Consider the following 57671-nt stretch of genomic DNA (forward strand, 5'->3'; position numbering starts at 1 on the left):
ATCGGCTCACCTACACTAGAAAGAACCAGTGGCGGATGATTTCGCACAGCTCGTCAAGCGGCAGGCCGACATCGTTAAGATCGTCGAAGAGTACGTCCGCCTCCGCAAAAGCGGAGCCCAGAACTACTCCGGCCTTTGCCCCTTCCACAAAGAGAAGTCCCCGTCTTTCTCCGTAAACGCAGTCCATGGCTACTTCTACTGCTTCGGCTGCCATGAGAAGGGCGATGTCTTCACCTTTGTCATGAAACTGGAGAATGTCGGCTTCCCAGAGGCGTTGCGCATCGTCGCCCAGAAGGCCGGCATCCCGCTGCCCAAACGCGACTTCTCCTCTCCCGACGAAGCCCGCGAAGCAGGCTTGCGGCGGCAACTCCTCGATGTCCACGAGGCCGCGACACAGTACTTCCAGGCAGCCCTGAACTCCCCCATGGCGGCGCGCGCCCGCGAGTATATGAGCGGCCGCGGCATTACGCCTGAGACCGTACAGCGCTTCCGCATCGGCTTCGCTCCGGATGACTTCAATCACATGCGCGACGAGTTGCGGAAACACTTCAGCGAAGAGGTGCTGCGCGCCAGCGGTCTGTTCACCAGCAAAGAACAGGACCAGCAGGGACTGCCAACCGGCAATCTCTATGCGCGCTTCCGCAACCGCGTCACCTTTCCCATCTGCAACGAGCAGGGCAAAGTTATCGCCTTCACGGCGCGTGCTCTGCTTCCCGACGAAAAGACGCCGAAGTATCTCAACTCACCGGAGACCGCTCTCTATACCAAGGGACAGGTCCTCTTTAATCTGGATAAAGCAAAAGCCGCTATCCGGGCACAGGACTACGCCCTGCTGGTGGAAGGCCAGATGGACTGCATCTCCGTCTTCATGGCCGGCATTCAGCCTGTCCTGGCGACCAGCGGCACCGCCTTCACCGAGGCACAGGTGCGCCTGCTCTCGCGCTTCACTAAACGCGTCGTCGTAAACTTCGACCCCGATACGGCCGGAGCCACCGCCGCGGAGAAGTCCATCGCCCTGCTTACCGAAGAGGACTTCGAGGTCAAGGTTGTGACTCTTGAAGGCGGCCTTGACCCCGATCGTTTTGTCCGGGAACAAGGCATCCAGGCCTACGGCGCAGCCCTGCGCGGCGCTCGAAGGCACTCTGATTACCTGATCGAGCGGGCACGTACCCAGTTTCCGCCGCGTACGCCGGAGGCCAAGGTAAAGGCCGTGAACTACCTTATGCCGCACATCCGGCGTGTCCCCTCGGCGATTCAGCGCGACGCCTTTATCACCGACGCTGCTCAAAAGCTTGGCATCGACTCATCCATCCTCAGGCAGGAGATGAAGCAGGCAGCCGCCAATCGGCTTGGCTCCATCCGTCAGAACACGGTGGCTCCTGTCTCTGAGACCGAACGCCTGCTGTTGCGCGCTTTGGTACAGCCCGAAGGCTCCTCTCCTCGCCAGATGGCGAGCCAACAGCTTGCCGCCCACCCGGAGTGGTATGACGGCCTGACCACCGCCGCACTCATGGAACAGCTTGCCAATGCACCCGTTCCCGCCAACCCGCTGGAAGCCGCTCCGGAGCCGCAGCTGGCCGCCGTACTCGCCACTGTTCTGGCAGAGTCGCACGCCGGAGACGATCAGTTGCCAACCCAGCTCAACGGCGCACTCCATACCCTGCATCGCCGCAGCATGGAGAGAAGGCAGCGCGAGATCCGCGTAACCATCGCTGAAGCCGACCGCCGCGGAGATACATCTATGGTCGGGAAGCTGACAGAAGAGCTAATGGTAATTAGCCGTCAGTTACGAGAGTTATAGGCTGGTTACCACGAAGGCCCTTAAGCTCTCTCGAGTGTTGGGCTTAAGACATTACGATTCGTGAAAAGTTGTGCTTTTCGCTATCTAAATTCAGGGGATCGTGCAAACCTGTTAGCAGATATCCCACGAGCTCGATCCCGATTGGCTATCAAACAAAAGATAGGCACCTGGAATCTCAACGATTCGAGTCTCCCGATGCCACATGTTGCACGATAGAAAGCATCATAAGGAAAAAGATCGTAATTTTTTCCGCCCGGCTGCTGAGCTGCACTACTCCCGGCTCTCAAGGACTGTGTCTGTGCGTATCCTTCATTTGATTTCGTCACTGGATCTCCGCGGAGGAGGCCCAGCAGAGGTGGTTCGTCTTCTGGGCAAAACGCAAGCCGCTATGGGGTATAGCGTCGAGGCGGTCAGCGCGGATGACGAAGCTACGGATATCTCCACCTTTGAATTTCCCGTACATCGGCTCGGTCCTGGCATCGGGTACGGTTACTCCAAACGCCTGTCCGAATGGCTGAAGAACAACCGCTCACGATTCGATGCCGTGATCGTGCATGGACTGTGGCAGTATCCGCATCAGGCGGCCTACACCCTGCTGCGCGGTCATGTTCCTTACTTTGTCTTCGTCCACGGCATGCTGGACCCCTGGTTCAACCAGAGCTTCCATTTCAAGCATGTGAAAAAGCTTCTTTACTGGCACACGATCGGGCGCAGCGCTCTCGATGGCGCGGCCTCTGTCATCTTCACGACAGACGAGGAGCTTCTCCGATCCGCATCGGCGTTCTTTCCATATAAGTGGCGGGCGATGGTTGCTGCTCTAGGGATTGAGGGACCGCAACATCCTGTCGATCCATCGGGCCTGTACCAAAGATGGCCTCAGCTGAAGCAGAGAGAGTACCTCCTGTTCTTCGGCAGGCTCCATCCTAAAAAGGGATGCGATCTGCTTCTAAAAGCATTTGCCCGTGTCGAGACCGACAGCGAGCGGATGCTGGTCTTCGCTGGTCCTGCGGACCGTTCCTATGGACAGTACCTTCGCGAGCTGGCAAAGGAGTTGGATATAGAGGACCGCATTCTCTGGACCGGCATGGTGCAAGGCGCAGAGAAATGGGCCATGCTGCAGGAGGCCGACGCCTTTGTACTTCCCTCACACCAGGAGAACTTCGCCATCGCTGCCGTGGAAGCCATGTGCTGCGGCACGCCGGTCCTGTTGAGCGATAAGGTGCAGATTTACCGGAATGTAGTGCAGGAAGGCGCGGGCCTGGCGGAGCCGGACACGCTGGCAGGTACGGTGTGCCTGCTGCAACGCTGGGCTGCTCTGGACAATCATGCCAGGGCAACCATGGGGAAAAACGCCCGGACAGCCTATCGGCAACGGTATACGGCCGTGGCTTCTACTGAGAATCTCATGCACCAGATCGAGACCGAGTTGCGCAGATTACGCCGGCCGGCTCCAGGTCTTCCATTCGGCGGCTCTCAAAGCGCAGCGAGGCATAGCGGACTCTAAGTATGCAAAAGATGCAGCTCCCTAATCCTTACCCTTCGCCGGTACGCTATGGCGCCGCCGTCGGTGTTGCGACCTTGTCCATCGTCCTCAGCTCAGTGCTGCTTCGGATGGGCATCCGGCTGGAGTCCGCATGGATGATTGCCGCTGTCACCCTCGCCGCCTGGTTCGGCGGCTTGGGGCCCGGCCTGTTGTCGACCGCATTCTGTTTTGCCGGGCAGATGTTGCTTCGCTTTCCGGAAGGAAGCTGGAGAGTGGAAGGGACAAGCGAGTGGGTCGGCCTGTGCGCCTTCGTCATCAATGCGCTGCTGATTTCGTTCCTGTTTCGCTCCCACTATCGCGTCCGCGCCTGGCGTAAGGTGTCTCCGGTCGCGGTCACCGGTGGATACTGGTGGCGGTATGACATCGGCGGCGAAAGCGTAGAACTTAGTTCACCCGCTTTTCCCCACGTCACGATCACACGCACCTATACCGACTGGCTGCGGCAGATCGCGCGGCAGGACCGCGAACGCGTCGAAGCTGCGATACACACGGCTCTTTCCAGCGGCCAGATCGACCTGCAGTTCCACATGATCCTGCCGGAAGGCGTTACCCGGTTAGTAGAGATGCGCGGCGTCCGCCCGGAAGGCAAAGAAAATGGCCTTCTCGCGGTTTGCCTGGAGATGGGCGCACCGACCCCCGATCCTCAGGCGTTTCTGCACTAGTGTCCTGAATCTAAAGCGTTGCGAGCGCAAATTCGTCCACACAAGGCCGATGCCACAAGTCGAGGCCGCCAACGTAATGGACGAATTTGCACCGCAACGCCCTAGGCCGGAATCTTGTTCCGCTTGCGCTTATAGTCCAATAGCTCCTCTTTCCAGTTCACCTGAGGCATGCCTGCATGTTTCGCCTGTTGCTGCAGGCGTTCGATCGCCTCTCCAAATGGTGTCTGCGGTTCTGTGCTGTCCTCACCAGAGGACTCCGACGACGGCGCCGGCATCACATGAACCTCATGCGGAGCCGCTGCTGCCGGGTTGTGCTCCTGCTGGATGTGTTGCTGGCGCTCAGCAAACTGTTCCGGAGTCATCATGGAGGTGGGTAGTCCCATGGGATCGTACACAATTCCCTCAGCCATGAGCTTACGGGCAGTCACTGTCAGATTGTCGCGACGGGTTGTGGCGGTACGAAGAGCGCGTTCGCGCTCGGGTTCAGACTCGAACTGCGCGTGATGCCGAAGATGCTCGATTTTACGGTCATACAAGTCAATCTCACGAAGCAGATCCTTCAGAAAATACTTGTCATGAACAACATGACGCATGGATGTCATCTCTCCAAAGCCGATATGGCTACAGACGTTGTCGTGCTTTGGTTGGGGCGAAAGACGTGCGGAGCGCAGATGCCCTGGAAGGATGAGGGACCCTTCCGGAATAGGGGCCATCGGCTCTCGACCGCCCATGAACCTGATGAAGAGATAGATGCAGAAAGACCGGCCGACAGTTGTGTCAGCTAAAACACGAAGGGGACAGCGCGAACGCTGTCCCCTTCGGCACTCTATCCGTGAGTGAACTTAGACTGCCGTAACGTTCTCAGCCTGGAAGCCCTTCGGGCCCTTCACGACGTTGAACTGAACGCGCTGTCCCTCGGCGAGCGAGCGGAAGCCGTTGGCATTGATGGCGGTGTGGTGCACGAAAACATCCTCACCGTTGTCGCGGCTCAGAAAGCCGAATCCCTTGGCGTCGTTAAACCACTTCACTGTTCCCTGTTCCATTGTTGTTCCTCTTTACCTGTGATGTACCGCTGAATTCTGATGTTTGGAATTCTGCGTGTTCATCTTTGGGGGAACATGCAGGGATTACAAGATCGGATTCTACGATGTTGCCCAATGATACCAGATTTCCTCAGTGATGTTTTCCCCAGGGGCACGTCTTTAGAGCATTTTCCCTGTTGCTGGGTAGCCCGGCAGGGTGTGCAGCGGCGTTTTCATTGTGGAAAACGCCCATAGATACGGAAGCCCTACTCTACACCTACAGGGAAAATGCTCTAACGAGCCGCCTTCCGTGCCGCGATCCAGCGGTCGGTTCTGGCATCCAGAACATCCAGGGGGAGCGCCCCTCCGTCCAGCATCTCGTCGTGGAAAGTCCGGATGTCGAACTTCGGCCCCAATTCTTTCTTCGCCCGCTCCCGTAATTCCACAAATTTCAACTGTCCCAGCTTGTAAGAGAGCGCCTGGGCCGGCCACGCGATATAGCGGTCCGTCTCCGACTGGATCGTAGGCTCATCCACAGCATGTGAATTTCTCATAAATTCGACCACCTGGTCCCGCGACCAGCCGAGGTCATGGATTCCCGTATCGACCACCAGGCGCACCGCGCGGAAGAGCTCTGAAGAAAGTCGGCCATAGTCCGAGACCGGATCCTGGTAGAAACCGACCTCTTTGCCCAGTTGCTCGGCATAGAGCGCCCAGCCCTCAACGTATGCGGAGTTGCCTCCGTGTAGCCGGAAGCTCGGCAGACCGGTTAGCTGCTGCTGGATCGAAAGCTGCATGTGATGCCCGGGAATCCCCTCGTGGTACGCGACGGCCTCGTCCTTGATGGTGTCGCGACGCTGGAAGTCGGAGACAGCAACCGACACGCGGCCCGGCCGCTTTCCATCAGGGGTACCGGTCTGGTAATGAGTCGCCATGGCCGCCTGGAAGGCAGGGATCGCCTCGACGGTGACCGGTGACTTGGGCAGCAGGGTAAAGAGCTGCGGGAGCTTGGGCTCCATCTGCGCAATCGCCTTGCGGAAGTTGTCGAGGATCTGCTCATCCGAGGTGGGAATGTACTTTGGATTCCCCACCAGAGACGCCCGGAAGCTGGCCAGGTCCGGATATCCGGCACGCTTGGCGACTGCGGTCATCTCGGTCTCAATCCGCTTGATCTCATCCAGACCGATCTGGTGGATCTTTGCCGGCGGCAGATTCGTCGTGGTGCGGCTATAGATCGCTGCCTGGTAGCGGTGCTTGCCGTCCGGCAATGAGGTAATCGAAAGCTGCGTCCGGCCATGCGACGCATACTCGTCCCGCACATAGGCAGCAAACTGCCGGTACGCCGGAAACACCTCTTTTTCGACCATTTCGCTGATCTGATCGGTCAGGCGCTTTTTGTCCGCGTCAGAGAAGCTCGCAGGAAACTTCTGGGTCGGGCGCAGGAATGGGTTGGCACGGATCACTCCATCGCACTGTCCTGGAACCTTCTCCAGAAGAAATCGCACCGGCATCAGGTGATCGTTCTCGCCGGCCTTCATCGCTTCGATCGTCTGCTGGAAGACGCGCGGAACCTGGTGCAGCCGCGCGATGTAGTCCTCATAATGCTTCACCGAATCCAGAGGAACGGCATTCGGAAGATCGGCGAGACTAGTGTGCGGCCCGCCCATCTGGTCGACGGGCATCTCATAGTCCTTCAGCTCATAGTTCTCGAGAGCCAGCTTCAGGCTGCGGACAGCGAGCTGGTGCGAGAGCAGATCCTGCTCCGGAAATCCCGCGGTCGAAATCGCATCCAGCTTTGCAAGGTACGCCTTGCGGTGCTCGTTCTGGCGGGCCATCGTCGCCAGGGAGACATCGTCGAGCTGGTCGTTATAGCGATAGTCACCGTAAGCCGTCGCACGCTGGGGCGACTGCCGCAAACTCTCCTGGAACTCGTCTTCGAAGAGCTTGTTCTGAGCGGCAATCCGCTCTGTGACAGGCACAACCTGGGCGAAGGCGGCCGCAGACACAGCAATGCCGCTGGAGAGAACTACCGCACGGAGAAAACGCATGCAGCGACAATACCAGAGATCGTCCGGGACTCCTCGTCCCTTCTCGTCTACTCTTCTTCGTCGTTGAGGACTTCGTCTTCGATCTGCATGTCATGGAACTCTTCGGAGTCAAAAACTTCTCCGCACTGGAGACATTCAACGAACTCCGCATCTTCATCGCGGGAGACGACGCGGACCTGAGGGTGCTTGCAGTCAAGGTTCATGGGATGAATCGATCCGGAAGACACGGCATACCGTGGGTCCCCGGATGACTCGGATTTTTACCCGCAATGGCCATTATGTCAACGCCATTCACCAACTTTGATAATAATTATCGTCTAATAGGTGTTGCTTTCACCCTGCGGGTGGACTAGACTTGTCCTATATCGTGAGACCTCCGGGTCTGTGCGATTCCCAGGCGAAACGGCATGCTCAGGCTGACAAAAAAAGCGGACTACGGGCTGATGGCTCTGAAGTATCTGGCCGAGCAGGTGGACAACGGCGCCCAGAGCGCCAAGGACATTGCCGAGGCCTACCACATCCCCGCGCAGTTGCTTGCGAAGATCCTGCAGACGCTCGCCAAGGGCGGCCTGCTGGTCTCAACCGCAGGGACCCGCGGTGGTTACGCGCTGGCGCGGCCGGCAAACCAGATCAGCGCCTTCGAGGTTATCCGCACGATCGATGGGCCGCTGTTTATTACCAGTTGCATTACGATTCACGGCGCCTGCGACCTGACGAGTACCTGCACCATCAAAGAACCACTACGCAAGGTGAATGACAGCATCAAAGAATTGCTGAGCGGCATTACGATCGCGGACCTGGCTGAATCGCCAGAGACCGGAACCGCGCTGGGCAGTGGCCTGGTAACGATCGCGCTGTAGGCGAAATAGAAGTCCGATTCACGGACGGAAAAGATTGTAAGGAGAAGATCAAGAGTTATGAGCACTGTTGCCGCTACCGTTGCCGCGCCGAAGGGTGTGAAGCTCCCCATCTACATGGACAATCACGCCACCACGCCGCTGGATCCGCGCGTGTTGGAGGCGATGATGCCCTACTTCACCACCGTCTTCGGAAACGCCGCCAGCCGCAATCACAGCTTCGGCTGGGAGGCAGAGCAGGCTGTAGAGAACGCCCGTGAGCAGGTCGCGAAGCTGATCGGCGCTACCGCCAAGGAGATCATCTTCACTTCGGGCGCGACTGAATCCAACAACCTCGCCATCAAGGGCATTGCCGAGATGTATCGCGAGCGCGGCAACCACATCATCACCCAGGTTACCGAGCACAAGGCCACTCTCGACACCTGTAAGAAGCTCGAGAAGCAGGGTTACCGCGTCACCTACCTGCCGGTGAAGGCTGACGGCCTCATCGACCTTGAAGACCTGAAGCGCGCCATCGACGACAAGACCATCCTTGTTTCGATCATGTACGCCAACAACGAGATCGGCGTCGTTCAGCCTATCGAAGAGATTGGCAAGCTCTGCCATGAGAAGGGCGTGCTCTTCCATAGTGACGGCGTGCAGGCCGTGGGCAAGATCCCGGTCAACGTCATCAAGGACAACATCGACGTCCTATCGCTCTCCGGCCACAAGATCTACGGACCCAAGGGCGTAGGCGCACTGTACGTTCGCCGCCGCAACCCGCGTGTGCAGATTTCGGAACAGATCAATGGCGGCGGTCATGAGCGCGGTATGCGTTCGGGCACACTGAACGTTCCCGGCATCGTCGGTCTGGGTAAGGCCTGCGAACTCGCCGGCCAGGAGATGGAAGAAGAGTCCAAGCGCCTCTCTTCCCTGCGCGATCACCTCCGCCAGAAGTTCGAGTCCACGCTCGACTACATTCACGTCAACGGCAATATGGAGCACCACCTGCCTGGCAACCTGAACATGAGCTTCGTGTACGTGGAAGGTGAGAGCCTGCTGATGGGTATCAACGACATCGCTGTGTCCTCCGGTTCGGCCTGCACCTCGGCTACCCTGGAACCCAGCTATGTGCTCAAGGCTCTCGGCCTGGGCGACGACGTTGCGCACAGCTCCATCCGCTTCGGCCTCGGCCGCTTCAACACGATCGAAGAAGTAGACTACGTTGCCGACAAGCTGATCGACGTAGTGCAGAAGTTGCGCGAACTCAGCCCGCTTTACGAGATGGTGAAGGAAGGCATCGACCTCAGCAAGATCGAGTGGGCGGCTCACTAAACAGAGAATTTGGACGAACCTTCGTCCGTGAAAGCTAATCTAAGACTCAAGGAACCCGTGAGGGAGGAAACGAAATATGGCATATAGCGATAAGGTCGTAGACCACTACAACAACCCCCGCAACGTCGGCACCCTGGATAAGGCATCCGAGGATGTTGGCACGGGCCTGGTCGGCGCACCGGAGTGCGGCGACGTGATGCGCCTGCAGATCAAGGTCAACCCCGAGACACAGGTCATCGAAGACGCCAAGTTCAAGACCTTCGGCTGTGGCTCGGCCATCGCTTCTTCCTCGCTCGCTACCGAGTGGGTGAAGGGCAAGACCATCGACGAGGCTCTCTCCATCTCGAACACCGACATCGTGAAGGAACTCGCGCTTCCTCCGGTCAAGATCCACTGCTCGGTTCTGGCGGAAGACGCCATCCGCGCCGCGATCGGCGACTGGAAGAAGAAGAACAGCGTTGAGACCGCGGCTGCTGTTCCGGCCGCCGCCGCTCACTAATCTCCTTCGGCATTCATAACCAAAGGCGCAGACTTCGGTCTGCGCCTTTGTGTTTCTACACTCTGTCATCCTAAGCCGAACGGGGTCCCCGGCCAGCTTGCTGGCTGGGGTGAGGAGGCGAAGAACCCGCTTTTCTGCCCCCGATGCACTGGGTGCCCCCTCCATCGCATCGCGATGGGTGGGATATCGCGCTTCGCGCGATCATGCCGTAGTCTTCGGCCCAATATCCCACAGCATCTTCGCCTGACCCGCAATCAGATCCGGCATCTCCTCCGGGAAAAAGAGATTCGCATCCGGCACGCGCTTCACGCCGCGAGCCCCGGGCAGCGTGGTATTCAGCCAATCGGCCCACTCCACCGGAAAGAACGCATCCTTCAGTCCCCAGACCATACGCGCATGTCCGTTCCATGAGTGCAGCTGCTCTCGCACTGGAACCAGGATGTTCTCTCCAAGCGCAATGGTATAGGCATGAAACTGTTCCCGCCGCTCCGCTGTGGAAGCAATGGCGCTGAGATAGTACTCGATCGTCTCGTCCGTCAGCTTTTCCGGATAGCTGAAGGCTTGTCCCATTCCCTTCTGCGAACGCGCCAGATCTTTGTTCTGCAACTGCGACACAATGAAACGATCTACCAGCGTCCCTCTCTTCGCCAACTCGATGAAGGGTGCGAACTGCGGCGGTGGATTGTTCGTGTCTACATCACAGTTGGTCATCAGCAGCGAACGTACGCGATGCGGATACAGGGCAATGAAGATCTGCGCTGTAATGCCACCGCTGTCGTTAGCGACCAGATCGACACTCTCGACCTTCAGGTGATCGAGCAACGCCGCCAGCATCTCCGCCTGTGTCTGCGGAGTGATCGCCTGTCCTGCATGGGGTTCAGAGTAGCCGAGCCCCATCAGATCGGGCGCGATACAGCGGCGTACGCCGTGCAGCCGTTCAAGCGCACCGCGCCATTGATAGCCGTTGAGCGGATAGCCATGAATAAAAAGTGCCGCAGGACCCCGGCCATGTTCGACATATGCGATGCGGCCAAAGCTCAGTTCTGCAAACCTGCGGGAGCGGGTGTACCAGTTCACATCGAGCCGCTGGTTCTCAGCGATCGCCATGATCGGCGAACATGCGCCGGCTGCAACAAAAGCGGAGGAGCGAAGAAGGTCTCTGCGAGTCATAGATCGCAGTATCGCCAGCCTAGACAAACCTTTCGCGCACATTCAGACATTCTTGAGCACGTTCGGCGGACTATCAGAAAGCAGCCCTAATCCGCCGCCGTCAGCTCCGTCATCCTGCGCCGTAACTCCATCGGCGCTGCCCCTTCGGCGCGTCGAAGATGACGAGCCATGTGACTCTGATGCGCAAACCCAGCGGCCTGGGCGATCTCGGCCATCGTCAAGCCACCATGCCGCATCAGCCGTTTGGCGTGGTCCACACGCCGCTGGACGACATACTGATGCACCGGCGTTCCCGTTGCCTCGCGAAAGACAGACTTCAGGTGTGACTGGCTCATGCCCGCTGTCTCCGCCAACTGGCCAAGTGAGAGATCTTCGGCGATGTTCTCTTCAATGAAGCTGAGAAGCTGTTTTAATCTGTGCCCACTCAGCGACTGCCTGGCGCGGGTTTCACGCACCGTCAGCGAGCTGTGCCGCGTCACCAGGCGCGATGCAACTGCCAGAGACAGTCCATCCATGTAGAGCGTTCCGGAAGGAAAGCCGTTCTCAATCTCGCGCTTGATCGCCCAGGCCAAGGTTTCCAGTTCCGTGTCACGCGCCTGATAGCGGTTGAGCAGCTCCAGTTTGTCCGGATTCAGACCGCTGCTCTCAGCCACAGAACGAAGAAGCTTTCCCGGCATGCTGAGCAAGAGCGCCATGTCGTTTTCATCGTGCATCTGCCAGATTGCCGGCACGTGCGCCGGAATGATGTCGATGTCACCGTGCACGGCCGTTCCCGAGAACCATCGCCCCTCGCGGCGGCAGGCGACTCGGGCCGCCGGTCCTACGTGGATGGCAATCAGGGCATTTTCCAGGCCCGGCATCTCCAGCGTTCCCGGAGGATCGCGCCGAAGCTGGAAGACGACGCCCTGTTTCGAGGCTCCCTGGGACAGAATCAGCGGTTTTGGCTCTTCCTGCGGCATGTTTCCCCTTCCAGCGCGTGGCTCTAAGCCCGGCACGTTTGTGCTGGAACGATATACTGGAAATGATGCGGACGGGTTCCCTGTCGCATCTAAATATCTATGTCCACTGTCTCCATCAGCTCGACCACCAGCAACGCCATGAGCGCCCCGGCGCCCGAGGAGCAGAAGCTCTCCTCGCCGCTGGCGACGGCGGTGGCGGCGCCCGAATTGAACGCGAAGGCTACCGGCATCTCCGTGACCGAAAAGGCGATTCGCCGCGTCCGTGCCGCCATGCACAAGGAAGGCATCTCCGGCACCGACGGAGGTCTGCGGCTGGGCGTTACCGGCGGCGGCTGCTCCGGCCTGAGCTACTCCATCCGCTTCGACACCAAGCCGCGGGAACGCGACCGCGTGTGGGAGTTCGAGCAGGACAGTGAGCGGGTCCGTATCTTCGTCGACCCTAAAAGCTTTATCTACCTGAACGGCATGATCCTCGACTTCGAAGAAACTCTCATGCGCCAGGGCTTCAACTTCATCAATCCCAACTCGCAAAAGTCCTGCGGTTGCGGATCGTCGTTTACCGCATGACCGACTACTTCGCGTTTTTCTCCCTTCCGCGTCACCTTCACATCGATACGGCAGCTCTGGAGAAGCAGTTCTATACCCTGAGCCGCAAACTGCACCCGGACCGCTTCGCGGCAAAGCCTCCTGCGGAACAGGAAGAGGCCCTGCGCCAGTCCTCGTTGTTGAACGATGCCTATCGCACATTGAAGGAATCCATCGGCCGCACGGAATATCTGCTGACGCTGGAAGGAGTGCAGCTCGAAGAACAGTCACGCGCCGCAACCGATGCGGCAAGAGCGGCGGGTACCGAGAAGAAACAGGTAGCCCCGCCGGAGCTTCTCGAAGAAGCCTTCGAGCTCAACATGCAGCTCGAAGAGATGAAGATGAACAAGCAGATGGGTGACGACGATCCCCAACTGCGTAAAGACCTCGAAGTTGCAAAAGCAAACTTCGAAGGCATGCTCGCCACCGCGCAGGTCGAGCTCGAATCGTTATGGTCCGCGTGGGATGCAGCGGTCGATACCGGTGACGATACCGCGAAGACCAAAGCACGCGACGGCATGGTGGCACTGCTCAACCGCCGCAGCTACATCCGCAACCTGGTGCGCGACGTCAACGCAGCCCTGGAATAACCAACATTGGGTGCCCCAGATCCGGGGTCCCCAGCGAACTAGTTCGCTGGGGTGGTGTCCCTAGGGGACCTGGGTATTCGCGCTTCGCGCGAACAGCTTTTCTTTTCCGACCTGATCTAGATATCTACCTCTCATCAAACCCCTTCGCCGTCCGCACCGAAACACGTTCCTTCGTCCACCCATAACTCGTCAGGAGATCAAACAACCTCAGCCGGCGCGCCCGCGGCGCATGCGGCAATAGACGCTCCTCGACAGAGCTAATGGGAAGCGGACCGTTTTCGGGATAACACGCTGACTCCGCCTACAGATCAGCGCGTAGGGTTTTCTCGGAAAGATTTCCCAAAGCTTCACATCTTTACCCACGGGTTATACGTCCCCACATGCCATAGATATCCCTCGGGATCGCGGCAGGTGAATCCCTTACCACCATAGAACTTTTCTTCGAGATCGAAGACCATCTCTGCTCCTGCCGCCTTAGCCAGCGCATATACCGCATCGCAATCGCTAACGACCAGCGCTACACTTCGTGTCTCGCGTCCGCCAATCTCCTGCGGAGTCGCGGCATAAGGGGTGTAGGGAGTTTCATTCTGCGCTGATCCAAGCATGATCATGCCGTTACCGAAGGTCAGCTGCGCGTGGTCGACACGCACACCGTCGGCGTTCATATACACCGCATTCTTTTCAAAGCCGAGTGCGGTACAAAGCCATTCGATTGCGGCCACGCAGTCGCGATACCGCATGCCGGGAATCACAGTTGAGGGAACATTCGCTGCCGGAGTTTTCATGCGCCTATCTTCCTCTCTCTGCCAACAAACTTCTTGGAAAAAACGGAAATCCTCTTACAACACAAGATGATTTGCCCACGGTCGTTCCACACGGGAATAGGCCGTCGGACTGATGCCCGAGAACTCATAAAACTCATTCGCGAAGTGCGACTGATCGTAATACCCGCACTCCAGCGCCAACTCTGCCCACGGCAGCTCTGTCCCCTGATGTAATTGCTGTACCGCACGCTGAAACCGCAGGATCCGCAGAAACGATTTCGGAGACACACCAATCTCCTCGCGAAACAGGTCGCGCACCCTGCGATCGGTGAGGCCCGTCGCCTTACTCGCATCCGCCAGCGAGCACGCCGTCGCATGGCGCCGGATCTCCAGCAACATGGAACGTACCGCCGGGTGCAGGGGTGCGGCTCCGAGCCTGCCGCACAAGAACGATTCGAGCACGGCAAACTTCAACTCCGGATCAGAGACGTCCATCAGGCGCTCGCGGAGCGTTGCGGCATCCTTACCGAGCAGGGATTCCAGGTCTGTCTCTTCGCCGCAGAGCTCCGTCGCCGGTTCCGCGAAGAAACGCCGCTGCCCGCCTGGAGCAAAGACCACACCGACCATCTCTTCGGTGTCTGCCAGGTCGATGGTCTGGTACCCATGCTGCAGCCCAACCAAAAGCGATGGGGCCTGCAGGAATCGCTCTCCGGAACGAAGAACCCCATGACAATGCGCGTGCGCCAGGTTGATGACGATCTGCGTGTCACCATTCGGCAGAACGCGCTGCAAGGTGCTCACAATGCCGGGTGTGCGGACGTACCAAAGCGCCTTCACCCATCCCGCGAGAGGGGCCTTCGGCTTGTATTCGAGATAGATCACGCATCGCCCTTTGCTGTGCCGTCATCAGAAGAATGCGACAATAGTATGTTGCGCCTCTGCGGCCGTTAGCCGCCAGTGGACCCTTGTTTATGGCAGATCTTTTACAGATTGAGAGCATTCAGCCCGCAGGCCGCGTGGTCGGCATCGACCTCGGCACAACAAACTCCCTCGTCGCCTTTATGGAAGGCGAGAAGCCGGTGGTCATTCCGGGCGAAGATGGATTGAACCTTGTCCCTTCGGTGGTCGCGTTGACCGGCGAAGGCGCGGTCGTGGGCAATCCGGCGCGCACCACCTTGCTGAGCCATCCGGGCAGCGCCGTTTACTCCGCCAAGCGCCTGATGGGACGCGGTCTGGAAGATATTCAGGAGGAGCTGAAGCTCTTCCCCTTCCACATCTCCTCCGGTGCCGGCGAGGTATTGCGCCTGAAGGTCGGTAACCGCGAGATGACGCCGCCGGAGATTTCCGCTCTAGTTCTCGGCCAGTTGAAGAGGAATGCCGAGCGTTTCTTTGGCCAGGCGGTCACCAAAGCGGTCATCACTGTTCCCGCGTACTTCAACGACGCGCAGCGCCAGGCTACCAAGGATGCTGGCCGCATCGCCGGCCTTGAGGTGCTGCGTCTGGTCAATGAGCCCACGGCAGCCGCTCTGGCCTATGGCCTCGACCGCGCGAAGGAAGGTATTGTCGCCGTCTACGACCTCGGCGGCGGAACCTTCGACGTCTCCATTCTCAAGCTGCATGAAGGCATCTTCGAGGTCATCTCCACCAACGGAGACACGCACCTCGGCGGCGACGATATCGACCACCTGCTGCTGGCCATCGCGCTCGATGAGATTGCCAACGAGATGGACCCCGCGCTCGCCGCCAATCCGCAGACCGTGCAGGCGGTACGCAAAGCCGTCATCGACGCCAAGATCGCGCTCTCCTCGGAACAGGAGACGCGGATTGATGCCGCACTGCCTGGCGGCCGCAAATACCAGCGCACGATTACACGCGACCAATTTGAAAGCCTGGTCGTCGATGTCATCGCGCGCACCGCCGGTCCGGTGAAGCAGGCTTTGAAAGACGCCGCTCTGCAACTGGATCAGATTAACGAGGTCGTCCTCGTCGGTGGCTCTACACGTATTCCGGCAGTACGCGCTCTCGTAGACACGCTCTTCGGTTTGAGTGCTCGCGGAAAGAAGGCGCACACCGAGCTCAATCCTGATGAGGTCGTGGCTCTCGGCGCAGCTGTGCAGGCTGACATTCTCGCCGGCGGCTCAGCCGCAACCGAAGACTTGCTGTTGCTTGACGTCACCCCACTCTCGCTCGGCATTGAAGCGCTGGGCGGTGTCGTCGCTAAGATCATTCAGCGCAACTCCACTATTCCTGCAAGTGCGACCGAGCACTTCACGACCGGCGTCGACGGGCAGACCAACGTCGCCATCCACGTGGTGCAGGGCGAACGCGAGCTGGCGAAGGACTGCCGCTCCCTGGCGCGTTTCGACCTCAAGGGAATTCCTCCCATGACCGCCGGCATGCCGCGCATCGAGGTGAAGTTCCTGATCGACGCCAACGGCATTCTGCACGTCAGCGCCCGCGAGCAGCGCAGCGGCAAAGAGGCGGAGATCGAGGTCAAGCCGACCTACGGCCTCACCGACGAACAGGTGGAGGAGATGATTCTCTCCAGCTTCGACCATGCCGAAACCGACCTGGCTGAACGCCAGTTGATCGAGGCGAAGAACGAGGCAGCCACAATCACGGATGCGGTTGAAAAGGGTAAGAAGCATCCCGCCTGGCAGCAGCTGACTGCCGATGAGCTCGCCGCCATCAAGATCGCTGAGGTCGAACTCGAAGCCTCGCTCAAGGGCGGTGATTACAAGATCATTCGCACGGCGATCGATAACCTGGATAAAGCCACCCGGCGTTTCGCGGAACTGATGATGGACTCCGCTGTCGCCGGAGCGCTCACCGGACAGACCATGGCTGCCGCGGGTGAGAAAATGGGAGAGGGGCCAACGGCGCCGCACCCTTTCGCACCTGCACACATCAGCGAGTCGAAGCCCGAAGAAAAGAAGGACTAAAAGATATGTCAGATACCACAAATCTTCCCGAGGTTGACCTCAGCAAACCTCCCGCTGCTGACATGGTGCGTGTGACCTTTTTGCCTGAGGGCAAGACGGTGGAGTTCAAGTTTGGCACCATGCCCTACGATCACCATGGCAAGCCGATGAGCTTTCTGGATGTGGCGGAGAACTATCACATCTTTCTGGACCACGCCTGCGGAGGCTCCTGCGCTTGCACCACCTGCCATGTCTATGTGAAGGAAGGAGCGGAGGGTCTCTCTGAACCTGAAGATGATGAACTGGACCGCATCGACCAGGCTGCAGGACCTCAGCTGAACTCCCGGCTGGGCTGTCAGGCCATCATTACGAAGCCTGGAAGTTATACGGTGGAGATCCCAAGCTGGAATCGCAACTACGTCAGCGAAGGCAAACCGCTGGCGCTGGCGAGCGACAAACGTGACTAAATAAGTGCTTTGGTTTAGTGCGCATACATTACTTAAGGAACCTTATCTGCTCCTTAATCGATGACCGTAAGTCGAGTACTCGTACCAAATTGGGAATGCTTCACAATCAACACAGAGCGTCCCCTCCACGGACCCTCTGTTGTTCCTGACAATGGTGCCATGGTGCCGATGCCTCCTGTCAGCGAATTGTCATGGGGGGCGGATTTTTCGCTCCGAGCCATGGTCAGGGCGCTACCTGGTGTGCTCCTGTTATTTGACCGGAATGGTCTGATCCTCGCAGCCAGCGGTGGGGCAGAGGGATTTTTTGACTATTCGGCCGATGAGCTGATCGGCAAAGAGATCGAAACGCTTCTTCCCGAGTTCCGCAGACGCGGGCACGCTGAAGCCGCAAAGAGCCATGCGGAGTTCACTGCCGTGTCCAGACACGGAACGGCGATTCCGGTAGAGGTGCGGCTGGGAATTCTGGACGGCGCTTCCGGTGATCCGTTCCTGGCCTCCATTACGGATCTCTCCGCGCGTAGAGATCTGGAGATCTCCTTGAAGCACAGCCGGCTCGAGATGGAGCGGCTGCGGGATATGCTGGCGGAAAAATCCGTCAAGCTGGGCCACTCTGAAGAGAACCTTCGCAACAACCGCGAAAAATTCCGCTACCTCTTCGAACGCAATCCGCTGCCGATGTGGCTCTACTCCCAGGAGACGCTGCGCTTTCTGGAGGTGAACGAGGCAGCGCTGATCCGCTACGGCTACACCCGCGACGAGTTCCTGTCGATGACGATCCAGGACATCCGCCCTGAAGGAGAGATGGAACGGTTACGGAAGAACCTTGGATCTGTTGACCGTGACAGCTACCAGCGAAGCAGGAACTGGCGGCACCGGACGAAGGAAGGCAAGCTGATCGAGGTCGATATCTTCAGCCATGCGGTGACTTACGAGGGGACACCCGCACGCATGGTCGTCGCGCTGGATGTAACGGAACGCAATACGACCGAAGCGCAGTTGCGGCGATCGCAGAAGATGGACGCCATCGGCCAACTGACCGGCGGCATCGCCCATGACTTCAACAACCTGTTGATGATCATCCTGGGGAACCTGGAAGGCATCGCCGACGAGGCTGCGGACAATTACCGTATTCGGGAGATGGTGGACGACGCACTTTCTTCCGTCGCCCGGGGAGCCGGCTTGACGCGGCGCATGCTTGCCTATGCCCGGCAACAGTCTCTTGAAGCAAGAATCGTCGATCTTCGCTTACAGGTAAGCGAGATGGCCGATCTGCTGGCGCGTAGCCTGGGTGAAGAGATCCGGGTAGAACAGGGATTGCCCGACGATCTATGGAAGACGCGCGTCGATCCGAGCCAGTTGGAAAGCGCCATCCTGAATCTGGTCGTCAATGCGCGCGATGCGATGCCCCACGGTGGAACGATCATCATCTCCGGTAGAAATCACACGATGGACGCAACAGAGGCACTCACGCATGAGCTGCCCGCCGGCGACTACGTTGTGCTGGATGTAAAGGACACAGGTACAGGTATCTCGCGCGAAGATCTGGAACATGTTCTGGAACCGTTCTTCACCACTAAACCGGTGAACAAGGGCACAGGCCTGGGCCTCAGCATGGTCTATGGGTTCGCAAAGCAGTCAGGCGGCCAACTGGGCATTACCAGCGAGCTGGGCAGTGGAACTGTCGTCAGTCTCTATCTGCCGCGTGTCCACGAACAAACAGAGACGACTGCCGCGGAACCGCCTGCCTCAGCACCAATTCACTCAGGCCCCAGAAAGACAGTTCTCCTGGTGGAAGACGACACGTCGATTCGCAAGATGCTCGAACGCCTGCTGAACCATATGGGCTATGAAGCATTTGCCGCAGAGGATGGGCCGAGCGCCATGGCTCTCTACGAACGGCTTGGTGAGATCGACATGCTTATCTCCGACGTCGTGCTTCCGAACGGAATGAGCGGCGTCGAAATCGGCGCGCAGATCACGGCAAGACAACCAGACATCCCGGTGATCTACATGTCCGGATATACGCGCAACGAATTGAATCAGAGCGCGCTGAAAGACGAGAAGGTCTTCCTGCTGCAGAAGCCGTTCCGCCGCGATGATCTGACGCGCGCCATTCAGCTTGTTACCAGCAGCGCAACAAAACAGGGCTGAGAATTTGCGATGTTCTGTCCGAAGTGCGGTGACGAGATGGAACAAGTTAATGGACTATGGACCTGCAGGCGAGGTGACATGTCCGTTAGTCCCCTGATGTCCAGCGCCCTAACGGACGTATATGTTTTAAAGACCCGATTCTCCGAACATCGGCCCGTTACTTTCAAAAAAGATGGCCCCTGGTACTGTCCAGGCTGCGGTGTCCCGGCGGAGGAACGCGACGGTTCAGTGACGCGCAATCAATGTGGCCAATGTCTCCACGAGTTCCTATGGCACTTGATAGAACTCCACCCTCACAGGACGGAGGACGGAGGTTGGTGATGATCTCCGCTCCCGTCGATATCGTGGCGCCGACAAGCGCTAGTGTCCTGAGTCTGAAGTTCTCGTCGTAAATTTTGTCATCCGAACGTAGTGAAGGACCTGGTTTTCAACGCTTCGGATGGCAAAGCTGTTCATGATTTATGTCGCGAACTTTAGACTCACCACGCTAGAGCCTTTTTCCTGTAGGCGGAGTGCAGGGCTTGTGTATCTATGGGCGTTTTCTGCAATGAAAACGCCACTGCACGCTGCTCCCGGGATACCCAGCAACAGGAAAAATGCTCTAGTCACACTGGACAAGATTGAAAATCAGGAGGCGACGCCGTTGGCCGCTCTCTCCTGAACTCGCCGTGCGACCACCCAGGCGTACTGCACGGCGGAGCAGGGAGCGATTACCGAGATCGCACGCAGCAGCAGGTCGATCGGAGTCTGGAACGGGAGCCTCGTCCACACCTGCTGCACCAGGATCAGAATCACGGTGACGATCTGGACAGCCGTATTCACCTTGCCCAGCATGCTCGGCGGAAAATCGCGCAGCGTATTGGTGACATATAGCAGGGTGCAGACCAGCAGGATGCCGAGATCGCGGCTGAAGACCAGCACTGTAACATACCGCTGCACCAACCCCTCATGCGTCACTACCAGAAACAGCGTGGAGAGCAGCAGCTTATCCGCAATTGGATCGAGGTACTGGCCCAAAGTGGTGCGCTGCCCCAGCCTACGCGCCAGCATGCCGTCGAGACCGTCGGAGATGCCGGCGGCCACAAAGAGGATGAAGGCGCCCGACCAGTTGCCGTCAAAGATCTCGATCACCAGAAACGGCACCAGAAAGAGCCGCAATAGCGTGAGCAGATTGGGGGCCGTACGAAACTGTGCGAGAACGTTCAAGGTGCTTAGCTGCATCTTAGCTGAAACGTCCTCGTGCACCCGGGTAAGCATGGCACATCCTACACCCCGCTATCCGCTTTGGAGCTTAATCCGGACATCCTTTGGTACAATTGAAGAGTTAGGCGTCCCCGAGATGCCTATCCGACCTCTCAGGCGCGTAGCTCAGTTGGTTAGAGCGCTACCTTGACACGGTAGAGGTCAGCGGTTCGAATCCGCTCGTGCCTACCATCCCTTTCAAGAAGATAGACCTCCTAGACCCCGTTCCAGGTCAATTTTCCATTCCGCTTTTCGTTCCGCTATTGGATCGACGCGCCGAGTTGCAGGCTCTCCAGGAACTGTCCCTGGGCGGCCAGCTTGTTGGAATCAACAGCGTGAGTGTAGATTTCCAGGGCGTCGCCTGATTGATCCGGTAGTGTGCACCGCACTAGAGCTAAGTGCTGTAGTTCCATCACGCTGTCTCTGTTCTGTCGCGACCATCCTCCTTGGCTTTATAAAGAGCCGTGTCGGACTTACGAATAAGTTCCTCAGAACTCGTCCCGTGCTCAGGAAAGGCGGCGATGCCAACTGACATGGTTATTTTGCCCAATGTCTGGCCATTATGCTGGACCGCCAGGCGTGCAAGCTCTTCCCGCAGAACTTCAGCACGCAGGTATGCAATTTCGAGAGAAGTATCCGTCAGGATGAGAACGAATTCCTCTCCCCCAAAACGGCAGGCCACGTCTTGTCCTCGTATACCTTGACCTAGAAATTCCCCCACCGCGCGCAGCAGTACGTCCCCTGCATGATGCCCGAAGGCATCGTTGAACATTTTGAAGTGATCGATATCGATCATGAGGAATGCCAATGATTGATTGTCGCGGGCTGCACGACGCAACTCCCGCTCCAGAGTCGCTTCCATATAGCGGCGGTTGAAGAGTCCGGTCAGAGAATCCCGAATGGATTGATCGCGCAGAACATCGCGCAACCGCAAATTTGCCAGCGCCATCGAAATCCGCTCGGCCGCCGCGCTTGCCGGACGGCTGATCGTCTCCATCGAGGGGGCAATCGATTGGGAAGAAAACTCGGCCGGAGCAGGCAACTCCACATAAATCGTGCCCAGAGTCTCCCCTTGTGCCGCAAGAGGGATACAGAGATATCCGCTTGCTGCAGGCCCGGTGACGTGTGCACACCCGAGTGGTGAGTGCGGATCTTTCACGAGGTGAAGCTTGCCCCTTCGCAGAGACCAGCAATGGTACGGAGAAAATACCTTCTCCGTGGCAAGCGTATCCCCCCAGGTACTTACCACCTCGACGAGATCGCGTGATGGGCTGGTGATGCAAAGTGCGCCAGAGGGGGACGAGAGAATATTGGGCAGCGCGGCACCAACAACCTCGAAGGCTTCCTCTATGGTCTGACAGGCCTGGAGCAGATCAACCAGCTCGGTTATCCTGTCGGTCTCCTGCGAACGTTGTTCCGATTCCTGAAGTGCGGCAGATCGTTCTTCATTTGCCTGGACCAGTTCGGCAGTTCGCTCCGCAACTAATGTTTCGAGATTTGCCTTGTATTCCTCTAGTTCTTGTTCGACTTGTTTGCGATTGGTGATGTCGTGAGAGATCCCCATTGTGCCGATGATTTGACCGCGCTGATTTCGAAGCGGCACCTTCGTTGTAAGGACCCACGTCTCACGGCCATCCGCCCATGTCTCCTTTTCCTCCTTCCCAATGAGGGCTTGGCCGGTGCGAATAATTTCCTGTTCATCGGCGAGTGCCTGCTGGGAATGCTCAGAAGTGAAGATATCGGAATCGGACTTTTTGATTGCGTCAGATGGTTCAGCTAATCCAAAGTAATCTGCCATCGCTCGATTGATGCGAATAAACCTGCCGCTGCGATCTTTGAAGTACACATTATCGGGAATATGCTCGAAGAACGCATATAGCAATTGCTGCTCAATTCGATGCCGACTTAGAATTCGCACCACCAGGAGCACTCCAACTACGGCGGCGAGAGGAGTAACAGCAATGCCTAAACTCGTCAGGAAGGAGGCTTTTGTGGCTGCAACGAAAAAATCCCCATAAGCCTGAGAGAGGTCTATCGCTAGATGGAAGTTGCTCATGGACACCTCCTCAAATCCAAGGACTCCATCACAAGGTCACCAATCGCCTTGGCTTAGCCCGGGTCAGAGCAGCGATGCACTTGCCGGTTCTTCAGAACGGCCATGCTCTCCCCACTCTCTCATCGGCCCAAAAACAACAATGCTTGAGAGAGAGCAGTCTACAGCCATGAGTGAACAATTAGGGAGAAAATTTGAGGCCCTGGCTCTAGTTAGTAGAGCCAATGACTAGACATTCCCATTCCGCATCAGTTCCGCTTTTTGACACGGTAGCGGTCAGCGGTTCGAATCCGCTCCTGCCTACCATCCCTCTCAACAACTTACGGGATTTTCTGGGGTTCTGCGCCGCTCCACCTCGCTCCAATAAGGCCCGAACGGGTTGCATTCATTACAACCAACATTTCAGATGCCAGCCTTGGCATTCTCCCCGGCACTTGTCCGATGTACCGGGTACGCGGCACGGTCTTTATCGTGCGCCAGTATGTACTGTCTTGCGTTGGCCAATGTTGCGTAACGTGATGCAGCTCCGCAATTGCAACTACTCGCTCAAATCGTCTTATTTCCAAACCATCTAGGAACATCCCGTCTGTCACCAGGTTCCCGTTGAATGTTGCGCGTATACTGATCGCGAGAAACTATGCAGCCAACTGAAACCGATGTGCCAATCCGTTCCAGTGATGTCTGGCCAGCTTTGCCACAGACGGCGTGGAGTGAGACCTGCGCCACTCTGCAGCTCTGGATGCAGATCGTTGGTAAGGTCCGGCTTGCACTCATGCCGACGATCAATCACACCTGGAATGTGACGCTCTATCCTACTGTTCGCGGGCTCACGACCTCGCCTATGCCACACGGCACGCGCATGCTGCAAATCGACTTCGATTTCATGGAGCACGTGCTGCTGCTCGAAACCAGCGAAGGCGGCCGCAGCACTATACCTCTCAAGCCCATGACCGTCGCTGCGTTCTACCAGCAGGTGATGGCCGAGCTCGATGGACTCGGCACTTCAGTGCGCATCTGGCACATGCCGGTTGAGATTGCGCAGCCTGTTCCTTTCGAGAAGGACCACACGCACCAAACGTACGACGCTGAATATGCGCAGCGCTTCTGGCGCATTCTGCTACAAACGACGCGGGTTTTCACCATCTTTCGCGCTCGATTCACAGGTAAGGTGAGCCCGATCCACCTCTTCTGGCGAGCGATGGATCTGGCTTGTACTCGCTTCTCGGGCCGCGCTGCGCCAGAGCACCCGGGCCTGGCTGGCCTGCCCGATCGCGTCACGCGTGACGCTTATTCGCACGAAGTCAGCAGCTGCGGATTCTGGCCGGGTGCGCCCGGCATAGAGCCGCTTTTTTATAGCTACGCGTATCCAGAACCGCCTGGCTATGCGCAGAGCGCCATCGCGCCCGTCCACGCTTCCTTTGACTCTTCGCTTGGCGAGTTCGTGCTGCCCTATGAAGATGTGCGCCGATCTGCAGATCCTGACTCTACCCTGCTTCAGTTTCTGCAGAGCACGTATGACGCAGCCGCGAACTGTGCCCGATGGGACCGAACCGCCCTCGAAGTCGTACCGAGTAATCGCTGACGCCTTCAAAGTACTGCATGCAAAACGAGGTTGTCGGTCACCACATCAAACCTCAAGAATCGTACGTTTGTTGCGAAAAGATCCGACTAGCGTCGAATCGGTTTCCTGACGAGCCACTCATCCATGGCGGACATAAATGCGTCGAAGTCTTCACGAAACATCGAATGGCTGGTTCCTTTCAGCGTTTGAACGTCGAATCCGCTGCTGCTCAACACAACAGCATCTTCGGACGTAATGAACGGACTGGGATCGGCTACCAGGATCAGTGCCGGAATGTCTGTTCTTTCTGGCATGTGGTCGTGACCGTTGCCAGTGGCCAATCCTTCGATGCAAGCAGGATCGAACGTCCTCATCGACTCAACACGAGCTTCGATATCACCTGTACCCCACCGCGGATTCGCCGCTCTCCACTGCTCCTCCGTCCATGCCAGTTGTCCACGCCATGTTGAGCCGAAGCTTACATGCTGCTCCTTGTTCATCTTCCAGGTCGGATCGACGTAGATGGCTCGGCGGACTGCGAGTCCTTTTACTGCCAGAGCAAGCGCCATGCCTGCGAGAGAATGACCGATTGCAAGATCGGCGTTTTTGGGGAGACTCTCAACGAGATCCGCGGCCCACAATTCGGGAGAGTATGCTCCACGGGGGCTCGCACCATGACCGCGCAGGTCGGGAGCGATCACTCGGTAGCCGCGTTCTGCGAGAGCGGGGCCGACCCGGTACCAGTTCTGATGATCTGCAAACAGACCATGGATCAAAAGCGCGGTGCGGTCGCCAGTGCCCCATTCGTGCACGTTCAGTTTCATTCTCTTCTCCTCCAATTGTTTGCTATTACGCTGGTGTCTTCGTAGGGACTTCTCGGCCTTTCAAGCGCCTGCGATAGTCGACAGTCTTGGCACGATTGCCGCAGGCGTCCATAGAGCACCAACGACGGCGTCCACTCCGGGACGCGTCCACGAACAAAAGGGTGCAGTCGGGCCGGGCACACTCTTTCACCCGCAGAATCCTCTTGCTGCCGAGGAGGAGTACCGCGTCTCGTGCGATCACCGATAAAGCGGCTCTCGTCGGCTGGGGTGTTTTTTCCTGAAGATGCAGTAGACCATCTCCCAACTTGAGAGTTGGAACCGGTTGGGGAATACGAGACCAGCGGTTTATGAGTGCAATGTCGTTCGGGTTGGGCAACCGGTGCTTCATCGTTGCCATGACGAGACGATAGACAGCCTCGCGCAATCGGCGCGCGCTTGTAAGTTCGTCTGGCATAACCTTGGGCCGAACTGTCACAAGCTGCACAGCAATCAGCCAATCCGCAAGATCACTTGTTGACCGAAGTCGTTCCACAGGCTTCGATGCGCTTCGCCAACCCACAGTCGCGACAAGGTTCAGGCAAGGACAACCTCCGCGAAACCTGAAGGAGTAGAGATCATCGGCTGCTGGCTGTTCCAATCTCATACCGACACCATATAATACGGTGTCGCATTAATCAACACTTTCACCCTGAGACTAAGAGGCACGATCTCTCGTGGCTTGCGTGGAGACCGAAACCGCCTGAGGCGTGTCCAGTCTCACGGCACTTCGCCGCGACATCCTGATGCGTCGGGCTCGTTCGAGACGGCCGCAGTCCTTGAGTGGGAGCATCGACCGAATGCTTTACCTGCCTCCGGATATTCGAACCGATCTGATGGGACAGTTCCGAACAAGATCGAAGCCTCAATGAGCATCGGGCGGCTGAAGGTCCGCAGCTAGGGCCTTCTTTGAGGCTGACGGTAGCTCCTATTGGGGACGAATTCTTATCTAGCGGAGGATACGGATTCGAAACTACTGCTTACCGCCAGAGGGCCCGATACTTTGCGGAAACCGAAAGTCATTACATGAGCGATAGAGGCAAAGCATCGATATCTGTCATCCAGGCCGAACGAGCCAATCGAAGGTGACTCTGAGCGCCCTCCAGGTAGCCCAGCCGGGTTTCGCTGTCAGATAGGATTCGAAGGCTTACGGGATCGTTCGGCCAGTGGAGCAGCGCCTGCTTTGCCTCTACCATGGCAGCTTTATAGTTTCCCTGAGCCAAGAGGGCGGCGGCGACGCTGCGGCGGACGGGATACCACCAGCCGGAAGGATCAACGAGGGTTGCGAGTTTTGTTTCCTGTTTCTCCGCGGCGTCTCGAAATAAGGCTTCCGCATCGCTGAAATGTTTTTCCATCATTGCCGTACGGCCAAGAAGAACGAGATGCGCGATATCTACGAGGTCGGAAGCTTGCGGGAAGGAATCACGAAACGAAGAACTTTGCTCATTTGTAAGTGCGACGCGTGAGAGTTCTTCTTTCGCTGCGGCTACATCCCCGCGACGTACAGCAGCTTCGCTGCGCGCGTAATGCCAAAGCGTTCGTGCGAATGGTAGCGATTCACCTGGGTCTGCAAGTCCGTTGATATCGGATTCCGATCCATAACGGCCATACACGATATAGGCCTCTCCCAACTCGTATTGCTGGAATATCGCGTTCGGTTTGAGATTAGGGATTTGTTCAACTTCGGAAGCGGCAAGGGCGAGGCCATTTTTCGAATCGCCGTCCATGAGCGCGGCCTCCTCACCGTAAATCACATTATGGTCGTGATAGCCCAAACCGAAAACTCCACCTTGGGGCTTGAGGCGCTCGGCATTTCTCAAGTCAATGGCAACCGCATGAAGATTCGACTGCTCGGCATCTTGATAACGGCCTACGGAGAAGTAGGTGTGGGAGGGCATATGAACGAGGTGGCTCGCTGCAGGCGCCAGCGCCTCCAACTTTTCAGCATACGGAAGGGCTTCGGCTGCTACGCCATCCATCTCTGTGGCGTGGATGTAGAGGTGAATGACACCTGTGTTGTTTGGGGCTCTCTGCAATGCCTGCTCAAGAATTTGAATCACACGATCCAGATGATTCTGCGTATTCTCCTGCGAAGCGGGAATCATCCAGGCATCAGCAGCCATAATAGCAATCTCGTTATCTGTAGGGTAGGCTTGCGCGAGCGCATCCATGGCGCGGGCATATCGCTGATCGCCCTCCCCTTTACCACCGCCATCTTTGTATCGCTCCTGCAGAGCAGCGATGAGGGCCCTCTCGCGTTCAGGACTGTCCTTGGCGAGCGCGGCAGCGTGATCGGCTAGTCGTGCCAATTCTGCTTGGGTTGCGTTATCGATAGTGAAATTTATAGAAGGACCACGTGCCCAGGCTTCGCCCCAAAAGCACATGGCACATAAAGGATCGATTTGCGCCGCGCGACGAAAGGCGGCCGCAGAAGACCTATGAGCGAACGCATGGCCAAGTTGCATTCCGTTGTTGAAGTAAGCTTGGGCTTCTCCACTGGCCGTTTGGATGGGGAAGCCGCCATCTCCGTATCCAGAAAGAATGCTTTGTGCGGGAGCCTGGTCTTTGGCGGGCGGCAGTTCCATGTGACAACTCATAGACTGGGGCGCGGGAGAAACCGGATTAGTCTGCGCACCGGCATTCACGAACGACGTGGCGAGCAGCACCACCAGAAGGCTCGCTGCAAGTCTGCTGTGCTTGATTGCTGACTTTATCAACGAATGTACCGAACGGACGGATGTCACGCAGGGGGGTCTCACATCAGACTTCGCCACAGATGCTTGGCCGAGTTGCATATTTTGCTCCTATGTACGGCAAGTACTCACTGGGGCGCGACTCCTCAAACCGAGCCATTTCGCATCATGTTCTTCGAACTGGATTGCCCTCTAGTGCGTATCAATTCACGACCCGTATGAGAGGTACATTGCTATTACGATGGCCGGAATGTCTTGGATACGCGCTGATGTGAAGGAGATGCAAGTCAAAGTCTTCCACGGCACAAACTCCATCACCTACGCGAACGGCGTCTTGCCGACGTTCATCATGCGTCCGGGACGATTCAAACCCGAAGGTAACGCAAACAAGCAGAACCCAATTCAAATCGTCGACACCCGAAACGCTCCGGATGTATCTCTCCAAACCAGCGCCATCAAACGAACCGGACACTACTGAGTTTCTCCATCGGGAAATCTTGTCTCCTGTCGCAGCAGTTGCACGGTTGCCGCGAGAAGAACTAAGCAGAGAGCCGAATAAAATAGAAACGGTGGCACATAAAAGAAACGAAAGGAGAGATAGGCGCCGGCCACGCAGCTCGCGGAGATGATTCCAGTAATGACTCCTACGCGTCGCGGGGCAAGACGGGCAAGATCCGCCAAGAGCCACAAAATAGTTGCCAACGTTAGCAGAAGAATGCCGATTAGGAGACCCCATCCAAAATAGAGACTCCAATAGGTTGAACGTTCTCCCATGAACTCAAAGTCAACAGCCTTCATCGAATCGACGAGTTGTGCTTCTCGGACGAGGTGGGTCGAGGTCCAAGGGTATGCCGATGCATGTCCAGCCATTAATAGAACAACCAGAACTGAACTAAGGCGAATCAATACTGTCGGTGAGACGGGAAAGCCTGGTAGCTGCATGTTCTTTGGTCTGTTTTCGGACATCTAAGATTCCTCTTTTCGTTTGGCGTTCCGATCGAGACTGCGCTTTGAGAGTCCAGATCTGCATTGCGGCCCTTGAGTACTTTGTCGGTCGAGGGATCGTTGATCACATGTTCTGAATCCCGTTGCGCTGCTTCGGCGCGTGCCTTTAGCCTCTTTAGCGCTTCGTCCCAGAATTCACGCAGTAATTCGATACGGTTAAGGTCAGGAGTATGGGTCATAGCGACTCTCCGCGAAACGCTTTCGGTCGAGGCGGCCGGGAACCAGTCCGCCATTCGACCTCGCGCTACTTCATCGCCGTCTTTTGCTGCTGCGGCGATGGCCTGCTTGATGGCGTTGGTGGCCATCAGCCGTTAGCCTTGCACGAATTCGTAGGTGTAGGACAGCAGACCGTCACCGATCTTTCGTGTATTGACCAGGTGTAGCGGCTTTTTGTCGCTGGTCTCGTCGAAGATACGCAGGCCGGTTCCCAGCACGACCGGGAAAACTACCAGCCGCAATTCATCGGCCAGATTCTGTTCTATCAGTGTGCGCACGAGCTGATAGCTGCCGTAGACCAGGATTTCCCCATCCACTTTCCGCTTCAGCTCCGAAATCTCCTTTACCGCATCGCCGTTGAGGACCGTGGTGTTGCTCCACTGAGGATGTTCGAGGGCCGACGACACGACGTACTTTGGGATGCTGTTCATTATGTCCCCCCACTCGCGGCTTACGCGGACACCGAACGAAGGCATCCGGGACGCGAACCACTCAAAGCTCCGCCTGCCCAGCAGTAGCGCCTCGGCACCCAGCGCTTCCTCCGTCTCGTTGGCAACCCAATCTTCGAGGTCCTTGCCCCCCACGAACTGGTGGAACCAGCCGCCCAACTCGAAGCCTTCCTGACCGTCCGGGTCTTGGACCACTCCATCGAGTGTGGCATTTGTGCTGATGACGATCTTTCCCATTTCCGTACTCCTTTAACAATGTTGTCAGCGATCACTGGTGTAGACGCCGCGGCATCGGAAAAGGAGGCGCTCCGCGACCGCCCCTTTCGTGCCTTGGCCGGCGTCCATATAGTCTGGAGCTGCACGCAAGGAATGAGGTGGCGGGAGTGGAGTTGGCCAGGACGGATCTGATGTCTAGGGCGCAGGCCGGCGACGGCGAAGCATTCCGAGCGCTGACCGAGCCACACCGTCGCGAGTTACAGGTGCACTGCTACCGGATGCTCGGATCGTTTCAGGATGCCGAGGACGCTCTCCAGGACACGATGCTCGCCGCGTGGCGAGGTCTCGAACGATTCGACGGGCGCGCCTCACTTCGCACTTGGCTCTACCGCATCGCCACCAACCGGTGCCTCGACACACTGCGCTCTGCTCGCCGACGTCCTGCAAAACAGTGGGACATCCCGGGAGTCGAACCACCGGAACCCACTGGACTCGGCGAGGTCCACTGGCTCGAGCCCTATCCCGACGCCCTTCTGGACGGTGCGATCAGTGTGCCGCTCGGTCCGGAGGCGCGCTACGAGCAAAACGAATCCATTTCCCTGGCCTTTGTGACTGCCCTGCAGATCTTGCCGCCTCGCCAGCTCGCCATCCTCATCCTGCGCGACGTCCTCGGATTCCACGCGAACGAAGTAGCCGACATGCTGGACACGACCGTCGAATCGGTAAAAAGCGCCCTCAAACGCGCGCGTGCAGGAATGCAGCGCCGACTGCCGGCGACTGCTGCGCGAGAGCAGCCGCCTGCTAGCGGCTCACCTGCCGAGGACGCGATCGTGGCGAAGTTCGTCAGCGCCTACGAATCTGCCGACATCGACGCGTTGGTGGCTCTGTTGACCGACGACGTCTTCATGTCGATGCCACCGATACCGTTGGAATACCAGGGCCGAGACAGCGTGGTCCGCTTCTTCGCATTCGTTTTCGGCACGATACAGAGATTCGAACTGGTGCCGACGCGAGCCAACGGTCAGCCGGCATTCGGGGTCTACCGACACACCCCCACCGGCATCCGCGGATCCGGCATCTTCGTCCTCACCCTCGCCGGCGACCGAATCGGCGCCATAACCCGCTTCGAAAACACTGTCCTCCCCTTATTCGGCCTGCCGCAATCCCTCCCGAGTGCACAGTAGACCGTCTTCGAGTCCATTGTGGACTCGAAGGCGATCTATCCGCGCTAAGCCATCCAGGTGTCGATGTGGTGAACTACCGGTATCTGTATCTGATCCTCATCGCTAAAAATTGCCTCGACTACACGCGGCTGCGCCTTCCTCTTATGCTCGATGCGCGCCCTGCGAGTGAACGTCCAGCGTGGATCGGCTGTTGGCGTGGCGCATCAGTTCCTGAACGACCTTTACGTTCTCGACGTTGGCAATCCGAAGCGTGGAATAGGTGCGCCGAAATGTGTGCCATCCAATTAATTTGCGAATTCCGGCCGCATCGCAGCAGGTCGGATGACTTTTGGCAAAACAGCGTCCGGCCAGAACGGCCGTTTCCCCACTATAAGCATTGGCAAGATCCAGTCGTCTGCTTCCCGGAAGCCGGCACTCAATGAGCGCATTGCGTCACGTGGGGGCGCCGATTTTGCTCCGTACCGTCCGCCTCAAACATGCTCACAGGGCTGTACACTTGCGAGTGAGGTTATCCATGAGTGCCACCGATTTAACACTTCAATGTAGCGAGTGCGGGCAGGAATTTGTATTTACCGCAATGGAACAGCAGTACTTTCAGGAGCGTGGGTACTCATCGCCTAAGCGCTGTAAACCTTGCCGCCAAGCGAAGCAAAGCGCAAGCTCGTATGGCCAGCAAGATAGTGGACGCACGGCCGGTTACAACTCCGGCATGAGCACCGGAACAACGGTCGTTTGCGCCAGCTGCGGACAAACCACCACGGTTCCGTTTGAGCCACGCGGGGATCGGCCGGTTTACTGTAAGAACTGCTACAAGCCAAAGCAGGGTGGACGAGAGCAGGGTGGACGAGGCCGTGGCCCCAGCGGAGGAAATCGCGACCGGGATCGCCGCCGCTACTGATCTCCTTGTCGCCCCCGTTCTCCGGAAGGCAGATTTGTCATCTAGGAGCCCGCGGGCGGCACAGCTTGTGTGGTGGCCTCAATTGTTGCGAACAGGGCGATTCACTCATCGAGTTATTCAGATCGATCTACGATTTAGGCAAGTGACCGGGGAACGGGCATCTCGGACATTTGACGGGGTGATGTCTGAATATTCGTGCTTTCGTCGAGCTTTTTAAGATTCGTACGGACTCGTTCTAAATCGCATACCGGATTCGGCCCTGGCCAATTTTTGCAAGGGCACTGTGGGTTTCCTATGAAGATCAAGGAAGTAATCGAATCGTCTCGCAAATTAGCAAAACCCTTTCGAGTCATCAACGGCAGGAATTTCAAACTCAGCAAGTACAACCCTGGCGAGACTCTGGGCTTCGGCTCCGAAGACAAGCCGCTTGCCAAGGAGGCCTTGGAGAACGGAATTCAGGCCTTAGCGGAGTTGCAGGACATGCTCTATGCCCAGGACAAATGGGCCGTCCTGCTCATCTTCCAGGCCATGGATGCAGCCGGTAAGGACGGCGTCATCAAACACGTGATGTCCGGCCTGAATCCCCAGGGGTGCCAGGTCTTTTCGTTCAAGGCTCCCTCCGCCGAGGATCTTGACCACGACTATCTGTGGCGTTGCATGAAGTGCCTGCCCAATCGTGGACACATCGGTATTTTCAATCGCAGTTACTATGAGGAAACCCTGGTTGTCCGGGTGCACCCCGAATTGCTTGATAAAGCAAAGATTCCCCCTTCCCTCATTACAAAGAAGATCTGGAATGAACGATTCGAGGATATTCGTTGTTTCGAGCGTTATCTGTCGCGCAACGGTATTGTCGTCGTGAAGTTCTTTCTCAACCTTTCCAAAAACGAGCAAAAACGGCGATTTCTCGAGCGCGCGGACGTGCCCGACAAGAATTGGAAATTCTCCGTCTCAGACATGGCAGAACGTTCCTTCTGGAACCAGTATCAGAAAGCCTACGAAGACATGATTCGCAACACCGCGACCAAAGAGAGCCCTTGGTACGTTGTACCCGCCGATAACAAGTGGTTCAGCCGGGAGGTTGTAGCCGCTGCCGTGATTGACGCCATGGCCAATCTCAATCTCGCTTATCCGCGCGTTGACAAGGCTAAGCTGGCCGAGATCGCCAGGGCCAGAAAGGCTCTCTTGAGTTCGCAGTAAATTCGCCAATCTACCCAACGGAACAATATGGGCGTTTTCCGCAATGGAAACGCCAGAGCACGCCCCTTTCGGGATACTCAGAAACAGGGAAAAACGCTTTAGAGTGACCGGCGCTCAAGATTCGTGAGCCATCTCTCGGCCCACCCCCACAAAATCTCCCTGAATCTCCCGCACACGGGCGAGAGCTGCCTGGACATGCGGCAGAACGTTTTCAGCTCCCACATGATCGAGAAAGCCTGATTGCGAGACGAGCCGCGACGGTTGGTCGCGCGCGCCGCACAGCAGCAGCGTCTTACCTGCTCCGCGCAGGCGGTCGGAGAACTGCTCAAGAGCATGCATGCCGGTTGCGTCGAGCGCCGTCATATTGCGAAGCCGCAGAATCACCACATCACCGAAGGAGGCGAGGTCCTTGGTGGCCTCCGCAAGCTTTTCGGTTGTGCCAAAGAGAAACGGACCATGAATACGCAGGATGGTTACGTTAGACGGTATGTCCTTGTCCTGCAAAATGTGCGCCTGCCCATCGCTCAGGTATTCGCGCGTAACAGGTGCGACTGTCGTTGTCTCGGCGATGCGGTAAGGATTATGAAGGATTATCAGCGATTTTGGCAGTCTCGAATAGAGCATTTTCCCTGTAGGTGTAGTGCAGGGCTTGGAATGCTACTAACACTTGCAGGTTTCTATTCTTCACGGTAACGTCGTCTACCTGTGAGCAAGCTCCACCGCAGCGGAGCCGAACTTTCGGGACACATTGAGGAGTGGGAAACCTACATGAAAATACTTTTTCGCAAATTGCTAGTCCTGCTCGGCGTGTTATTGCTGGCTCGACCGCACGCATCCGGTGCTCAAGGTATCCCACCACGGCTGTTGACGACGGACGGTCGACCGATGGAATTCGAAGTGGTATCCGTAAAGCCTAACCACTCCGGAGCAGAGAAGATGAACATCATGTCCCCTCCAATGAGTAATGGAGTGACGATCACAAACATGCCTCTCATCGACATTCTCCAATGGGCATTCCGTATCACCATGAGCGACCAAATCGTGGGACTGCCCGGCTGGGCTACGGAAGACCGATACGACATCACCGCAAAGGTGGCTGATGAGGATGTGACAGCATTCCGCAAGGTGGTTGATCCTATCCAGCGAACGCCGATGCTGCAAAAGATCTTAGTAGATCGGTTTAATCTGAAATTTCACAATGAAACGAAGGAGCTCTCTGTCTACGCGCTGGTGGTTGCCAAGAGTGGTGTTCGAATGACAGAGATCCAGCCAGCGATCGGTCCCAACGGGATGAGGGACGGTGGTTCTAGGCAAAGAAGACGCGGCCAAATCAGGAGCATGGGGCAGCCGATGCAACCACTAATAGACGCTCTCACCATGGAACTAAAGAGCGTTGTTGTGGACAGAACGGACCTCAAGGGATTTTACAATTTCACGCTCACCTGGACGCCTGACGACATCAATGCTTCTGGCGCAGGTCCTACTCCCGAGGATGCCTCGGCGCCTCAGCTCGTTACGGCGCTGCAGGAGCAGTTAGGTTTGAAGTTAGAACGTACCAAGGCTCCTGTGCAGGTACTTGTTGTCGACCGCGTTGAGCGCCCATCAGAAAACTGACGAGCACTAAAACAGAAACCATCAGCACCGGACGCGTTTGTGCACGGTAGATTGCAGGCAGGGCTTGTCATAACGCAACCACCCTTGACATTCGACAGGAATGGGGCGAAGACTATTGTCGAATGTCGAGAGAAGACAAAGATGCCGCCATCAACTGACCTTCTGCAGGGAACACTGGATCTCCTGATTCTTCAGACGCTCGCGCTTGAGCCAATGCACGGGTGGGGCGTAGCGCAGCGTATCCAACAGCTATCGAAAGACGTATTGCAGATCGGGCAGGGATCGCTTTACCCCGCCCTCTATCGCCTCGAATACAAGGGCTGGATACGATCGGAATGGCAGATCACGGAGAATAATCGGCGGGCGAAGTATTACCGCCTGACCCAGACAGGCAAGAAGCAACTCGCGGCGGAGTTGGCTACCTGGGATCGTTTGTCCTCTGCGATCGCGTCTGTTCTTGGCCGGACCGCGGAGGCGTCTTCATGATCTTTGGGTTTCTGACGCGGCTTCGCTTCCTGATCTTTCGCAAAAGGCGCAGCGAACTCGATGAAGAGATCGAGTTCCATCTCGAACAGGCAATCACAACCAGAATTGTGGCAGGAATGGACCCAGCCGAAGCGCGCCGTCAGGCGCTTATTGAATTTGGTGGGATCGAGCCCACGCGGGAACGATGCGAGCGGCAACGGCCGGGGTGGTGGATCGGGACCGTCATGCAGGACGTTCATTACGCGTTTCGCGGATTTATCCGCAATCCTCTGTTTACCATCAGCGTCCTCGTCACTCTCGCACTTGGCATTGGCGCGACCACCGCCGTCTTCAGCTTTGTAGATCGCATCTTGTTCCGGCCTTTACCATATGCAGATCCCGGGCGAATTGTGTCGGTAGGATTCGTGCATCCACTGGAGCGGCAGGAGTTCGTGATGGGGCGCTTCTATGTGGAATGGCAGAAGGATCAGACCCCTTTTTCGGCTCTTGCAGCTCAGAGCACGGGGAGCCACAATTGCGACCTGGTCGAGAACGACCCAACGCAACTAAGCTGTATTTCATTTCAGGCGAGCTTTCTTCCTTTATTCGGAATCTCTCCAGCTCTTGGTCGCAACTTTCTTCCAGAAGAGGATCGTCCCAATGGACCCAACGTGGTGATGATTTCTTACGGGCTGTGGAAGGGACATTACAACGGCGACCCGCACATCCTGGACCGGATGATCAATGTGGATGGCAATCCCGCCCGGGTTGTGGGCGTCCTGCCCAGGGATTTTCAGTTTCCTACTCTGGAAGCGGCAGATATCGTCTCTCCTTTTGCTCTCAATCCAGCGGTTCAGCAGAAGGTGAATGGCGGGTTCGGCTACCCAGAACGGGTATTTGCGCGGCTCAAGCCCGGCGTGAGCGTGGCTCAGGCGTACGCGCAGATGCAGCCTCTGTTCAACGACGACCTCAAGTGGTTCCCTCCTTCGGCGAAAAGCGAAACTCGTCTCAGCGTCCGGACGTTGCGTGATCGCGAGATGCAGGAGGCGCGGCCGATCGCGTGGGTTCTCTTTGGGTTTGTCCTTGCGGTTTTGCTGATAGCGTGCGCGAACGTAGCCGGATTGATGATGGCACGCGGAGCGAGGAGGCAGCGCGAGCTTGCGGTTCGTTCGGCGATCGGCGCAAGCAGAGGTAGGCTTATTCGCCAGGCACTGACGGAAGCCTTCGTGCTCTCGTTCGCAGGAAGCGTAGCAGGACTCGCAATAGCGCAAGCACTCGTCATGGTGTTTGTTCGCCTCGCTCCGAACGGAATCCCATTCATCAGTAAAGCGCATGTCGATCTGCGCATTGCAGTATTCACGGCTCTGGTCTCGTGCCTCTGCGGAGTGATCTTCGGTCTTGCTACAGCGCTGCAGAAACCGGGATTGGCCGCGCTGAACACAAAGTCATCGATGTCGCGAAGCCATGCTTTCTTGAGGAGCGGCCTGGTCACGGCGCAGATCGCCGTCAGCATCATCCTGCTCGCCGGTGCGGCGCTGCTACTGCGCAGCTTTACGAAGATCGAAGAGCAGAATCTCGGAATGCAGACTGGTGGGGTCTTGACCGTGAACGTGGCGCTTCCCTGGTGGCGCTACAACACAAATCAGAAGGTCATGGACTTCTATCTTCGTCTTGAATCATCTCTGCGGCGACTGCCCGGCACACGTGCGGTGGGGCTGACAGACTCGATTCCACCGGGAGGGTGGCAAGACGGCTTTAGATTCTCCGACGTGCACCTGCAGGGCAAACCACCTATCCCTCCAGGGACCGGCGGAACGGTTGTGGGCCGATCCGTGACGCCCGACTATTTCCGCGCACTTAATATTCCGATTTTGCGCGGACGGAACTTCGCGGATCAGGACCGTATAGGAGAGGAGCGCGAGCTGATTCTCAGCCGGTTATTGGCCGAGCGTCTGTTTCCAGGTGAGGATCCCATTGGAAAGCGATTCCTGCCGGGCGCGCATGTCAGCGGCGCCGGAGCCATAGTCGTTGGTGTGGCAGACAACGTAAAAAACGGCGGACTTACGGAACAAAGCGATCCGGAGATGTACACGCTGCTGCGGAGCGCACCCGACAACTGGGGCGGAAACCATTTGATGGTGATTGTGGATAGCGCCATGCCGCTCGCTGCGATTGAACCGTGGGTCAGATCAGAGGTTTCTTCCATCGATCACACCATTCCGGTTGAGATGGAGCCGCTGAATCAGTCCCTCAACCGGCTGGCAGACCGCCCGCGATTTTTAACAACGCTGCTTGGATTTTTTGCTCTGACGGGCTTAGTGCTGGCAGTTGTCGGTCTTTATGGCCTCATCGCATTTATGACAACGCAGCGGACACACGAGATCGGTGTGCGCATTGCCCTCGGCGCCACGCGAGCGAATATCCTGCGCTTGATCGCAAATGACGGATTGCGCATGGTGCTGGTCGGCTTGGCGATCGGGCTCGGTACTGCGCTCGCAGTATCGCGCATGCTGAAGACGCTGCTGTTCCAGGTCAGCGTATATGACCCGTTAACGTACATCGTTGCCCCGCTGCTTCTGTCATTGGTCGCCCTCGTTGCAATTCTTATCCCTGCTCGCGCTGGAACGCGCGTCGAGCCGGCGGTTACGCTACGCGCCGAATAAGGATGTGATGGTGCGCTCGTTCCGGTTGCCAAGCCGAGATTCTAAGTGGAGGGATATCGCGGAACTACAGCCCGCTTCAAGGCAAGTCGCGGCTCGGAACAATACCAGGTGATGAACTGCTCCATCGCCAACTAATAGTTTCTCTTCGAATGAGGATGTTGAGTATCTCGGATTTCGCGTGATCCAGTTCTGGGAGCCGATAACCGCTCCTTGAAGAACGAAGCCTTCATGCTCAATTCGCCGAAGGCTTCTCCACATGATCGATCACGAGAACATCGACTGGGGCTTTGGTTGATACCAGCTTCACCCCCCACTGCTCCTCGACGGCGGTGAAGATGTCTGGCGAGGTGTCTGTCCTCTCCGTCGCCGAGTGCATGTCATCAGGCTTCCACGTCAACCTGAGATCGAACCTTCCCTGAAGGCCGGTTTGATCTACTACCGGCCGGTCTACCATGTCGTATGCCATCGCGTTGGCAACGTCAGACATCTTTGCGTTGATTGCACCAAAATTTCCCGGCGGCCCGAATCCAAGACCTGCCGACCCGTTGGGGTCGCCCTGGCTCATAGTCAGTTTGGGACCGCTTTTCGCTATCGTGAGGGCGTATACGGAAAATTCTCGTTTTTCGTAATGTAGTTTGACCTGGAAGCGGTCGGCCATCAGCTTCTTGACCATGGACTGCCATTGCTTTGGACTTGGTTCGCCCTGGACGTCAGGGACAGCAGAGATATCAAATCTCTCTGAACTGAACCAATCCGGCGCACCTAGAATCTGACCCTTGTGAAGTCCATAGGCAAAGAAAACCAGTTCGTTCAGCGTGGTCCGAACGGTCGAAAACTGGCGACCGTGAATAATTACTCTCGTTCCCTGTTCATCAGGCGAACTGGGTTTAATGGTGGCGACTTCAAACGATGGATCTGCGTCGGCCGCCATGTGCACGACGGCCGGAGGATGAGGAATCGTCCATTCGGTCGCGGGCGTCGCGCGCACAAAGGTTAGCGGCAGCGGATTTTGTCCTTGCAGCCATGTCCCCGTGATGGAGTTGCCATCGGCACTTAGAGTGCCCTGGTAGGTACCAAAGGGAAGCTCAAGCCTCAGGGATGAGCCATCCAGCCTAGTGGAAATCACGGGTACGGCGTCCGGTTCCACATCGATGTTGTAGAAGGTCCCTCTTAGCGTCTCGGCACCTGCGTTGGTGATCTTGACCACGAAACGCAGATCTCGATTCGTGTGCAGTATCCCTTGCCAGGTTGCAGCAATGCCCTTAGCTTGGTTCGCAGACGCAGATTGAGCACGGACTTCCGTAATACGCAGTAGCCCAAAGACCATTGGGACCGAGATCGCCGCTATTCCAACAGCGCTTAGTAGAAGTTTCCGACCCACCCCCAGCTTGAGCGCCGCTTGCTTCGTCATGATGCGAAGAATGCGCTCCTTCAATTGCGCCCCCGTGACCCCGGACATGCATGCGATGGGGGACTCGGTATAAAACTTGCAGACGTTGAGAATACCCTCGGCATAGACTTCTGCGTCATTCCCGAGTTGCAAGACGGCTTCATCGCAGGCCTGCTCGCGCTCGTCAATCAAGCGCCGCTCAATCCACCAGACCGCCGGATGAAACCAGAAGATCGCTTCCACCACCATGTGGATCGCAGCCGTAAGATTGTCGCGGCGTCGGACATGGCAGATCTCGTGCGCCAGGATACTGCGAAGCTGTGCGGCCGGAAGTCTATCCATTATTTTTTCTGGAAGCAGGAGAACCGGACGAAAGATCCCGACGATACCGGGTTCGATCCTGCAAGAGGTTAAAAAAACTGGCACATCGACTGGTAAAGATATCCGAGAAGCCGATCGCAATGTCGCGTGAATTGCCCACCAATGGCGCGACCAGCGCAGGAGCAGGAAAAGCGATCCGCACAACCACACGGCAATAAGAATGTTGGGAAGAAAACTAGCGTGGTGCGTAGCTGAAGCAACAGCCCGCGATGCATCGGAAATAGATATCGTGAAAGATTCTGGACTCTTTGGACTCTGCAATAATGGGCGTGCCATCTTTACCATGGCGGCAGCCAGTTGCGGGCTCTCAATCACAGGCGCGTTTGCGGGACGAAGCCACCTGCCGATCGCTGCCAATAATGAGAATGGCACCAGAAGTTTTAGAGACGCCGCCATCCAGATCCAGTAGCGCATCCGTGCCTGGTTGTGCTTCAACACCAGCGTAAGCAGCCACGCCACCAGCATCACCACGGTTGATTGCCATAAGTGATTGACGATAGCGATTGACCAGCTTTCCTTCCAGAACGCGCTGAAGATCATGACGGCTTCTCCTTCGAAGAGAGTTGGCGCAACGTCTTTTCCGCATCTTTTACGTCTGCAAGAGATAACTTGCCTCCCCTAATCAAGTGCGCCATCACCAACTGCGGACGACCTCCTAAGAGAGCCAATAAATCGTCAACCAAACGGCGTTGAGCCGCATCGCGCGTGATTGAAGCAGCGAAAACGTGGAAGTTGCCCACCTTCTTCACTCGACGCACGATCCCTTTTGCCTCCATCCGATAAACCATGGTTTGAATGGTTGTATAGGCTGGACGCTCATTCGCTGGGAAGGACTCCTGGATTTCCCGAAGTGAGGTCTCACTCTTATCCCAGAGCGCCTCCATGATCTGGTATTCCAACTTGGACAATTTCGGGACAGGCAAGGAATCCTCCTTAATACTTTTGTAGGTACAATTACTACTACTGTATGCGATTGTCAAACGCCCTCCCGTAGGAGGCTGATTCAGCCCAGAGATCGACTGTTGCTCACAGGGCAATGTGCTCAGTGCAACAGGGCAATATGCCCGTTCCCCGGCCGCTTGCTGAAATCGTAGATCGATCTGAATGGCTCGAGATCGTATCCTTTTGGGGTATTGGAAGTTCTCAGATCTGCAGAGTCTACGAACGCGCTATCGCGATTTAGCATCAGTTCAGAATCGTTCCTGGCGCATGCGCGTTTTACGTTACCTGGCCCGCATCACGTGCATAGAATGATTGCATGCGGATCAACCATGTGACGGTGTTCTTCTGCCTAATCTTCTGGAGCGGGCTCATGAGCGCGCAGGAAGTAGATTTATGCGAAGGGCGCGATTGGTTCGCTCCGATAGCAGCCAAGCAGTCACAACTCTGTAAAGGAGTGCTTGAAGCTGCTCTCGAGCGGAGACAGAACGCTGTTTCTGACTTAAACCAAGTCATCCGAAGTAATCCCAACAGCGCAGAAGCTTACCGCGCGCACGAAGTGCTCTTGCAGATGCATATCCGTGACGGACGTTTTCGCGATGCTCTCCGCGAAGCTGAGGCGATGCTGATCCTTCGACCACAGGCGGCAGATATCCTCAATTTACGGCCGCTACTCCTGGCCCTCGGCGGTTACCCGCCTCTGAGTACGCATCTGAGGCGTTCGATCTTGCCTTATGTCCCAACGGCAGATGTGAACCCACACTTTCCGGTTCGCATAAACGGGAAACATGGCCTTTTCTACGCTGATACAGGAGCGAACATTCCTGTGATGAGTGATGAGGAGGCGCACGCTCTGGGGCTCGTGATCCGGTCAGTCGATTCCAAAATTGGCGATATCTCCGGGCGTTCAGTGTCTATGAGAGTGGCGGAAGTGGACACATTGCAAATCGGAAGAAGTGTCCTTCGGCATGTACCTTTTGTGATTCTTCCAGCCAGCCAGCCACCTTTCAATGAGGTGCCTGTAGATCAACAGGCAATTCTTGGAATTCAGATTCTGCTCGCAGTCAAATCTATCCATGTCGCTGCGGACGGCAGTATGGAGATCGCCGGCACAGACAAGTCCGAAGGCGTCGCTACGCCGATCGCGTTTCACCAGTCGCAACCGGTAGTCCAGATGAGCTACGAAGGCAGATCGATGCCCTACACGATGGACACCGGAGCGGTGCACACTACTCTCAATCCCCTGTTTTCAGAGACCTTTCCCGCAGTAGTTCAGAAGGGTGAATCAAAAAATCATCAACTGACAGGGCAAGGAGGCACATCAAGCCAGCCTTCGATTCGCGTCGCCAGCTTGCGCTTTAGCCTTGCTGATAGGGAGGTCACTCTTTCGTCCGCCGTAATCTTGACGAAGCAAACGACTTCAGAAAGTGCCTGGGCTGCAGGAAATCTAGGCTACGACCTGATAAGGCAAACTGCACCCTTCACCATCAATTTCGAGAAGATGACCTTTGTCTCAGGCACGTCTTCGGCTTCGCATAGTCACCTTCAGTGAGCGAACAAATATCAGTTTGTTCGGTAACGGTCACTCGGCCAGTGTTCACCAATCGGCTCTCTAAGGTGGTTTCAGTTGTCGCCAGCAGGGCAATTCTCGGCGCACCGCATTGGCGATTATGCGCTCGTCGAGAATTGCGGAGGAGAGTTGACATACGAAGGCATCTTCACGCTATCGGTTATGAATGCGCCAGCACTGCCTGTGCTTCATCGCTCGGGACTGGTGCTGGCTTCACTCCAAACCAGATCGAATAGAGCGCAGGCAGGAAAAGAAGAGTCAGCACTGTACCGACGGCGGTGCCCCCAATCAGCGTGTACGCCATCGATCCCCAGAAGACCGAGAAGGTCAGGGGAATAAAGGCCAACACAGCTGCAAGGGCCGTAAGGATTACTGGGCGCGAACGCTGTACAGTCGCTTCCACGACAGCGTGATAGCTATCGAGTCCTTCCTCCTGATTTGTTTTGATCTGACCGATCAGGATCAGCGTATTGCGCATCAGGATGCCGGCTAGCGCGATCAAGCCCAGGATCGCATTGAACCCGAACGGCTGGTGAAAGAGAAGCAATGTCGGCACCACGCCGGCGAGGCCGAGAGGCGCTGTAAGAGCCACCATGAACATCCCGGAGAACGATCGAACCTGGAGGATGATTACCGTGAGCATCAGCACGATCATCACGGGAAATACCAGTACCAAAGCTCTGTTCGCCTTACCGGCTTCTTCTATGTTGGCGCCGGTTTCGATCTTGTAGCCCCGGGGCAGAGTTGCGATGATTGGCTGAATTGTCTTTTCGATCTCTACGGAGACCTGTGGAGGCTGAAGCGATTCATCGATGTCACTCTGTACCGTAATTGTCGGCAGACGATCACGGCGTTTAAGAATCGGCTCTTCAGGACGAATCTCGATGTGGCCGACCTGACTGAGTGGAACAGCCTTCCCCCAGCGATTTGTCAAAGTCATATCGTTTAGCTTTCTCGGATCGAACCGGTCGGTTCCGGCGCTTCGTGCGACCACCTCCACCGTTCGAATATCTTCACGGACTTGCGTTACCGGCGCACCGGTCAGAAGAAACTGGATCTGCTCGGCGGCGTCGTGGGACGATAGGCCGATCAGTTGCAGGCGAGCCTGGTCGAGCACGAAATGCACCGTTGGCGACCGCTCGCCCCAATCCAGATTCACTTGCCGCGTATGGGGATTTGCCAGCATCGCAGCCTGTACCTGCGCAGCAATCGCGCGGTCCTTTTCCAGATCAGGCCCCATGACGCGAAACGCGACCGGCCAGGGTGAATATGGCCCAAATACAAGCTGTGAGGCGCGCACACGGGCTTCGGGCGCAAGACCCTGCTGAACCCGTTCACGCAGCCTGAGCTTGAGATGATCTCGATCTTTCTCGTTGGCCGTCAGAACAACGATCTTGGCGAAATTAGGGTTCGGAAGCTCTGGATTGTAGGAAAAGAAGAAGCGCGGAGCGCCTGCCCCAATGTAAGCCGTAACAATCTTTGCCTCTGGCTGCTGTCGCAGCCACTCCTCCACTTTCTTCGAACTTACATTGGTAGTTTCTATGCTGGTGCCTTGCGGCAAGGTTACCTCGACCAGGAGTTCAGGCCGGTCGGATTGAGGAAAGAACTGCTGCTTGACAAACCCCATCCCGGCAACAGAGATCAGGAAGATACCGAGAACAACGCACGCGACAACTACCTTCCGCCGTACCGCCCAGGCGATCAGGCGGCGGAGTTTCTCATAGCCGGGTGTTGCATAGATAGCTGCATGACCGCCATGCAGGGCTTTGATCTCAGGCAGCAACTGCACGCCGAGATAAGGAGTAAAGGTTACAGCGACAACCCACGAAGCGAGCAGTGCAAAACCTACAACCCAGAAGATGTTTCCTGCATACTCGCCGGCAGACGATCGAGCGAACCCGACCGGCATGAGACCGATGACAGTGACCAGCGTGCCTGCAAGCATGGGAGCAGCGGTATGACTCCAGGCATACCCGGCCGCTCGCACACGGTCCCATCCTTCTTCCATTTTGACCACCATAATCTCGATGGAGATGATCGCGTCATCCACCAGAAGTCCAAGGCCCAGGATGAGTGCACCAAGTGTGATGCGATCGAAGACTCTTCCGGTGGCAAGCATGATGACGAAGACGCCTGCCAATGTCAGCGGAACGGCCGCTGCGACAACAATTCCTTCGCGCCAACCAAGGCTGATGAAGCTGACGAGCATGACAACGGCAAGAGCGACAAAGAACTTCAGCATGAACTCATCCACTGCCTCACGGATGTTGACCGCCTGGTCCGTCACTTTGCTGAACGTGATGCCCGCGGGCAGGTCGGCCGAAATCTTCTTCTGTTCAGCGACGAGAGCCTTGCCGAGGTCCAGGCCGTTCCAGCCTTCTTTCATCACGATGCTGAGCAGCAACGCCGGCTGGCCGTTGTGGCGAACAAGAAAGGATGCGGGGTCTTCATATCCATGCTTCACATCGGCAACGTCAGAGAGCTTCAGCGTGCGTCCGCCGGCTGCGATTGGGGTATCTCGAATCTTCTCGAGATCATCGAGCGCACCATCCAGACGGATGTAAACCTGTTGCGCTTTCGTATCGATCGATCCGGAGGGAGTGACCGCATTCTCGCGGACCAGTGCATCGAAGATATCTCGTGCGCTTACGCCCAGCGTAGCCAGCCGTGGATAGGAGAACTCGACAAAAATACGTTCCGGGCGTTCTCCAACGATGTCAATCTTCTTCACCCCAGGGACTTGGAGAATCTGCTGCCGAAGAGTTTCTGCTTCACGCGTAAGCTGGCGGGGAGGCAGGCCTGGAGCCTCAACCGAGTACAGCGCGAAGGTCACATCCGAGTATTCATCATTGATGAAGGGGCCGAATACGCCCTGAGGCAACTTGTGTGCTTCATCGCCGAGCTTTTTGCGTGCCTGGTAAAACTCTTCCGGAACGTCTTCCGGGCGTGTATTGTCCTTCAGGCTAACCATCATGAGCGCCAGCCCGGGACGGGTGAAGGTCTCCACCCGGTCATAGTTGCGCAATTCCTGCATGCGCTTCTCAAGCGGCTCGGCAACAAGATCCTGCATCTCCTGTGCTGTCGCCCCGGGCCACACTGCGGAAACGGTGAACACCTTGATCGTGAAGCTGGGATCCTCCGCGCGTCCGAGTTTCAGGAAGGCGAAGACGCCGGCGGCTGCAATCGCAATCAGCAGGAAGAGTGTGATCGCCTTTTCTCGGACGGCGAGTGCCGACAGGTTGAGAAACTGTTTTGCTTCATGTTCGGGAACCTGGGGTCCAGAGAGGTCGTGTTCCTGGAGCGGCTTCTCGTTTTTTTCTGGCGGATGATGCTGGCTCATCGAACGTCTCCCTTCGTCTCTACCCGTACGCGTTCCCCGTCGTGAAGGAGATGCACTCCAAGGGCGACAACCTCTTGCCCCGGGCGCAGGCTTCCGTTGATGGTCGCCAGTTCTTCATCCAGTTGGCGTACGTCGACAGGCTGGAATGACACTGTGGATGCAGTGTGGTTCACGACCCAGACCCCCGGCCCTTTTCCTCGATCGATGATGGATGATGCCGGTATCCGCAACATGGCGGCAGCTCCCTCACCGGACAGATGAACCGTAACAGTCGCTCCCAACGGAGCGTTCGCGGCAATACCTTCGAGAACGTAGCGTGCCTCAAAGGTGCGAGTCTGCGGGTCTGCGGCGTTGGAAAGCTGCCGCAGGCGGACTGGAACTTTGGCAGTGCTTCCGTAGAGCGTTGCATAGGCTGCCGATCCAAGCGCCGGCCTGAGTGTTTCCGGGAGATTCACAGCGGCCTCTCGCGGTCCAGAATGGGCGAGCTTCACAATGGTCTGCCCAGCGGTGACTACCTGTCCCGGCTCAGCCAACGTCTCGATAACGACGCCGTCGGCATCCGCAACCAGTTGCGAGTAGCCGTCCTCGTCCCGCGCAACCTGCTCCTGGGCTTTTGCGGCAGCGAGGTCGGCTTGCGCCGCATCCGAGGCAGCCTTGATCTGATCGTAGATGGAAGCGGAGACCGCGCCGCTCTTGACGAGTCCGCGATAGCGGGCTTCATCGGAGGCTGCTTGTACAGCTTTTGCCTTCGCCGCAGCGACGGTTTCTGCTCGCGCCGTAATGGCATGGACATAGTCTGTTCGATCAATCGTCATGAGCTGTTGCCCGGCACGGACAAACTGCCCCACATCGACCAGGCGCTTTGTGACCTTTCCGGGCACCCGGAAACCCAGATCGCTCTGGACGCGCGCTGAGACTACACCCGTAAATGCGCGGTCTGCTCCGGAAGACGAGCCCACTTCCACGATGCGAACCAGCTCGGGTTCTGTTCTCGGGTCTAACTCCCGCTTCTGACTGCAACCAGCCAGGCTGACCACGAGACCGGTAATAACGAGGGCGGCGTAACTGAAATTCAGCTTTTTCATATGGCGATCCTTCTTGAAGTTTTCGATTGCGATCATTGGATCCAGCCGCCCCCGAGAGCGCGATACGAGCCGACTGCCGCACGCGCCGCATTCTCTCGAGCCACTGCCAGGTCATCCTTGGCGACAAGCAGTTGGCGATCCGCGTCGAGCACGTCCGTAAGGCCGATGACACCCGCGGCGTAGGACTCTTCTGAGCGGTCGCGCACGCGCTGCAGCTCAGCAATCTCACGAACGATTTCATTGCGGCGATTCTCCGACTGGACAAGAAGACTGAAGGAGTCTTCCACGTCTTCAGCGGCGTGCAGAACGGAGCTTCGATACCGGAGCAGGGCTTCTGCATTGGCGCCTCGGGCTGACTGCACTTCTGAGGCAACACGGCCGAAATCGAAGAGTCTCCAACGGAGACCAACTACACTGGCGGGCTGAAATCCCTGTTGCTCGAAGAGATGTGCGGGCGCGACCGCTTGAGATCCGACGATGCCTGAAAGGGAGAGCTTCGGATAGTATTCGGCGAGTGCTTGTCCAATACGAGCGTTTGAAGCAGCAACCATTCGCTCGGCAGCGATGATGTCAGGTCTCCTGCGCAATAGATCCGTGGGCGAACCGAAGCCGGAGATTTCCGGTACGTCAGGAATCTCAGCGACTGGCGTCAACTCCGCCGCGTACGTTCCCGGCTGGGCGCCCATCAAGACATCCAGGCGGTTGAGCTGCGCCTCCAGAGAGACTGTGATCAGTGGAATGGTCGCCCTGGCTTGCGACAGTACCGCTTGTGCCTGGGCGAGTTCACGGTCAGAAGCGATGCCCGCGTCCCTGCGTTGCTGCACGAGCTCGACGAGATGGTCGTCGGTGGCGATTTGCTCTTTGGTAAAGTTGAGGCGAGCTTGCGCCCCACGAATCTGAAGGTACGCATCGGCGGCTTCCGCTGCCACGGTAATCCTGGTTCCCGTTTGGGATGCTTCGGCAGCCTGAGCTTCAGCGGTTGCAGCCTCAGCCCCTCTTTTTAGACCGCCAAACAGATCTGCTTCCCAACTCGCAGCGAATCCTAAGTCGTAATAGTTCTGATTGCGGTCGTAGCCGGGTAGGTGCGAGGCAAGACGGCCCGTCATGCTTTCTGTCGACTGGTGAATTGTGGTCGTCGAAGCATTGAGATTTCCTGACGGCATCCGCTGCGCTCCCGCTCCCCGGGCAGCGGCGCGCGCCTGTTGTACTCGCGTCATGGCGGCGGCAAGGTCAAGATTCTGGTCCAGCGCGCGCTTCACGATCCTTGTCAGTTCGGGATCACGGAAGCCTGTCCACCATTGATCAAGAGGCGGTGCCGGCAAAGACGTAGCACGGGTTTCGACAGAGGGAGCGTTATGAAACGGCTGCAGCTTGACCGTTGGGCGATCATACTTCGGCCCTACCGCGCATCCTGCAATTCCCGCGATGAGTGCGAAGGCAAAGCCGATTCGGAGAGCAAAGTTATGGGCGCCAGATAGGCCTTTATAGGACGACATTTTGCGCATCCTTACATGGACGAAATAACGTACACGTATAATATGATATACAGAGAAAGAAAGATTCAAAGTTTTAAGAGGAAGCATTGACTCTACGAAATCGAAGGGAACGCTATCGTTCAGAACTGCGCGCTGAGACGTTGACAGCGGCCCGCAAGCTGATCCAGGAAGAGGGCTACCAGGGGCTGACGATCCGCAAGCTCGCAACGCGCATGGAATGCTCGCCCATGGCGCTCTATTCTTATTTCGCCGACAAGCAGGCTCTACTGTCGGCTCTCGCGCTGGAAGGCTTTGAAAAAGTAGCGAAGCGGTTCGATTCCACTGTCCATCGAGATCCTCTTACTGCGGTCAGCAGAGTACTGCTGGATTACATCGCTTATGCCGAGGAGAATCCCCACGAGTACAGAATTCTGTTCCTATCGGTCGAAACTCTCGGAGAACTGAAGCTAAGCCGCGAGGATTTGCAGGAACGGAATCCTGCTTTCGGAGCGTTATTCAAGCGCGTGGAAACGTGCATCAAGGCAGGCGCGCTTAAAGGTGACCCGTTCGCTGTGAGCACAGTGCTATGGACAGCCGCTCATGGGGCGGCGTCCTTGCTGATCACGGCGCAGCAATTTCCGTTTGAAAACCGGCGGCTGTACGCGGAGGAGGTCGTCGCAACCATACTGAGCGGCGTGCAGAACCGGGTGATTGCGCGGATATAACCTCTCCTCTCCTTCTCCACGTTTCCGGCCCTCCATAGCCAGTACCTGGATTTTTCATACGCTTTCTTTGAATCTCGATTATATGTATATACATCTATCTGTCAATGAAAAGGTCGTCCATATCAACTCTTCCCTGCATGTGCGCCAACTTTCGCCGCGCTGCCCGGGCGCTCTCCCAGCGCTATGACGAAGCGTTGCGTCCGCTGGGGCTCACGATCACGCAGTTCACCATCCTTCAAGCGCTTTCGCTGCGTGGAGAGGTCACCCAGGGAGAGCTCGGAGAGATTCTCGCAATGGACAGCACCACCCTGAGTCGAACTCTGGAAATTATGAACAGGCACGGATGGATTGCCAAACATTACGGATCAGATCGACGAGAGCGGCGGCTGCGTCTGACTCGGGCTGGGGAATCCGAATTCAATCGCGCAGTTCCGTATTGGCGAGATATACAAGAGAAGCTGCGTTCGCAGCTTGGCAAACAACATTGGGACGATTTGACCAAGCTGATCAACGAAACGACTTCGATCATCACAGAGCAAGAGAATTTGGATGCGGAGTAGGTGATTCACCTCAGGGGAAGAAATGGATCTCTACGGTCCCAAACAGTTGGCTGAGAGCATTCGCACCGTTCGGCGGGATACGGTCCTTATCGCTGAAGACATCCATGAAGATGATTACCTGTTCCGCCCGGGCGCGGGGAGCCGATCCGTCGCGGAGACCTTGATTCACATTGCCTTCTTCTCTAACTTTGATTACTTCTTCCACGAAGAAGAGCACGTGACGACACTGGAGGCCTTCGATTTTGGCAGGTTCCTCAGAGATAGCGAGTATCAGGAGAAGAGGCACCACCACACGAAATCCAGGCTCATTGAGCTCCTGAAAGATTCAGGAGAAAGTTGGGCAGAGTGGGTGGAATTCCTGCCTGTACCATTTCTGGCCGAAAGAGTTACCCAGGGCGACGGAACGTGGAAGACCCGCTTTGAGATGATCCTGGACACCAAAGAGCATGAGATGCACCATCTTGGTCAGCTCACGGTCGTCGAGCGGATGCTCGGCATTATCCCCACCTCACACGAGCCAAGCGCGACGCGGCGGTTTCTCTGAAGGGAAAGTCGTATAGCAATTGACGAAAGGAACTTTATGAAGCTCACCCATCGCACCATCCTAATTACCGGAGGCTCGGCAGGCATCGGTCTTACTTTTGCCCTCAAGTTTCTTGAACTCGGCAACGAAGTCATCGTGACTGGTCGTCGCCAGTCGGTGCTCGACGAGCTAAAAAAGAACTATCCGAAGCTCCACACCATCCAGAGCGACGTTGCAGATGCGGCTCAGGTCGCGGCCCTCGCGCGGCGCGTAAAGACTGATTATCCGAAGCTCGACGTCCTGATGAACAACGCGGGCATCATGCTTCACAGAAATCTACAGGTTCCAACGGCTGACCTCGACGGATTGACGACCGAAATAGATGTCAATCTGAGTGGTCTCATCCGCATGAATTCCGCGTTCATTGACATTCTCACCGCCAACAAGGGAACTCTCATCAACGTTTCCTCTGGACTCGCTTTCGTACCCTTATCCTCTGCGCCTATCTACTGTGCAACCAAGGCTGCAGTTCACTCCTATACCCAATCTCTACGATTTCAGTTGGAGGAATCAGGTGTTGAGGTGATCGAACTCATGCCGCCGGCCGTGAAGACGGCGCTCTCAGCCGATCTCCCCGAAGGGGGCGTCGTCTCGTTGATAACCACAGACGAGTTGATAAAGCAGACCTTTGCAGCCTTCAAGAACGGCAAGCTGGAGATTCGGCCAGGACAGGCCAATCTACTGGCACTGATGCGGCGCCTGGCGCCTTCCATGGGCTGAAAACTTCCAGGATTCGCTTCTGTGCATTCTCGTACTCGACGGGCGAGCCCTGCGAGCGTTCATTCCACGTGATCATATATTGCATGCAATCAACCTCTCTTTCACCGGGGTCCAAGGTGCGGGCCTCTTGGTGGGCAAGGGTACGCTTGGGAGATACGCTCGTCGAGTGATATTACGGAGAATTCAAGGGATCGTATTGGTTTACAGGCTTTTGATGGATAGAGCATTTTTCCTGTTGCCGGATATCCCTGGAGAAGCGTGCGGCGACGTTTTCATTGCGGAAAACGCCCATAGATACACAAGCCCTGCACTACACCTACAGGAAAAATGCTCAAGCGCGTGGATTACCACATACGGACATTACTCCCAAAAGGCGAAGGTTTCGTCCCAACCGCTTTTAAAGCATCCGGCGCCCTCGCTGTTGATAGGGGAAAAGGCAAAAACGGTCAAATTCACGAGAGCCCTCCAGCATGCCGTGATAGAGTGGGAGACCTCCCCGAAGTAAGCTTTGGAGGATAGTCACCTGATGAGCGGTTCTGTCCCCGGCACCGTAGAGGCTCCCGAGCCCGGCAGTGCCAAGCCAGCAGAGCGAATCACTCCTGAAATATTTGGAATCGAGTCCGCAGCGGTTGCAGGATTTGTCTTCCTCGCGTTCGCGGTCATGAGGATGGTTCGCCCGACGCCAGCCTTCCCTCTGGACGACGCTTTCATAACTCTGCATTCGGCCCAGGTGCTGCACTCTGGCTCCGATCCGAACTTTCCCGGCGTGCACCCTCTCTACGGAATTACATGTGCGCCGTTTTTAGGGCTCGTCTATCTGCTTCTGTTTTTCCTGAAACCATTAGCGGCGCTCGAGATCGCCTGCTGGCTCGGCCTGCTCGCATACACGTTCGGATTGCACTTCATGGCACGAGTGCTGGACCTCCCGAGAACAACGAGAATCGCTGTTATAGCCCTCGGGCTTCTTTGTTCCTTTGTTCCATATCAACTACTGAACGGCCTTGAGACCTCCTGGGCGCTCGCTTCGGTCATATGGTTGCTTGCACTCGCATCGGGAAGCGGGGAGCAATGGTCATGGGCTGCCATCGCAGCCGGGCTTGCTGGCAGTTTTCGGCCTGACCTGATCCCCCTGGCCTTCTTCGTCATGCTTCTGTTGGTCATTAAGTGCTGGCGGCAGGAGCAATATCAGCGAGCCATTCTTCTTTGCGTTATCACTTCGATACCACTCGCCCTGACTGCTCTCTGGTACTACCGCTCAATCGGAACTCTATTTCCGCAGACTGGCGTTGCAAAGCACTATTTCTTCGCCAATCCCGATTACCTGTCTATAAGAGCCCTATCAGTCGAGGCGCTGGCTCTCATCAGCTTCGCTCTCACAGTCGGTCCTATCTGCATTGCGATTCCATATCTTTTTCGGTCATGGCTCGGAAAAGCCTGCCTGCTGTTCACAGGAATGTTTTTTGTGGCTCTTTTTTTAGACTGGCCCGGCGCAATCGTCACCAACCGATTCCGCTATCCCGTCATTGTTGTGCCGGTTCTGATCTGGGCAATCGCATCTGAGAGAAAGGCTCGTCCCGCTCTCCTTATTTCTCTGCTTTATTCAGCGCTCTTCGCTATCTTTGCCGTTCACCTATACGCGGATGACTGCCAATCTATGCAGAGCGCCGAAGAAGATATAGCCGCATGGTGCGAACACAACGTCCCTGCGAACTCCACCCTTCTCATCCATGACGCCGGATATATTGCATATCGCACTCACTTCCGGATCGTCGATATGGTCGGCCTCAAGACACCTGCCGCAATCCCGCTCAACCGAAAATTCACCTTCCCGAGCGCAGGCAGGCTCCGAAATATCACCGTCTCTCAACTGGCTGAGGAGACCGGCAGTCGCTATCTCATCATTCACGAGCCTTTCTTCCCGACTCTTATACCCGACCTGCAACGTATCGGATGGCATCTAGAACTCATGCATCAGAACCAGTACTACAGTGTTTTTCTCCTGACGCAACCAACTCTGCGGCATAGCCCAAACGCCAGCAATGAATTGAACCCGTAAAGGCTGATCGTAGATCCATTCATCCAATTCCCGGCAATTGCGATGTCGATTCGCGTGATGGCTGCGGTAGAGCATTTCCCCTAAAGGTATAGAGCGGAGCATTGACTGTTTGCGCCGTTTTCCGGCGAAGAAAACGGCATTCGCAGATTTATCCAACACCACAGTATTAGGAAAATTGCTCTAGCCCTATAAAAGAAGCACGCCGCACACGCTTCCTCATCGCATCGCTCTCTCGCCACAGAAGCTCCCAACAACCGGAAACCGATTTACGCTTGACGTGCCACAGACAGCCACGTCGATAACATTGCCGCATCATGGTGCCCCTCCCATTGGGAGTTTCACGCTATAGCTGAAATGTTCCAGAGAGTTCTTGCTCTCCAGAGAAAATGCTGAGACTATGGTGGCCTGTTTTTTTTACTCGAGCAGAGTGATAGGCATAACCATGCCAAATCCATTTATTGTTTACCCGTCGGTCCCTCTCGCATTGGTGCTCATCCTGAGCACGATTGCGCGATGGATTCTCGCCCATCCCGAAATCAAGTGGTGGTTAACTAATGAGCACAGCCTCTGTCGTACCTAAAGCCACAAAGAATCCCGAGGTTAACCTTGCGTTGACGGCAGGCATTACCTTCATATGGTGCCTTGTCTTCTTCATCTGCATCTCGACGATCAATAATCGGCCCTCAACCTTCGGCACGTTATGGGCTAGCGGAAACGCGGCAAATCATGGCCTCAATCCATATGCTGCCTATCCTCAGACGGGGCTGACAACTTTTGGCGACCCGGATTTGAATTACAACCCGCCGTTCATGCTGCCCATCATTCAGCTATTCGCACTATTGCCGATCGCCGCATTCGCAAGGGCTTGGACGATTACATCCGGCCTGCTCATGACACTCGCAGGCTGTCTGTTATTTAGGCGAACGATGCAGCCGGGTCAGATCTTTTGGCTTTTTATATCGGTGCCAGTCATTGCGACTTTCATCGAGGGCCAGGTTTACTGCTGGCCATATCTCTTCTGTGCTCTGGCGCTATTTTTCTTCTCCCGCAATCAAACTGCCGCCTCTATTTGCATTGGCCTGGTTGTTGCCATGCGCCCAAACATGGGACTCTGGGCGGTCCTTCTCTTCCTCGCTGGATACCGAAAGCTCGTACTGCGCTCGGCGGCTACCGTTGCAGTCGTCTACCTGGTCCCGCTCGCCATCTACGGCACAAAAATCTACCGTCAATGGATCTCCGCATTCTCTAACGACAAGCACTGGATGGAGTTGAGCAATGTCGGCGTCATGCCCATCTTTGCCCGCCTCGGCCATCGCTCAATCGGCGCTTTCCTAACCGTCGTGATCGCTGCCTTCGTTATCTGGTGGGCCTATCGCAAGAAACCCGATTTCACTTCGGTTGGTACAGTCGGCCTATGCGCCGCAATTCTCTGCTCGCCGATTGCGTGGTTCAACTACGTTATGTTCGCTGCTCCGTTCCTTACTGCTCGACGCTGGGGTAAGGTCGAGACGATCGCTGCGGTGCTGCTCGTGCTGCCATATGCCTTGCTTCACGATTACAGCTTCCCACTTTACTTTGCGGCAACCACCGTTTTTTTGATTATTGGCTGTTCACGAAACGAGGCTGCGGACCAAGCGATAAAGGTAAACGTCGATGCTCGACATATATGATCAGCATCGAAAGATATAAACCAGAGCGGAAAAGCCTGTACGGCTCGCGAATAGTGTCCCAAGATTTAGACCTGATGATCGTGTGAGGAGGTCTATATGCAAACTAGCAGAGGCTTATTGGGCGTCGTGTCCTGGGCGGCCGTCATATTAGTTCTTTTCTCACTTTTGCCAACAGAGGCCGCTGCAGGAGAGATTAAGCTTCTTTCCTCTGATACGGGTTGGGCAGCCTCCGGAAACACTCTCTACTGGACCAGAGATGGCGGAGATCAATGGACCGACATTACGCCTGTTCCATCTGGAATCCCTCGAGCCGCAGTTACCTTACAACTGCAATTCTTTCGTGATACTGCCGAAGGTTGGAGTGTCATATCGTATCGAGAAAACATTGGAGTAGGACCGTTGGAAGCCGCGCGGAATCCTAGAGCGGTCTACTCTGTCGCGCATACTTTAAATAGCGGTAACAGCTGGTCGTTCATGCCCCTCTCTTACGCCGCGCTCCCAGAAACGCTGCAAGACGCGTTTGCCGGCCCGGCAGCTATATATTTCTTAGACTCGCTGCATGGCTGGATGAATGTTGCGTTCGCAGGCAACCTAAGACCGGGTAAGTTGCTCGCAACCCGAGATGGTGGAAGGACGTGGGAATGGGTTAACAGCCCAGGAGTTTCTGGCGCAACCTTTTTTCACTCGTTGCAAGATGGGTGGGTTGTTAGCAATGCGGGTGGGGATCAACTTTATGTTACGCACGATGGCTGCAGGACCTGGCAAGAGGTCAGTCTTTCTCCGCCCGCTCAGGTCGGAGCGGCGATCTATCCCACATTCCAAACTCCCCCAGTCTTCAACGACCAAGGGAGGGGTTTCCTCGTGGTGCATTACTCCGGACAACCTGAAGTCCCTACGAAACTAGTCGTTTATTCCACCATCGACAACGGCAAAACCTGGCAACCGGTCAAGGTATTGGTAGAAGCTGGAGAGCACACACGGGCGGCGACCTTCCCGTTCTCCATCGTAGACTCCGCGATGATTGTCTCAACGGGGTTAAGTGCCAGCAATATTACTGTCGCATCAGTCCCGCTTCTCGATGGTCGTTCCTCGGTTGTGCACCCATCAGATCGAGGAGTGTTCGCACTTACGTTCGCAAGTCCCAACGACGGCTGGGTGCAGGCAGAAGGGCGGTTGCTTATCACACATGATGGAGGGGTAACTTTGAACGATGTCCGGCCGCGCCGGGGGATCACTGTCGAGCATCGTCCTCGACCTCGGACACCTGCCACGTACTAGATTCCGCACAGCAGGACTCCAGAACGCAATGCAATTCGAGCAATTCGCACCGTTAAGACATCTCCTCAGTGGATCTCCTGCGCATTCTCTGTACTGAACATGACCTGGTTATCGCCCGCGGCAAGGTTCGCGGCGATGTCCCACACAAGCGAACCACCCGGGTTGGGGACGATTGCGAAGAAAAAGTAAGTGCCGGTCTCAGTGTGTGCTGAGAGTGTGGCTTTACCTGACGCATCCAGCTTTGTGGCGGTAACGTAATAGCGGCTCATGCCCTGAACAGCCGACGTGCATCCTTGCGGCGAATGGCACAACGTTTGAAGTGACTTCATTGCCTCGCCGGGACTGGCATTCGCGGGAACTGAAACCCCGAGCTCGCGGAGTACGCTGCCGATGGGCTTGCGCATCACGAATACCGTTTGGCCCGCAAGCGGGTTGGTTCCGGAGAAGGAGGAACCGAGCAGGACACGAAACGCAACGCGCTGGTCGGCGGCCCGGTCGGCGGCTCCCACGGAAGCAGCGCCTGGGGAGGCCTGCGCCACCGGCGTCACTGCTGAGGCAGCCACCGATGAACTATCCGGCGGCACGGCCGGAATTGGAGCGCTTGAGGCGCGCATCGTGTTCCGTTTGCTTTTGGCAGAGAACGTACCGACATTGCAGTTCTCAGAGTGTGGGGTGAAGTTCACAATGTCGCCGCGGATGGAAGCGACAAGTTTGCCATTCACGCTCGTTGCACCGGAACCTCGAAGCGTATTGTCAGGCGCGACGCTAAGAGGGAAAGCTCCGCCACCGTTCTGTACACGGACGACAAATCCGGTTGGCTCATTCTCTACGACGTAAGGTGATTTTGCATGAGCTCTACCGCAGTCGAGGATGACGGCATCGTTCTCGAACTCGAGCGTCAATCCGGAATTGCCGAGGTAACGGCCCGCCATACGGAAGCCGGTCACAGCCGGCGCGCTCGTGGTCATTGCGTCGACAAAGCCGATGCCTGTCTTTGGCACAGCGACCGGCTTCGGAGCCGTGAAGGCCATGGAGCCAAGAGTGCACCGTTCGATCTTCGGAGCGTAGTTTGGAACGGAAGAGCTGGAGCTGCATGGACCGTTACAGTAATATCCCTGCGGACCGGCCGGTGCGCCATCCACCATTACCGTTTTCGTGGTCGTCGTGTAGCCGGTGATGATGCGCCCTTTGACAAGGACAGATCCGGGACCGGAGATAGAGCCGTCGGGTTGCAGAGTGATCACGATGGGATTGGGTTCGTTGGCGAGTACGAGCTGCACTGAGCCGCTCGACTTGCGGAGAGTGTATTCGTGTCCATCAAACGTAGTCGCGACGAGCGAGCCGCAATCTCGTACGATCGCAACCGGAGCGCCGCTCAGATCTGTACCGAAGGTGACGCTGGCAAGCCCTGCTCTGCCCTGATAGGCGCCGACGAAGACGACCCCGGCCGCCGGTGGAGGCTCGTTCGCGTTGGGCTTCTCTGCGAACGGAACCAGAATGCTTGCCATACCCTGAATTGCGCCGACACCCTGGCACGCGTCCAGGCTCGAGCCAAGTTCCAGACAGCGCCGCAGTTCCGGATCGTTCACCCCGTTCGCCTCTGCTCGTGCAAACATTCCCATAGGGTCCAATACGGGATCACCGGCAATGGATGAGCGGCCACCGCCCTGGTCCTGTTTCATCTGCTGCTGGAGACGTTCCTCGTGCTGCTTGTAGCTCTGCGCGAGAGAGACTTCAGCTCCTTTATAGGTGTCAGCGGCCTGCTGACCTTGAAGCTGCTTGATCCAGTCCAAGGCGTTCATGACTTCGTATCTGTTTTTCAGCTGCTGGAAGGTCTTGACCTCATCAGGTGTATGGGTCTTGGTGAAATCCTGCGAGAGCTGATAGGCGGCCTGGGCATAGTCGCCCATAAGTTTCTGCTCGCTGGGTGTGAAGGGACCACCGTAGTGTCGTGCGTATACGATGCGCGTGATATAGGTCTGCAGGTAGGTGAAGACGGCGGCCTGGCGCGCAACGGTATCGATGGGGTCCGCGCCTTTGAGTTGTGCTTTGACCTTCTCGACGGAAGGCAAAGCGGCAGTGTAGTCGCCGGACGATTGTGTAGCCTGGGCAAGGGCCGGCGCCTGCAGAGTGGCAAACACCTCGGCCATGCAAAACAGAAGAGATGCAGCGATCCGTGTCGCTCTCATTTTGTCCTCCGGAAATCTCGGATCCATCAACAGCGATG

50 protein-coding genes and 1 tRNA gene are annotated in these 57671 nt (G+C 56.7%); 27 read left to right on the forward strand and 24 right to left on the reverse strand.

All coding sequences use genetic code 11. From position 1 onward, the window contains the following. Window positions 1–28 precede the first annotated feature (28 nt). The 3 genes from dnaG (at window position 29) to FTW19_RS00015 (ending at window position 4006) form a co-directional block, all read left to right on the forward strand. On the forward strand, window positions 29–1801 hold the full coding sequence (dnaG, locus tag FTW19_RS00005) for a DNA primase (protein WP_147645669.1): 1773 nt from the start codon (window positions 29–31) through the stop codon (window positions 1799–1801). A gap of 202 nt (window positions 1802–2003) precedes the next feature. Next, window positions 2004–3305 (forward strand): glycosyltransferase, encoded by a 1302-nt coding sequence (locus tag FTW19_RS00010; RefSeq protein WP_147645670.1) that lies wholly within the window; start codon window positions 2004–2006, stop codon window positions 3303–3305. A 2-nt stretch (window positions 3306–3307) separates the two neighbouring features. Continuing rightward, window positions 3308–4006 (forward strand): DUF4118 domain-containing protein, encoded by a 699-nt coding sequence (locus FTW19_RS00015; protein WP_147645671.1) that lies wholly within the window; start codon window positions 3308–3310, stop codon window positions 4004–4006. 101 nt (window positions 4007–4107) lie between these two features. On the opposite strand, the gene FTW19_RS00020 is transcribed toward FTW19_RS00015, so the two are convergent. From FTW19_RS00020 to FTW19_RS25640, 4 genes are all read right to left on the reverse strand, one after another. Then, window positions 4108–4599, reverse strand: coding sequence for a hypothetical protein (locus tag FTW19_RS00020; protein WP_147645672.1), 492 nt, complete (start codon window positions 4597–4599; stop codon window positions 4108–4110). 249 nt (window positions 4600–4848) lie between these two features. Then, entirely contained in the window at window positions 4849–5049 is a 201-nt protein-coding gene (locus tag FTW19_RS00025; RefSeq protein WP_147645673.1) for a cold-shock protein, read from the reverse strand. 272 nt (window positions 5050–5321) lie between these two features. After that, window positions 5322–7076 (reverse strand): DUF885 domain-containing protein, encoded by a 1755-nt coding sequence (locus FTW19_RS00030; protein ID WP_147645674.1) that lies wholly within the window; start codon window positions 7074–7076, stop codon window positions 5322–5324. A 47-nt stretch (window positions 7077–7123) separates the two neighbouring features. Then, complete coding sequence (locus tag FTW19_RS25640) at window positions 7124–7279, reverse strand: hypothetical protein (protein ID WP_187143174.1); 156 nt, start codon at window positions 7277–7279, stop codon at window positions 7124–7126. A gap of 204 nt (window positions 7280–7483) precedes the next feature. Between FTW19_RS25640 and FTW19_RS00035 the strand changes: the two genes are divergently transcribed. The 3 genes from FTW19_RS00035 (at window position 7484) to iscU (ending at window position 9746) form a co-directional block, all read left to right on the forward strand. Then, entirely contained in the window at window positions 7484–7936 is a 453-nt protein-coding gene (locus tag FTW19_RS00035; RefSeq protein WP_147645675.1) for an RrF2 family transcriptional regulator, read from the forward strand. A gap of 57 nt (window positions 7937–7993) precedes the next feature. After that, the gene (locus FTW19_RS00040; RefSeq protein ID WP_147645676.1) at window positions 7994–9247 is read left to right on the forward strand and encodes an IscS subfamily cysteine desulfurase; all 1254 of its coding nucleotides are present in this window, start codon (window positions 7994–7996) and stop codon (window positions 9245–9247) included. A gap of 76 nt (window positions 9248–9323) precedes the next feature. Further along, complete coding sequence (gene iscU, locus FTW19_RS00045) at window positions 9324–9746, forward strand: Fe-S cluster assembly scaffold IscU (protein ID WP_147645677.1); 423 nt, start codon at window positions 9324–9326, stop codon at window positions 9744–9746. A 201-nt stretch (window positions 9747–9947) separates the two neighbouring features. Here the strand turns inward: iscU and FTW19_RS00050 are convergent, their stop codons facing one another. Next, the gene (locus FTW19_RS00050; protein WP_147645678.1) at window positions 9948–10916 is read right to left on the reverse strand and encodes an alpha/beta fold hydrolase; all 969 of its coding nucleotides are present in this window, start codon (window positions 10914–10916) and stop codon (window positions 9948–9950) included. 86 nt (window positions 10917–11002) lie between these two features. Next, window positions 11003–11875: a helix-turn-helix domain-containing protein gene (locus FTW19_RS00055; protein ID WP_147645679.1), complete on the reverse strand. Its 873-nt coding sequence runs from the start codon at window positions 11873–11875 to the stop codon at window positions 11003–11005. 99 nt (window positions 11876–11974) lie between these two features. Here FTW19_RS00055 and FTW19_RS00060 point away from each other — a divergent pair, with 99 nt between their 5' ends. Together FTW19_RS00060 and hscB are read left to right on the forward strand one after the other, a co-directional pair. After that, on the forward strand, window positions 11975–12442 hold the full coding sequence (locus FTW19_RS00060) for a HesB/IscA family protein (protein WP_147645680.1): 468 nt from the start codon (window positions 11975–11977) through the stop codon (window positions 12440–12442). Next, window positions 12418–13050, forward strand: a complete 633-nt coding sequence (gene hscB / locus FTW19_RS00065; RefSeq protein WP_348641835.1) for a Fe-S protein assembly co-chaperone HscB — start codon at window positions 12418–12420, stop codon at window positions 13048–13050. The genes FTW19_RS00060 and hscB overlap by 25 nt, the downstream gene beginning before the upstream one ends. A gap of 347 nt (window positions 13051–13397) precedes the next feature. On the opposite strand, the gene FTW19_RS00070 is transcribed toward hscB, so the two are convergent. Together FTW19_RS00070 and FTW19_RS00075 are read right to left on the reverse strand one after the other, a co-directional pair. Further along, window positions 13398–13835 (reverse strand): VOC family protein, encoded by a 438-nt coding sequence (locus FTW19_RS00070; protein WP_147645681.1) that lies wholly within the window; start codon window positions 13833–13835, stop codon window positions 13398–13400. A 54-nt stretch (window positions 13836–13889) separates the two neighbouring features. Then, on the reverse strand, window positions 13890–14696 hold the full coding sequence (locus tag FTW19_RS00075) for a helix-turn-helix domain-containing protein (protein ID WP_147645682.1): 807 nt from the start codon (window positions 14694–14696) through the stop codon (window positions 13890–13892). Window positions 14697–14785: 89 nt separating this feature from the next. Between FTW19_RS00075 and hscA the strand changes: the two genes are divergently transcribed. The 3 genes from hscA (at window position 14786) to FTW19_RS00090 (ending at window position 19353) form a co-directional block, all read left to right on the forward strand. Beyond that, window positions 14786–16756: a Fe-S protein assembly chaperone HscA gene (gene hscA / locus FTW19_RS00080; RefSeq protein ID WP_147645683.1), complete on the forward strand. Its 1971-nt coding sequence runs from the start codon at window positions 14786–14788 to the stop codon at window positions 16754–16756. Between the two features lie 5 nt (window positions 16757–16761). Further along, a complete protein-coding gene (locus FTW19_RS00085; protein ID WP_147645684.1) occupies window positions 16762–17202 on the forward strand; it encodes a 2Fe-2S iron-sulfur cluster-binding protein in 441 nt (146 codons plus the stop codon). A 219-nt stretch (window positions 17203–17421) separates the two neighbouring features. Further along, entirely contained in the window at window positions 17422–19353 is a 1932-nt protein-coding gene (locus tag FTW19_RS00090) for a hybrid sensor histidine kinase/response regulator (protein WP_281292414.1), read from the forward strand. Window positions 19354–19980: 627 nt separating this feature from the next. Here FTW19_RS00090 and FTW19_RS00095 read toward each other — a convergent pair. After that, entirely contained in the window at window positions 19981–20610 is a 630-nt protein-coding gene (locus tag FTW19_RS00095; protein WP_246153497.1) for a CDP-alcohol phosphatidyltransferase family protein, read from the reverse strand. Between the two features lie 100 nt (window positions 20611–20710). Between FTW19_RS00095 and FTW19_RS00100 the strand changes: the two genes are divergently transcribed. Then, window positions 20711–20787, forward strand: a tRNA-Val gene (locus FTW19_RS00100). Between the two features lie 68 nt (window positions 20788–20855). Here the strand turns inward: FTW19_RS00100 and FTW19_RS25645 are convergent. Both FTW19_RS25645 and FTW19_RS00105 read right to left on the reverse strand, forming a co-directional pair. After that, window positions 20856–21008, reverse strand: a complete 153-nt coding sequence (locus tag FTW19_RS25645; RefSeq protein WP_187143176.1) for a hypothetical protein — start codon at window positions 21006–21008, stop codon at window positions 20856–20858. Further along, window positions 21008–22651: a sensor domain-containing diguanylate cyclase gene (locus tag FTW19_RS00105; protein WP_147645686.1), complete on the reverse strand. Its 1644-nt coding sequence runs from the start codon at window positions 22649–22651 to the stop codon at window positions 21008–21010. The genes FTW19_RS25645 and FTW19_RS00105 overlap by 1 nt, the downstream gene beginning before the upstream one ends. A gap of 634 nt (window positions 22652–23285) precedes the next feature. Here FTW19_RS00105 and FTW19_RS00110 point away from each other — a divergent pair. Beyond that, a complete protein-coding gene (locus FTW19_RS00110) occupies window positions 23286–24230 on the forward strand; it encodes a DUF5996 family protein (RefSeq protein ID WP_147645687.1) in 945 nt (314 codons plus the stop codon). An 86-nt stretch (window positions 24231–24316) separates the two neighbouring features. Here FTW19_RS00110 and FTW19_RS00115 read toward each other — a convergent pair whose 3' ends face one another. The 3 genes from FTW19_RS00115 to FTW19_RS00125 form a co-directional block, all read right to left on the reverse strand. Beyond that, window positions 24317–25033: an alpha/beta fold hydrolase gene (locus FTW19_RS00115; RefSeq protein ID WP_147645688.1), complete on the reverse strand. Its 717-nt coding sequence runs from the start codon at window positions 25031–25033 to the stop codon at window positions 24317–24319. 25 nt (window positions 25034–25058) lie between these two features. Continuing rightward, entirely contained in the window at window positions 25059–25676 is a 618-nt protein-coding gene (locus FTW19_RS26380; RefSeq protein ID WP_147645689.1) for a CGNR zinc finger domain-containing protein, read from the reverse strand. A gap of 415 nt (window positions 25677–26091) precedes the next feature. Then, the gene (locus tag FTW19_RS00125; protein WP_147645690.1) at window positions 26092–27864 is read right to left on the reverse strand and encodes a tetratricopeptide repeat protein; all 1773 of its coding nucleotides are present in this window, start codon (window positions 27862–27864) and stop codon (window positions 26092–26094) included. A 148-nt stretch (window positions 27865–28012) separates the two neighbouring features. On the opposite strand from FTW19_RS00125, the gene FTW19_RS00130 reads away from it, so the two are divergent. After that, complete coding sequence (locus FTW19_RS00130) at window positions 28013–28240, forward strand: hypothetical protein (protein WP_147645691.1); 228 nt, start codon at window positions 28013–28015, stop codon at window positions 28238–28240. Here FTW19_RS00130 and FTW19_RS26385 read toward each other — a convergent pair. The 3 genes from FTW19_RS26385 to FTW19_RS00140 are packed head-to-tail and all read right to left on the reverse strand — an operon-like array spanning window position 28234 to window position 29669. Then, window positions 28234–28728, reverse strand: a complete 495-nt coding sequence (locus tag FTW19_RS26385; protein WP_432445165.1) for an LIC_13387 family protein — start codon at window positions 28726–28728, stop codon at window positions 28234–28236. The genes FTW19_RS00130 and FTW19_RS26385 overlap by 7 nt on opposite strands. Then, window positions 28665–29072, reverse strand: coding sequence for a hypothetical protein (locus tag FTW19_RS00135; RefSeq protein WP_147645692.1), 408 nt, complete (start codon window positions 29070–29072; stop codon window positions 28665–28667). Before FTW19_RS00135 ends, FTW19_RS26385 begins: the two co-directional genes overlap by 64 nt. 6 nt (window positions 29073–29078) lie before the next feature. After that, window positions 29079–29669: a dihydrofolate reductase family protein gene (locus FTW19_RS00140; protein ID WP_147645693.1), complete on the reverse strand. Its 591-nt coding sequence runs from the start codon at window positions 29667–29669 to the stop codon at window positions 29079–29081. 170 nt (window positions 29670–29839) lie between these two features. On the opposite strand from FTW19_RS00140, the gene FTW19_RS00145 reads away from it, so the two are divergent. The 3 genes from FTW19_RS00145 (at window position 29840) to FTW19_RS00160 (ending at window position 32930) form a co-directional block, all read left to right on the forward strand. Beyond that, a complete protein-coding gene (locus tag FTW19_RS00145) occupies window positions 29840–30832 on the forward strand; it encodes a sigma-70 family RNA polymerase sigma factor (protein WP_222705510.1) in 993 nt (330 codons plus the stop codon). Window positions 30833–31346: 514 nt separating this feature from the next. Then, the gene (locus tag FTW19_RS26340; protein ID WP_147645695.1) at window positions 31347–31730 is read left to right on the forward strand and encodes a zinc-ribbon domain containing protein; all 384 of its coding nucleotides are present in this window, start codon (window positions 31347–31349) and stop codon (window positions 31728–31730) included. 294 nt (window positions 31731–32024) lie between these two features. After that, complete coding sequence (locus tag FTW19_RS00160) at window positions 32025–32930, forward strand: polyphosphate kinase 2 family protein (RefSeq protein ID WP_187143177.1); 906 nt, start codon at window positions 32025–32027, stop codon at window positions 32928–32930. A gap of 114 nt (window positions 32931–33044) precedes the next feature. Here the strand turns inward: FTW19_RS00160 and FTW19_RS00165 are convergent, their stop codons facing one another. Further along, window positions 33045–33554, reverse strand: a complete 510-nt coding sequence (locus tag FTW19_RS00165; protein WP_246153498.1) for an STAS domain-containing protein — start codon at window positions 33552–33554, stop codon at window positions 33045–33047. A 144-nt stretch (window positions 33555–33698) separates the two neighbouring features. Here FTW19_RS00165 and FTW19_RS00170 point away from each other — a divergent pair, with 144 nt between their 5' ends. The 3 genes from FTW19_RS00170 (at window position 33699) to FTW19_RS00180 (ending at window position 37672) form a co-directional block, all read left to right on the forward strand. After that, window positions 33699–34544: a TIGR03435 family protein gene (locus tag FTW19_RS00170; protein WP_147645696.1), complete on the forward strand. Its 846-nt coding sequence runs from the start codon at window positions 33699–33701 to the stop codon at window positions 34542–34544. Between the two features lie 141 nt (window positions 34545–34685). Beyond that, window positions 34686–35030 (forward strand): PadR family transcriptional regulator, encoded by a 345-nt coding sequence (locus FTW19_RS00175; RefSeq protein WP_147645697.1) that lies wholly within the window; start codon window positions 34686–34688, stop codon window positions 35028–35030. Beyond that, the gene (locus FTW19_RS00180; RefSeq protein WP_147645698.1) at window positions 35027–37672 is read left to right on the forward strand and encodes an ABC transporter permease; all 2646 of its coding nucleotides are present in this window, start codon (window positions 35027–35029) and stop codon (window positions 37670–37672) included. Before FTW19_RS00175 ends, FTW19_RS00180 begins: the two co-directional genes overlap by 4 nt. A gap of 232 nt (window positions 37673–37904) precedes the next feature. Here the strand turns inward: FTW19_RS00180 and FTW19_RS00185 are convergent, their stop codons facing one another. Beyond that, window positions 37905–39983, reverse strand: a complete 2079-nt coding sequence (locus tag FTW19_RS00185; protein WP_147645699.1) for a M56 family metallopeptidase — start codon at window positions 39981–39983, stop codon at window positions 37905–37907. Then, a complete protein-coding gene (locus FTW19_RS00190; RefSeq protein WP_147645700.1) occupies window positions 39980–40366 on the reverse strand; it encodes a BlaI/MecI/CopY family transcriptional regulator in 387 nt (128 codons plus the stop codon). Before FTW19_RS00190 ends, FTW19_RS00185 begins: the two co-directional genes overlap by 4 nt. Window positions 40367–40701: 335 nt before the next feature. Here FTW19_RS00190 and FTW19_RS00195 point away from each other — a divergent pair, with 335 nt between their 5' ends. After that, on the forward strand, window positions 40702–41934 hold the full coding sequence (locus FTW19_RS00195; protein ID WP_147645701.1) for an aspartyl protease family protein: 1233 nt from the start codon (window positions 40702–40704) through the stop codon (window positions 41932–41934). 178 nt (window positions 41935–42112) lie between these two features. Here FTW19_RS00195 and FTW19_RS00200 read toward each other — a convergent pair whose 3' ends face one another. The 3 genes from FTW19_RS00200 to FTW19_RS00210 are packed head-to-tail and all read right to left on the reverse strand — an operon-like array spanning window position 42113 to window position 47873. Continuing rightward, window positions 42113–45292 carry an efflux RND transporter permease subunit gene (locus tag FTW19_RS00200; protein ID WP_222705511.1) on the reverse strand — a complete coding sequence of 1060 codons (3180 nt, stop codon included), beginning with the start codon at window positions 45290–45292 and terminating at the stop codon, window positions 42113–42115. Next, complete coding sequence (locus tag FTW19_RS00205; protein ID WP_147645702.1) at window positions 45289–46377, reverse strand: efflux RND transporter periplasmic adaptor subunit; 1089 nt, start codon at window positions 46375–46377, stop codon at window positions 45289–45291. The genes FTW19_RS00200 and FTW19_RS00205 overlap by 4 nt, the downstream gene beginning before the upstream one ends. A 32-nt stretch (window positions 46378–46409) precedes the next feature. Further along, window positions 46410–47873, reverse strand: a complete 1464-nt coding sequence (locus FTW19_RS00210; protein WP_147645703.1) for an efflux transporter outer membrane subunit — start codon at window positions 47871–47873, stop codon at window positions 46410–46412. Between the two features lie 86 nt (window positions 47874–47959). Between FTW19_RS00210 and FTW19_RS00215 the strand changes: the two genes are divergently transcribed. From FTW19_RS00215 to FTW19_RS00245, 6 genes are all read left to right on the forward strand, one after another. Beyond that, window positions 47960–48577, forward strand: coding sequence for a TetR/AcrR family transcriptional regulator (locus tag FTW19_RS00215; RefSeq protein WP_147645704.1), 618 nt, complete (start codon window positions 47960–47962; stop codon window positions 48575–48577). 137 nt (window positions 48578–48714) lie between these two features. Further along, entirely contained in the window at window positions 48715–49137 is a 423-nt protein-coding gene (locus tag FTW19_RS00220) for a MarR family winged helix-turn-helix transcriptional regulator (RefSeq protein ID WP_147645705.1), read from the forward strand. A gap of 22 nt (window positions 49138–49159) precedes the next feature. After that, a complete protein-coding gene (locus FTW19_RS00225) occupies window positions 49160–49681 on the forward strand; it encodes a DinB family protein (protein WP_147645706.1) in 522 nt (173 codons plus the stop codon). A 36-nt stretch (window positions 49682–49717) separates the two neighbouring features. Beyond that, window positions 49718–50440, forward strand: coding sequence for an SDR family oxidoreductase (locus tag FTW19_RS00230; protein WP_147645707.1), 723 nt, complete (start codon window positions 49718–49720; stop codon window positions 50438–50440). A 526-nt stretch (window positions 50441–50966) separates the two neighbouring features. After that, window positions 50967–52496: a hypothetical protein gene (locus FTW19_RS00240; protein ID WP_147645708.1), complete on the forward strand. Its 1530-nt coding sequence runs from the start codon at window positions 50967–50969 to the stop codon at window positions 52494–52496. A 554-nt stretch (window positions 52497–53050) separates the two neighbouring features. Beyond that, window positions 53051–54166, forward strand: coding sequence for a glycosyltransferase family 87 protein (locus FTW19_RS00245; RefSeq protein WP_147645709.1), 1116 nt, complete (start codon window positions 53051–53053; stop codon window positions 54164–54166). 1343 nt (window positions 54167–55509) lie between these two features. On the opposite strand, the gene FTW19_RS00250 is transcribed toward FTW19_RS00245, so the two are convergent. Continuing rightward, window positions 55510–57633, reverse strand: a complete 2124-nt coding sequence (locus FTW19_RS00250; RefSeq protein ID WP_147645710.1) for a hypothetical protein — start codon at window positions 57631–57633, stop codon at window positions 55510–55512. Between the last annotated feature and the right edge of the window lie 38 nt (window positions 57634–57671).

This window comes from Terriglobus albidus, from assembly GCF_008000815.1.
Taxonomy (GTDB): domain Bacteria; phylum Acidobacteriota; class Terriglobia; order Terriglobales; family Acidobacteriaceae; genus Terriglobus; species Terriglobus albidus_A.

Excerpts from the sequence above, each read along its gene's own strand:
- FTW19_RS26340 (WP_147645695.1), top strand. The coding sequence starts at position 31,347 with ATGAGTGCCACCGATTTAACACTTCAATGTAGCGAGTGCGGGCAGGAA.
- hscA (WP_147645683.1), top strand. The coding sequence starts at position 14,786 with ATGGCAGATCTTTTACAGATTGAGAGCATTCAGCCCGCAGGCCGCGTG.
- FTW19_RS00220 (WP_147645705.1), top strand. The coding sequence starts at position 48,715 with ATGTGCGCCAACTTTCGCCGCGCTGCCCGGGCGCTCTCCCAGCGCTAT.
- FTW19_RS00160 (WP_187143177.1), top strand. The coding sequence starts at position 32,025 with ATGAAGATCAAGGAAGTAATCGAATCGTCTCGCAAATTAGCAAAACCC.
- FTW19_RS00140 (WP_147645693.1), bottom strand. The coding sequence starts at position 29,669 with ATGGGAAAGATCGTCATCAGCACAAATGCCACACTCGATGGAGTGGTC.
- FTW19_RS00145 (WP_222705510.1), top strand. The coding sequence starts at position 29,840 with ATGTCTAGGGCGCAGGCCGGCGACGGCGAAGCATTCCGAGCGCTGACC.
- FTW19_RS00090 (WP_281292414.1), top strand. The coding sequence starts at position 17,422 with ATGGTCAGGGCGCTACCTGGTGTGCTCCTGTTATTTGACCGGAATGGT.
- FTW19_RS26385 (WP_432445165.1), bottom strand. The coding sequence starts at position 28,728 with ATGTCCGAAAACAGACCAAAGAACATGCAGCTACCAGGCTTTCCCGTC.
- FTW19_RS00015 (WP_147645671.1), top strand. The coding sequence starts at position 3,308 with ATGCAAAAGATGCAGCTCCCTAATCCTTACCCTTCGCCGGTACGCTAT.
- iscU (WP_147645677.1), top strand. The coding sequence starts at position 9,324 with ATGGCATATAGCGATAAGGTCGTAGACCACTACAACAACCCCCGCAAC.
- FTW19_RS25640 (WP_187143174.1), bottom strand. The coding sequence starts at position 7,279 with ATGAACCTTGACTGCAAGCACCCTCAGGTCCGCGTCGTCTCCCGCGAT.
- FTW19_RS00020 (WP_147645672.1), bottom strand. The coding sequence starts at position 4,599 with ATGCGTCATGTTGTTCATGACAAGTATTTTCTGAAGGATCTGCTTCGT.
- FTW19_RS00175 (WP_147645697.1), top strand. The coding sequence starts at position 34,686 with ATGCCGCCATCAACTGACCTTCTGCAGGGAACACTGGATCTCCTGATT.
- FTW19_RS25645 (WP_187143176.1), bottom strand. The coding sequence starts at position 21,008 with ATGGAACTACAGCACTTAGCTCTAGTGCGGTGCACACTACCGGATCAA.
- FTW19_RS00095 (WP_246153497.1), bottom strand. The coding sequence starts at position 20,610 with ATGCTTACCCGGGTGCACGAGGACGTTTCAGCTAAGATGCAGCTAAGC.
- FTW19_RS26380 (WP_147645689.1), bottom strand. The coding sequence starts at position 25,676 with ATGAGATTGGAACAGCCAGCAGCCGATGATCTCTACTCCTTCAGGTTT.
- FTW19_RS00105 (WP_147645686.1), bottom strand. The coding sequence starts at position 22,651 with ATGAGCAACTTCCATCTAGCGATAGACCTCTCTCAGGCTTATGGGGAT.
- FTW19_RS00010 (WP_147645670.1), top strand. The coding sequence starts at position 2,004 with ATGTTGCACGATAGAAAGCATCATAAGGAAAAAGATCGTAATTTTTTC.
- FTW19_RS00205 (WP_147645702.1), bottom strand. The coding sequence starts at position 46,377 with ATGAAAAAGCTGAATTTCAGTTACGCCGCCCTCGTTATTACCGGTCTC.
- FTW19_RS00125 (WP_147645690.1), bottom strand. The coding sequence starts at position 27,864 with ATGCAACTCGGCCAAGCATCTGTGGCGAAGTCTGATGTGAGACCCCCC.
- FTW19_RS00070 (WP_147645681.1), bottom strand. The coding sequence starts at position 13,835 with ATGAAAACTCCGGCAGCGAATGTTCCCTCAACTGTGATTCCCGGCATG.
- FTW19_RS00240 (WP_147645708.1), top strand. The coding sequence starts at position 50,967 with ATGAGCGGTTCTGTCCCCGGCACCGTAGAGGCTCCCGAGCCCGGCAGT.
- FTW19_RS00195 (WP_147645701.1), top strand. The coding sequence starts at position 40,702 with ATGCGGATCAACCATGTGACGGTGTTCTTCTGCCTAATCTTCTGGAGC.
- FTW19_RS00230 (WP_147645707.1), top strand. The coding sequence starts at position 49,718 with ATGAAGCTCACCCATCGCACCATCCTAATTACCGGAGGCTCGGCAGGC.
- FTW19_RS00200 (WP_222705511.1), bottom strand. The coding sequence starts at position 45,292 with ATGAGCCAGCATCATCCGCCAGAAAAAAACGAGAAGCCGCTCCAGGAA.
- FTW19_RS00115 (WP_147645688.1), bottom strand. The coding sequence starts at position 25,033 with ATGAAACTGAACGTGCACGAATGGGGCACTGGCGACCGCACCGCGCTT.
- FTW19_RS00060 (WP_147645680.1), top strand. The coding sequence starts at position 11,975 with ATGTCCACTGTCTCCATCAGCTCGACCACCAGCAACGCCATGAGCGCC.
- FTW19_RS00245 (WP_147645709.1), top strand. The coding sequence starts at position 53,051 with ATGAGCACAGCCTCTGTCGTACCTAAAGCCACAAAGAATCCCGAGGTT.
- FTW19_RS00030 (WP_147645674.1), bottom strand. The coding sequence starts at position 7,076 with ATGCGTTTTCTCCGTGCGGTAGTTCTCTCCAGCGGCATTGCTGTGTCT.
- FTW19_RS00055 (WP_147645679.1), bottom strand. The coding sequence starts at position 11,875 with ATGCCGCAGGAAGAGCCAAAACCGCTGATTCTGTCCCAGGGAGCCTCG.
- FTW19_RS00170 (WP_147645696.1), top strand. The coding sequence starts at position 33,699 with ATGAAAATACTTTTTCGCAAATTGCTAGTCCTGCTCGGCGTGTTATTG.
- FTW19_RS00025 (WP_147645673.1), bottom strand. The coding sequence starts at position 5,049 with ATGGAACAGGGAACAGTGAAGTGGTTTAACGACGCCAAGGGATTCGGC.
- FTW19_RS00085 (WP_147645684.1), top strand. The coding sequence starts at position 16,762 with ATGTCAGATACCACAAATCTTCCCGAGGTTGACCTCAGCAAACCTCCC.
- FTW19_RS00185 (WP_147645699.1), bottom strand. The coding sequence starts at position 39,983 with ATGATCTTCAGCGCGTTCTGGAAGGAAAGCTGGTCAATCGCTATCGTC.
- FTW19_RS00110 (WP_147645687.1), top strand. The coding sequence starts at position 23,286 with ATGCAGCCAACTGAAACCGATGTGCCAATCCGTTCCAGTGATGTCTGG.
- FTW19_RS00130 (WP_147645691.1), top strand. The coding sequence starts at position 28,013 with ATGTCTTGGATACGCGCTGATGTGAAGGAGATGCAAGTCAAAGTCTTC.
- FTW19_RS00225 (WP_147645706.1), top strand. The coding sequence starts at position 49,160 with ATGGATCTCTACGGTCCCAAACAGTTGGCTGAGAGCATTCGCACCGTT.
- FTW19_RS00040 (WP_147645676.1), top strand. The coding sequence starts at position 7,994 with ATGAGCACTGTTGCCGCTACCGTTGCCGCGCCGAAGGGTGTGAAGCTC.
- FTW19_RS00165 (WP_246153498.1), bottom strand. The coding sequence starts at position 33,554 with ATGCTCTATTCGAGACTGCCAAAATCGCTGATAATCCTTCATAATCCT.
- FTW19_RS00180 (WP_147645698.1), top strand. The coding sequence starts at position 35,027 with ATGATCTTTGGGTTTCTGACGCGGCTTCGCTTCCTGATCTTTCGCAAA.
- FTW19_RS00035 (WP_147645675.1), top strand. The coding sequence starts at position 7,484 with ATGCTCAGGCTGACAAAAAAAGCGGACTACGGGCTGATGGCTCTGAAG.
- FTW19_RS00210 (WP_147645703.1), bottom strand. The coding sequence starts at position 47,873 with ATGTCGTCCTATAAAGGCCTATCTGGCGCCCATAACTTTGCTCTCCGA.
- FTW19_RS00135 (WP_147645692.1), bottom strand. The coding sequence starts at position 29,072 with ATGGCCACCAACGCCATCAAGCAGGCCATCGCCGCAGCAGCAAAAGAC.
- FTW19_RS00050 (WP_147645678.1), bottom strand. The coding sequence starts at position 10,916 with ATGACTCGCAGAGACCTTCTTCGCTCCTCCGCTTTTGTTGCAGCCGGC.
- FTW19_RS00250 (WP_147645710.1), bottom strand. The coding sequence starts at position 57,633 with ATGAGAGCGACACGGATCGCTGCATCTCTTCTGTTTTGCATGGCCGAG.